This is a genomic window from Micromonospora sp. NPDC005254 (assembly GCF_042872525.1).
GTDB lineage: Bacteria > Actinomycetota > Actinomycetes > Mycobacteriales > Micromonosporaceae > Micromonospora.
Genome location: NZ_JBIAKM010000001.1, coordinates 849867 through 906349 on the forward strand (window position 1 = coordinate 849867; position 56483 = coordinate 906349).

A 56483-nucleotide genomic window follows, 5' to 3' on the forward strand; every position below is an offset into this window, starting at 1 on the left:
TGCCCCCGCGCAGCCGGGCCGGGTGGCCCTCGGTGAACATGCCGGAGGTGGTGAAGCCGCCCGCCGAGTGACCGGCGGCGGCGATCGACGTGAGGTCCAGGTGGCCGGCGAGCGGATCACCCGGGTCGCCGTCGAGGCGGCCCAGGTGCCGGATCAGCCGCCAACCGTCGGCGGGCTGGTTGCGCACGTCGGCCCGGGTGAAGTGCGCGGCACCCGCGCTGGTGTGCGGGTACGCGGGCGCCGCCACCACGAAACCGGCCGCCGCCCAGCGGGTGGTCAGCCCGGCGTGCAGCTCGGGTCGACTGTGCAGCCCGTGGCTGTAGATCACCACCGGGAAGCGGCCGGCGGCCACCCCGTCGGTCCCGGCCGGATACCAGATGGTCACCGGCAGGGGGCGCGCCGAGCGCGGATCGAGGGTGAGCGTACGCACGCCGACGACGTACGACCCCTCGGGCGCTCGGCGCGCGGACGGCGGCCCGGTGGAGCCGCCCGCCACGGCGGTGGCCGGCGCGCAACCGGCCAGCAGCGCTGTCACCAGTACGGCGACCAGCCGTCCCGCCCCCACCGTTTCACCGTAGGTGCCCGGGCACGTCCGGCGGCCCCGCCGTCCGGCCCGGCTCTGCCCGCCACCCGGTCGGGTCGCCTCCGCCGGCCGGCTCGACCCGGTGGGACGGCGGAGGCGGGGGCGGCGCTCGGCGACCGGCTTCGCTAGGGTCACCGACATGGCTGAGAACTACACCGACCCCAGCGGCAACACCGAGGCGTTCCGCGCCTTCACCCAGACGCCGGAGGCCGCCGGACCGGCCGACGCGCCGTCCCGCCTGCCGCTCATCGTCGGTGCGGCGGTGGTCGTCGTACTGCTGGTGGCCCTCGTCGCCTGGCTGGCGATGCGCTGACCAGCCGGCGCGGCAGTGCGCTGACCGGGCGGGTCGGGGGCTTCAGTGCGCCCCGACCACGTCCCGGGTCTGCCGGGCGATCTCCCGTTCCTCATCGGTGCGGATGACACAGACGCTCACCTCGGCGTCGTCCGGCGAGATCAGCCGGTCGCCGTCACCGTTGTTGCGCGCCTCGTCGACGGTGATGCCGAGCCGGGCCAGCCCGGCCAGCGCGGCGGCCCGGACGGGCGCGGCGTGCTCGCCCACGCCGGCGGTGAACGCGATCGCGTCCACGTGGCCGAGCAGCGCGTAGTACGCGCCGACGTACCCGGTGATCCGCTGGCAGTACACGTCGAAGGCCAGCGCGGCTGCCCGGTCCCCGGCCGCCCTGCGCTGCAGCACCTCGCGCATGTCGTTGACGCCGGTCAACCCCAGCAGCCCGCTGCGGTGGTTGAGCAGGTCGTCGATGTCGTCGACCGACAGCCCGCCCTCCCGCCGCAGGTGGAAGATCACGGTCGGGTCGAGGTCGCCGCTGCGCGTGCCCATCACCAGCCCCTGAAGGGGCGACATCCCCATCGAGGTGGCGACGCTGCGGCCGTTCGCGACCGCGCAGGCGCTGGCCCCGTTGCCCAGGTGCAGGGTGATGGTGTTGAGCTGCTCGTACGGGCGGCCCAGCAGCTCGGCGGTACGCCGGGAGACGTACGCGTGCGAGGTGCCGTGGAAGCCGTACCGGCGGATGCCGTACCGCTGCGCGGTGTCCAGGTCGATCGCGTAGGTCGCGGCGGCCTCCGGCAGGGTGTGGTGGAACGCCGTGTCGAAGACGGCGACCTGCGGGACGTCCGGCAGCGCCGCCCGGGTCACCTCGATGCCGGCCAGGTTGGCCGGGTTGTGCAGCGGGGCGAGCGGCACCAGATCCTTGATCGCGGCCAGCACCGCGTCGTCGATGAGGACCGGGGTGGTGAACTTCCGTCCGCCGTGCACCACCCGGTGCCCGACCGCGGTGAGCCCGTTCAGGTCCAGACCGGCCAGGATCTGCCGGACGGCGCTGGCGTGGTCCGCCGGGCCGCCGCCGGGCTCACCGACCCGCTCGACAGTGCCCTGGTCGAGGGGCCGGTCCCCGTCGTAGTGGCGCCACTTCACCGACGACGACCCGCAGTTGAGCACCAGCACCCGACTCATGACGCCTCCTCGGCGGCCGCCTGGATGGCGGTGATCGCCACCGTGTTGACGATGTCCGGCACGGTCGCGCCGCGGGACAGGTCGTTCACCGGCCGGCGCAGGCCCTGCATGACCGGGCCGACGGCGACCGCCCCGGCCGAGCGCTGCACCGCTTTGTACGTGTTGTTGCCCGTGTTGAGGTCCGGGAAGATGAAGACCGTGGCCTGGCCGGCGACCGGGCTGTCGGGCAGCTTCGTCGCCGCCACGGCGGGGTCGATCGCCGCGTCGTACTGGATCGGCCCCTCGACCAGCAGGTCGGGCCGACGCTCCCGGACCAGCGCGGTGGCCGCGGCGACCTTCTCCACGTCTTCGCCCGCGCCGGAGCTGCCGGTGGAGTACGACAGCATGGCCACCCGGGGTTCGATGCCGAAGCGGGCGGCGGTGTCGGCCGACGAGATCGCGATGTCGGCGAGCTGGGCGGCGTCCGGGTCGCGGTTGACCGCACAGTCGCCGTAGACCAGCACCCGGTCGGCGAGCAGCATGAAGAAGACGCTGGAGGCCACCGAGACCTCCGGCACGGTACGGATGATCTCGAACGCGGGCAGGATGGTGGCGGCGGTGGTGTGCGTGGCCCCCGAGACCATGCCGTCGGCGTACCCGGCGTTCACCATGAGCGTCCCGAAGTAGTTGGGCTGGGCCACGATGTCGTGCGCCAGCTCGGCGGTGACGCCCCGGTGGGCGCGCAGCCGCGCGTACTCGGCCGTGAACTCGTCGCGCCACCCGCTGGTGGCCGGGTCGACGAGCCGCGCGTCGCCGAGGTCGATGCCCAGCTCGCGGGTGCGCCGGGCGATGTCGTCGGGGCGGCCGAGCAGCGTCAGGTCGGCCACGCCCCGGCGCAGCAGGATCTCCGCCGCCCGCAGGATGCGCTCCTCGGCGCCCTCGGGCAGCACCAGGTGCCGGGGCTTCGAGCGGGCCCGGTCGATCAGCTCGTTCTCGAACATCAGCGGGGTGACCCGCGTCGAGCGGCTGACCCGCAGCCGGCGGGCCAGGTCGTCGGTGTCCACGCAGCGTTCGAACGCGCCGAGCGCGGCCTCCACCTTGCGGGGGTTGGCCACGCTGGGCCGCCCCTCGATCCGGCTGGACGCGGCCACCGTGTCGTAGCTGTCGCTGCCGACGGAGAGCACGGCCAGGCCGGTGTTCAAACCCTCCACCAGCCGCATCACCCGCGGGTCGGGTTGCTCGCCGAGGGTGAGCACGAGCCCGGCCACCGACACCTGCCCGGCCACGTGCGCGGCGCTGGCGGCGACGAGCAGGTCGGCCCGGTCCCCGGGGGTGATCACCAGAGCGCCCTCGGTGAGGTGGCCCAGCAGGGTCGGCACGTGTGCCGCGCCGACCACGAAGTCCAGCACGTCCCGGCCGAGCGCCGCGTCGTCCCCGGCCAGCAGGGTGGCGCCGAGCGCCGCCGCCACCTCGGCCACCGTCGGCGCCGACACGCTCGGCACCTCCGGGATGGCGTACGCCGGCACGGGCAGCTCCGGCAGCGTCATCGGCTCGGACACCCGGTTGGCGATCACCGCCAGCACCGTCGCGCCCAGGTCGGCCACATCGTGGTACGCCCCGCGCATGGCCGCCGCGACGGCCGTCGGCTCCTGCTCGTAGCCGTCCACCACCGGCACCACCACGCTGCCGAACTCGGTGGCCAGCCGGGCGTTGAAGGCCAGCTCGCGGGGGTGCGCCGGGTCGCCCGGCTCGTCGAAGTCACTGCCCACCACGACCACCGCCGGGCACTGCCGCTCCACCGCCCGGTACCGCTGGACGACAGCGGAGATCAGCTCTTCCCGTCGGCCGTCGGCGACCAGCCTGGCCGCCTCGGCGTAGGTGGATCCGGCCAGCTCGGCGAGCGGCACCTCGACGCGGTACCGCTCGCTCAGCAGCGCGAGGATCGGGTCCGGGCCGGTGTCGGCCACCAGCGGCCGGAACACACCGATCCGCCCGACCTGGCGGGACAGCAACTCGGCCAGCCCGAGGGCGATGGTCGACTTGCCCCCGCCCGAACCGACGCTGGTCAGATACACGCTGCGCGCCACGGCCCCACGCTACAAGATCGTGGTGGTCGTCGTCGGTCACCTCTCGTCAGCACATCGACCTGGCGGGCCAGCCGGAGTGTCCGCTGGAGGTTGCGCTCCCGGACCTGTTCCTGTCGGGGGTCAGGGCGAGTCCCGTCCGCTCAGGACGCGGCTGTCGCGGACGTCGGCCCGATCGTCTCGGCGGACGGTGGTGCGTCGGGCAGCCCGGCCATCCGGAAGATCGCGTCGCTCTTGACGACCCAGGCGGTGCCGAAGGCGGCCACGGCGAGGGTCTCGCACCACAGCAGCGGCTGGAGGGCGTGGCGGACGTCGGTGGGCAGCGCCCCGCTCGCCAGCGCGCCTGCGATCGCCGCCAGGATGAGCAGGCCGCACGCGCGGTAGCAGCGGTTGGCGGCGCGTCGGGGCGGCACCCCAGCACGGTCGGGTCGGGTGAACAGGAACAGGCAGAAGGCGGCGAGCAGGACGAACAGCGACCCGGCGGCGGCCTGGTGCACCAGACCGACCAGCCGGCTGTCGCCTCCGGTCGGCCCGTGTACCGGAAACAGGGCCACCAGGATCGCGAGCGTCCCGGCGATCGTGCCTAACAGGTCGTCCGGCCAGCGGTAGCGGTAGGCGATCAGGAACACCCCGATCGCGCACAGTGCGCCGACGAAGATGTTGCGCATCTCGGTGTGGTAGTAGGCGCTGAGCGAGTCGAGGACGACGACGCGACGGCTGGCGACCATGTGGCCGACCACCAGTGCGACGGGCAGGGCCAAGCCGACCGAGCCGATGCCGAGGCGCAGGTGGCGTACGGTCGCGGTGTCCTGCGGCGGGTTGCCGGGCTGGTGTTTCATGGTCGTCTCCTGGCGCCGGGGTGGCGTCCGGTGAGGGTCGAGGAGACCCGCGCACGCCGCCCCACCAGTGCACATCACACAGAGAGACGGGTCAACCGCCGAGGGTCACTCGTCGTCGGGATCGTCCAGGCGGGCCAGGTAGGTGGCCAGGCGCTCGATCGGGGTCTCGAACTCGGGGTTGAGGTCGACGAAGTCGCGCAGGCGCTCGCCCAGCCACTCCAGGGTCACCTGCTCGTCGCCCCGGCGCTCGACCAGCTCCTCGATGCCACGGTCGGTGAAGTACACGGCGTACGTCCTCGTGCTCGGCCCGGCGCGGGCCGGGCGGGTCGGTGGTTCGGATGGACCGACGCGAGCCGGGGCAGGACCGTGGGAAAACGGCCCTGCCCCGGCTCGCGTGGCGCGGTCAGGTCACGGGCGGGGGAGTGCCGCCTCGATGAGCGCGGTCTGCTCGACCTCGTGGGTCTTGGCCGAGCCGACCGCCGGGGCCGCCGCGGCCGGGCGGGAGATCCGCCGCAGCCGGACGTCGGTGAGGTGCTCCAGCAGGTTGAGCGCCACGAACGACCAGGCGCCCTGGTTGGCCGGCTCCTCCTGCACCCAGGCGAAGTCCTCCGCGTTCGGGAACTGCGCCAGGGCGGCCCGGATCTCCTCCACCGGCAGCGGGTACAGCTGCTCGATCCGGATGATCGCCGTGTCGGTGATGCCGCGCTCCTGCCGGGCCTGGAACAGGTCGTAGTAGACCTTGCCCGAGCAGAGCAGCACCCGCTTCACCGACTCCGGTGCCGGGGCGGCGGTGTCGCGCAGCACCGGCTGGAAGGTGCCGGTGGTGAAGTCCTCCACCGACGAGACGCAGAGCTTGTGCCGCAGCAGCGACTTCGGCGTGAACACCACGAGCGGCTTGCGCTTCGGCGACAGGGCTTGGCGGCGCAGCAGGTGGAAGTAGTTCGCCGGGGTCGTCGGAATGGACACCCGCATGTTGTCCTCGGCGCACATCTGCAGGAACCGCTCCGGGCGACCGGAGGTGTGGTCCGGGCCCTGGCCCTCGTGGCCGTGCGGCAGCAGCAGGGTCACCGCGGAGCGCTGACCCCACTTCACCTCACCGGAGGAGATGAACTCGTCGATCACCGACTGGGCGCCGTTGACGAAGTCACCGAACTGGGCCTCCCAGGCGACCAGCGCGTTGACGTTCTCCACCGAGTACCCGTACTCGAAGCCCATCGCCGCGTACTCGCTCAGCAGCGAGTCGTGCACGAAGAACCGGGAGCGCTCGCCGTCGCCGGTGAGCGACTTCAACGGCAGGTAGTCGTCGCCGGTGCGGTGGTCGACCACCGACGCGTGCCGCTGGACGAAGGTGCCGCGCCGCGAGTCCTGCCCGGCGAGCCGGACGGTGACCCCGTCGTGCAGCAGCGCCCCGAACGCGATGATCTCGCCGAAGCCCCAGTCGATGTTGCCCTCGACGGACATCTTGGCCCGCCGGTCGAGCAGCTGCTGGATCCGCTTGTGCGGAGTGAAGCCCTCGGGCAGGTTGACGTGGGCCTCGCCGATCGCCTTCACCACGGCGGCGTCGGTGGCGGTGTCGACCGCCGGCTCCGGCTCCTCCTCGTGGCGGGGGCGGTTGAGCTGGCGCGGCGTGGCGGCGGCGTCCCGGGTGGCCTTGAAGACCTTCTCCAGTTGCGCCTGGTAGTCGCGCAGCAGCTCCTCCGCGTCCTCCACGGTGATGTCGCCGCGACCGATCAGCTCCTCGGTGTAGAGCTTGCGCACCGAACGCTTCGAGTCAATGATCTTGTACATCTGAGGGTTGGACATCGACGGGTCGTCGCCCTCGTTGTGGCCGCGCCGGCGGTAGCAGACCATGTCGATCACGACGTCCTTGTTGAACGCCTGCCGGTACTCGAAGGCCAGCCGGGCCACTCGGACCACGGCCTCCGGGTCGTCGCCGTTCACGTGGAAGATCGGCGCCTGGATCATCCGGGCCACGTCGGTGCTGTAGAGGCTGGACCGGCTGTACTCCGGGGCGGTGGTGAAGCCGACCTGGTTGTTGACCACCACGTGCACGGTGCCGCCGGTGCGGTAGCCGCGCAGCTGCGACAGGTTGAGCGTCTCGGCGACCACACCCTGCCCGGCGAACGCGGCGTCGCCGTGCACCGCCAGCGGCAGCACGGTGTAGCCCTCCAGCTTGAGGTCGATCCGGTCCTGCTTGGCCCGGACGATGCCCTCCAGCACGGGGTCGACGGCCTCCAGGTGCGACGGGTTCGCCACCAGGGACACCTTGACGACGTGCTCGCCGTCCGGGGTGGTGAACTTGCCGTTCTGACCCAGGTGGTACTTCACGTCGCCGGAGCCCTGCGTCGAGCGCGGGTCGAGGTGACCCTCGAACTCCGAGAAGATCTTCTCGTACGGCTTGCCGACGATGTTGGCCAGCACGTTGAGCCGGCCCCGGTGGGCCATGCCGATGACGACCTCGTCCAGCCCGCTCTCGGCGGAGGACTCGAGCACCTCGCCCAGCAGCGGAATCAGCGACTCGCCACCCTCCAGCGAGAAGCGCTTCTGGCCGACGTACTTGGTCTGCAGGAAGGTCTCGAACGCCTCGGCGGCGTTGAGCCGGTTGAGTACGTGCTTCTGCTCGTCGGGGGACGGCTTCTCGTACTTGCGCTCGATCCGCTCCTGGATCCAGCGCCGCTCCTCCGGGTCCTGGATGTGCATGTACTCGATGCCGACGCGCCGGCAGTACGAGTCGCGCAGCACGCCGAGGATCTCGCGCAGCTTCATCCGCTGGCGGCCGGCGAAGCCGTTGACCGGGAACTCGCGGTCCAGGTCCCACAGGGTCAGCCCGTGCTGGAGGACGTCCAGGTCGGGGTGCTTGCGGATGGTGAATTCCAGCGGGTCGGTGTCGGCCATCAGGTGACCGCGCACGCGGTACGCGTGGATCAGCTCGTGCACCCGGGCGGTCTTGTTGATCTGACCCTCGGAGTTGACGGCCACGTCGCGCACCCAGCGCACCGGCTCGTACGGGATGCGCAGCGAGGTGAAGATCTCGTCGTAGAAGCTGTGCTCGCCCAGGATCAGCTCGTGCATGACCTTGAGGAACTCGCCGGACTGCGCGCCCTGGATGATCCGGTGGTCGTACGTGCTGGTCAGCGTGATGACCTTGCTGACCGCCAGCTCGGCGAGAGTCGCCTCGGACATGCCCTGGTAGGGGGCCGGGTACTCCATCGCGCCGACGCCGATGATCGCGCTCTGCCCCTGCATGAGCCGCGGCATGGAGTGCACTGTGCCGATGCCGCCCGGGTTGGTCAGCGAGATCGTGGTGCCGGAGTAGTCCTCCATGGTCAGCTCGTTGCGCCGCGCCCGCCGGACCACGTCCTCGTACGCCTGCCAGAACTGCCGGAAGTCCATCTGCTCGCAGCCCTTGATGGAGGGGACCACCAGGTTGCGGCTGCCGTCCGGCTTGGCCAGGTCGATCGCGATGCCGAGGTTGACGTGCGCCGGGCGGACCACGGCCGGCTTGCCGTTGGCCTCGGCGAAGGAGTTGTTCATCTCCGGGTGCTGGACCAGCGCCCGGACCATCGCGTAGCCGACCAGGTGGGTGAAGCTGACCTTGCCACCGCGCCCCCGGGCGAGGTGGTTGTTGATCACGATGCGGTTGTCGACCAGCAGCTTCGCCGGGACCGCGCGGACGCTGGTCGCGGTGGGCACGCTCAGCGAGGCGTCCATGTTCTGCACGATCTTCGCGGCGACACCCCGCAGCGGGGTGGTCTGCGGGCCGTCGGCGCTCGGCGCGGCGGCCTTCGCGGCCGGCTTGGCCGGTGCGGCCTTCTCCGGGGTGGCCTTCGCGGGCGCGGCCTTGGCCGGTGCCGACGGCGCCGCGGCCGTCTTGCTGGCGGCGGCGGTCGGCTTCGCCGGGGCGCTGGGCTGGCTGACCGTGGCCGCCGGCTCCGGCTGGCCGTCCGGCTCGGGCGCGGCGGCGGGCTTGCCCGACGTCTCAGCCCTGCGCGGTGTGCCGGCGCCGGGCGCCGGCCGGTAGTCGGCGAAGAAGTCGTGCCAGGCCGAATCGACGCTCGTTGGGTCGGCGAGGTACCGCTGGTACATCTCCTCGACGATCCACTCGTTCGGGCCGAAACCCGCCAGTGGGTTCTCCTGCGAAGTCTGCTGGGTCGACACGGCCGGTAATCGCCTCTTTCACGCGGGTTTATGTGTCACGCGGTGTCCGTCGCGTCCAGTTGATGGACCACGGACAGGACGACTCCCAGGCTACGCCGTAAGGATCCCGGCGGCATTTCCGCCTCGGTCGGGTGGCCGGTTTCACAGAAGATGCCAGAAGTTCACCAACCCCTGCGCGACCCGTCGCCGGCTGGTACGGCTGGTACCGCCAGATTGAGTACCGGTACGGATGTCCCGGGCCAACGCCGTCCGCGACGATCGGGCGCATGGATCATGACGGGGTACGGGGGCGCTACGGCCGGAGCATGGCGGTGGCGTCCGGTTGGTACGTCACCGCGATCGCGGCCATGGCGGTGGGCACGACGAGCGTGCCGCACGACGACTGCGCGGCCTGGTTCAGCTGCCTGTCGCCGGGCGAGTCGCTGGTGTTCGTCGCTCTGGTGTGGGGCACGCCGGTGCTCCTCGGGCTGCTGGTCGTGACGGCGCTGGTGACCGCGCTGGTCGTCCGACTCGTCCCCTCGGCGGTGCTCGCCGGCACCACGGCCGCGGTGCTCAGCGTCGGGGTCTGCGCCGCCGTGTACCTGGGTCGCTCGTGAAGCGGCTCGGCCTCGGCGGGCTCTTCTTCGCCTGGCTCTACGGGGTGCCGTTCCTGCTGCTGGTGGGCCTGATCCGGCGCTTGGCCAGGCCGTACACGCCGACCGCGGACGAGGCGCAGGCGTTCGGCGCGACCACGGACGCCCTGCTGACGACCGGGCTCGTGCTCAACGCGGTGCTTCCGGTGCTCGGCCTGCTGCTGGCCGGGTTGGCGGGGGAGGCCCTCTGGCGTCGGCACTTCGCCGGGGCGCTCGGCGGGACGGTGCTGCTGTACGTGGCGGTCGCCCTGGTCGCCAGCCTGACCACCGGTGGGCTGACCGGGCACATTCCCGCCGACCAGGAGCCCGACCCGGTGGTCACCCAGTGCATTCCGATCAGCGGCGGCCGGGGCTGCCCGGGCGGGTGAGGTGCCGGCAGCCCGGCGGGGCCGGAGCCGGCCCGGGGTGGCGGCCGTGCCGCCGCCACCCCGGAACTCGCGTCGGTCAGGAGATGTCGCGCCGACGCATCAGCAGGGTGCCGACCACGCCGGTGACCACCGCGTACCCGATGAGCACGGCGGCGCCCGCCCAGCGCGGCGGGTTACCCGGGATGTCCGCCCCGGTGACCATCAGCGACGAGGCCAGCGACGGCACCAGCAGTTGCAGGTTGTTGATCCAGTCACCCCACCGGTTGGCCAGGATGGTGATCACCAGGATGGCGCCGATCGAGCCGCCCAGGTAGAGCAGGATGCCGGTCACGGTGGCGCCGATCTGGCTGCGGATCAGCACGCCGATGCCGACGCCGAACACCGCCCAGAGCAGGTACGCGAGCAGGTTCAACCCGATCGCCCGCCAGGCCGCGTCGTTGCCCAACTGTGAGTCCACCCCGACGGCGTTCAGCACCGCCGAGCCGGCGATCAGGTTGAACACGGTGGTGACCAGCCAGAACAGCAGCGCCAGCACACCCGCCGCGACCAGCTTGGCGATCATCACCGCGGTGCGGTGCGGGTTGGTCAGGAACGTGGTGGTGACCGTCTGGTGGAAGAACTCGCTCGTCACCACGATGATGCCGAGCAGCATCACGATCAGCAGGCCGAAGAACTGCCCGGTGGTGAACAGGTTCGACGAGAGCGCGTCCGGGGTGGCCGCCGCAGCGATCTGGTCCGCCTGCTCGCCCGACACCTCGCCGAGGTTGTTGCTGGTCAACGCGTCGGCCTGCAACCAGTTGATGAGCAGCGTGAGCGCCCACAGCGGCAGGCTGATCAGCGCGAAGACCCACCAGGTGTTGGTGGTACGGATCTTGAGCAACTCGGATCGGACGAGGTTCATCGGATGCCCGCCTTTCCGGCCGTCAGCTCCAGGAAGACCCGTTCCAGGTCGGGCCGTTCGGTGGTCAGTTCGTGCAGTTCCACACCGGCGGCCAGGGCGGCCCGGCCGATCGTCGGGGCGTCCACCCCGGAGACCAGCAGGATGCCCTGCTCGTCGGTGTCGACCGTGGCCGACTGCGCCTTCAACGCGGTGGTCAGCGCCTCGGCCTGCGGGGTGCGGACCCGGACCCGGGCGCCCTGCGCCATCGACCCGAGCACCTGCTCGACCGGACCCTGCCGGACCAGCTGGCCCGCCGCGATGATCACCACGTCGTCGGCGAGCAGCTGCATCTCCGACAGCAGGTGGCTGGAGACCAGCACCGTGCGGCCCTCGTGGGCGAGGTTCTTGAGGAACCCGCGCATCCACCGGATGCCCTCCGGGTCCAGCCCGTTGGCCGGCTCGTCGAGGATCAGCACCCGCGGGTCACCGAGCATCGCGGCGGCGATACCGAGCCGCTGCTTCATGCCCAGCGAGTAGCCCTTGAACTTGCGCTTCGCCGCCGGGGTCAACCCGACCAGCTCCAGCGCCTCGTCGGCCCGGGACTTGGGCAGGCCGGCCGCCGCGCAGATCACCCGCAGGTGGTTGATGCCGGTGCGGCCCTTGTGCGCGCTGGACGCCTCCAGGATCGCGCCGACGTGCCGCAGCGGGTCGGCGAGATCGGCGTAGCGCTGCCCGCTGATGGTGGCGGTGCCCCCGGTCGGCGTGACCAGGTTGAGCAGCATGCGCAGCGTGGTGGTCTTACCGGCGCCGTTCGGGCCGAGGAAGCCGGTCACCCGCCCCGGTGCCACGGTGAAGGACAGGTTGTTCACCGCCCGCACGTTCTTGTACTGCTTCGTCAGACCGGACACCACGATCTGACCGTCGCTGGTGGGGCTTCGCTGCCCGTCAGTCATCGTTCTCCTCCCGTGTGGCGTCGAGGTACGCCGTGGCACAGCGTGACGGTACCGAGCAACAAGGTCAATCAGGCTCGGTCCCTACGGCGTGGTCCCCCTTGGGGTGGAGTCGTCTCCTCCCTGCGGACGACGGCGGGGCCTCAGCGGGCGATCCAGGTGGCCCGGGCCGAGCCGAGCAGCGCGCCGCCGGGGCCGTACAGGCTGGTGTGCACAAGCGCCTTGCGGCCGTCGACCCCGATCAGCGCGCCGGTCACCACGCACTCGTCGCCCGGCGCCGGCCGGGCGGTGACCACCGCGGCGATCCGGCCGAGCAGGTACGGGCGGCCCGGCGCGAGCACCGTCCAGCCGCCGGGGCAGTCCAGCGCGGCCCAGACCGTGGCATCGCTGACCTGCTCGGGTGCGCGGAACGGCGCGGCGGTCCGGCCGTCCGGCAACCGGCCGGGGAAGATCCGCAACCCGTCGTTCCGGCTCGGACCGCAGACGAAACACTCTGGGTACGGATGCTCGACGAACCCGGGGTAGCGGGTCGACGCCTGCACCGCCGTCTCCCGGTCGACCGGCGGCACGACGGCGTCCACGACACCGGCGGGGCGGACCTCGGCCACCAGTTCGCCGGCCGGGTCCCGGACCTCGCCGTCGACCAGGCTCAGCGCCGTCTCCAGCGGCGGTGGCCGACGCAGCGTCACCTCCACCGGTCCGGATCCACCGGCGGCGGCGGCGAAGAGGCCGGCGCTCCAGCCGCCGTTGCCCGAGCCGGTGGGCCCGTTGTAGCGGGACTCGATGCGCATGGGCGACCTCCGTGTGGCGTGGGGCGGCGCCGTCGCCGGCCCGCTGGGCAGCCTCGCACGGACCGGGTCGGAGGCATCCGCCGGCCGGCGTTCATCCGATCGACACCAGTGGTGCGATCCGATGGCAACCCGGGGCACCTACACAGATCCCATGGCCGTTCTGCATGTCGCTGGCGCACCCCTGACGACCAGCGGATACACCCTGCTGATCGCCGACGACCCCACCCAGGTCGCGGCCGCGCAACGCCTGCGCCACGAGGTGTTCGCCACCGAGTTGGGTGCCACCCTCGCACCCGGCGGCGCCGGGTTGGACGTGGACCCCTTCGACGTCCACTGCGACCACCTCATCGTCCGCGAGGACAGCACCGGGCAGGTGGTCGGCACGTACCGGTTGTTGCCGCCGGGGCGTACCGACCGGCGGTACGCCGAGGACGAGTTCGACCTCGGCGCGCTGGACCCACTGCGCGACGACCTCGTCGAGACGGGTCGCTCCTGCGTGCACCCGGACCACCGCTCCGGTGCGGTGATCAACCTGATGTGGGCGGGGCTCACCCGGTACCTGCACCTGCGCGGCTCCCGCTGGCTCGGCGGCTGCGCCTCGGTGCCGGTCGACGACGGTGGTCGGACGGTCGCCGGGGTGTGGGCCCAGGCCCAGGCCCGGCACCTGTCGCCCCCGCCGTTGCGGGTGCGCCCACTGCGCCCGTGGTTCGCCGAGCCGGCCGCCGCCCCGGCTGCCCCGGCCTGCGCCACCGACCCGGCCGCTCGGGTGGCGGTGCCGCCGCTGCTGCGTGGTTACCTGCGGCTCGGCGCGTGGATCTGTGGTGAGCCCGCGTACGACCCCGACTTCGGGTGCGCGGACTTCTACGTGCTCTTCTCCCTGGACCGGATGAACCCGCGCTACCTGCGGCACTTCCTGGGCGGGGACCAGCGGTGACCCTCGGAGCGCGGGACCTGTGGCGGCCCTTCTCGGGCTGCGACGACGACTGCCTGCCGGCGGCCGGCGAGGTGCCCACGGTGCCGGTGGTTCGCCGGGTGCTCCGGTTGGTCGCGGCGAGCGGGATGCTGCTGGCCGGGGTGGGAGTGGCGGTGCTGCTGCCCGTGCTGCCGGCGCGTGAGCGGCAGGCGGTGCTGCGCGGCTGGGCCCGCGGCACCGTTCGCGCGTTCGGCGTCCGGCTGGTGATCCGGGGTCGGCTGCCCCGGCGGCGCGCGCTGCTGGTCGCCAACCACGTCTCGTGGCTGGACATCCTCGCCGTCCTGGCGGTCGCGCCCACCCGCATGGTGGCGAAGCGGGAGATCCGGTCCTGGCCGGTGGTCGGGCTGCTCGCCGCGGCGGCGGGCACGGTCTTCGTGGACCGGTCCCGGCCGCGGGCGCTGCCGGCAACCGTGCGCCGGCTCGCCGACACGCTGCGCGCCGGCCGGTCGGTAGCGGTGTTTCCCGAGGGTACGACCTGGTGTGCCGGGGACGGCGCGGACGGGTGCCGCCCCGGGGGCGGCTTCCGGCCCGCGATGTTCCAGGCCGCCGTCGACGCGGGCAGCCCGGTGGTGCCGCTGCGGCTCGGGTACCGGTGCGACGCCACCGGCGCGGTCACGACGGTCGCCGCCTTCCTCGGCGCGGACACCCTGCTGCGCTCGGTCGCTCGGGTGGTCGCGGCGCGGCAACTGGTGGTCTCGGTGACGATCGCCGCCGCGCTGCACCCGGCTGGCGACGCCGACCGGCGGTTGCTGGCCCGGGCCGCCGAGTCTGCCGTACACCTGATGCCGGTTGTCCCGACGCGGACCAGGCTGCGGCCGGTCCCCACCATGACCCCGGCGGGTTCCGTGCCGCAGGTGCCGGCCGGGACCTGGACCTGGCGGCCTGAGAGGAGGATTCATCGCTTGAACACGCGCCGATTCCGGCGCCGGAGTAGGTCGGATCGCCCTTTGCTCTGCTTCAACCCACGCAACACTTGCGGCCCGCTTGTGTTGCCTGGGTTGAAGCAGAGCAAAGGAGGCGACCGGAGCATCCCTTCCCCTCGTCGTTGGAAGGCCGGGGCTGGTGGCTGGCGCCGTGGTCAGGGTCGCGGTGACGACTCGCGACAGTCTTGTGTGTCGCGATGTATCGCGTTAGGGTTTCCTCGTCGGCGCGCGTGGGCGCGTCGCCGAGGGGAGGACGTCATGGCCGGATGGACGGTCGACAGCCCGCAGCGGCTCACCGTGGACGGCCCGGTCACCCGGCTGGACGTCCGCCTGATCAGTGGACGACTCAACGTCGTCGCCACCGACGGCCCGACCCGGATCGACGTCACCCACGTCGGCCGTCGGCCCGTCCTGATCGACCACTCCGACGGCCGGCTCACCATCCGTCAGGAACGCGGCCACGGCTGGTCGGAGGTCCTGCGGTGGTTCCAGATGATCCACCGCTATCCGCGGGTGGACGTCTCCGTCGCCGTGCCCGCCGATGTCCTCGCCGACCTGGACCTGGTCTCCGGGTCGCTGGTCGCCTCCGGTCTGCGGCGGCAGACCACGGCCCACGTCGTCTCCGGCCAGATCACCCTGATGGGCCTGCGCGGCAGCACATCCGCGAAGATCACCTCCGGGCCGGTGGAGGCGCTCGGCGTGCGCGGTGACCTCACCCTGGAGACCGTCTCCGGGGAGGTGACCCTCGCCGACAGCGCCGCCGACCGGGTACGGGCGCAGACCGTCTCCGGCGCCATCACCTGCGACCTGGACAACCCCCGACGCAGCGAGATCCGGCTCACCACCATCTCGGGCAGCATCACCGTCCGGGTCCGCGAGGACAGCGACCTCGCCGTCCGGCTGAACACCGCCTCCGGTCGGATCACCAGCGGCTTCCCGCAGGTGCGCAACTCGCGATTCCCGCTTCCGAGCAGCGAGGGGGTGCTCGGCGCCGGCGAAGGTAAGCTCTGGGCCTCCGCGACGTCGGGGAGCATTTCGCTCCTCGCCCGACCGGTGACCGCCGACGAGGAGGAGTTGCCGTGACCGCCGTGTTCAGCCACGGGCGGCTCCGGCTCTACCTGCTCAAGCTCCTCGACGACGGCCCCAAGCACGGCTACGAGCTGATCCGCCTCCTGGAGGACCGGTTCCTCGGGCTCTACGCGCCCAGCGCCGGCACCATCTACCCCCGACTGCAACGGCTGGAGGCCGAGGGTCTGGTGAGCCACACCGCCGCCGGGGGCCGCAAGACGTACGCCATCACCGACGCCGGCCTCGCCGAGCTGCGCCAGCGCGCCGGTGAGCTGACCGCGTTGGAAGCGGACATCGCGGCCTCGGTGGCGGATCTCTCCACCCTGGCCGGCGAGATCCGCAGCGAGGTGCGCGGCTCGACGCGCGACCTCAAGCGGGAGCTGAGCGAGGCCACCCGGCAGACCCGGCGTACGCGGTGGGAGCCGCCCGCGTCGCCGTACCGGCCCCCGTCGGCCGACGTGCCGCGCGCCGCCCTGCTCGACGAGTTCGATCAGCGGCTGGCCTCGTTCACCGCCGAGGTGAGCCGTCTGGCGCGGGCGCGGCAGTTCAGCGACACTCAACTGCGCACGGCGATCCGGCTGCTCGACGGCGCCCTGGACGGGCTGCGCCGGCTGCTGCGCTGACGTCCGCCCGCCCGCCCCGGCGACTCACAGGTTTTTTCCAGCGAGCGTCCAGCGCCGGTGCAGTGAGGTCACCGATGATTGGGCCCATGCCCGCTACCCAGACCGAGGCGCGACTTCTCGTCGTCGAGGACGACCCCAACATCCTCGAACTCCTCTCCGCGAGCCTGCGCTTCGCGGGCTTCGACGTGGCCACCGCGACCAGCGGCAGCGCGGCCCTCAACGCCGCCAAGGACCACCGGCCCGACCTGGTCGTGCTCGACGTCATGCTGCCGGACCTGGACGGCTTCGAGGTCATCCGGATGCTGCGCGAGGGCGGCACGCGTACCCCGGTGGTGTTCCTGACCGCCCGGGACGCCACCGACGACAAGATCCGCGGGCTCACCCTGGGCGGCGACGACTACGTCACCAAGCCGTTCAGCCTGGAGGAGCTGACCGCCCGGATTCGCGCCGTGCTGCGCCGCACCACCACCGGCGAGCAGGCCCCGTCCCGGCTCACCTTCGCCGACCTGGAGCTGGACGAGGAGACCCACGAGGTGCACCGGGCCGGGCAGCGGGTGCAGCTCTCGCCGACCGAGTTCAAGCTGCTGCGCTATTTGATGCTCAATGCCAACCGGGTGCTGTCCAAGGCGCAGATCCTCGACCACGTCTGGAACTACGACTTCCGTGGTGACGACAACATCGTCGAGTCCTACATCTCCTACCTGCGGCGCAAGGTCGACACCACCCAGCCTCGGCTGATCCACACCCTCCGCGGCGTGGGGTACGTGCTGCGCAAGCCGGCGGCGTGAACGCGGTCCAGCAGGCCAAGGGACGGCTGCGGGGCGTACCGCTGCGGGTGAAGCTGGTCGCCTCGGTGCTCGCGCTGGTCTCCGGTGCCCTGGTGGTGATCAGTGTCTCGACCGCGTACTTCCTGCACAGCTATCTGGTCGGCCAGATCGACCTCGAACTGCGGGACTCGGCCAACCGGATCCAGTCCATCACGCCGAAGTCGACAGGTGTCTCGCTGCCGAGCGACTACCTGGTGGTGTTGACCAGCCCGACCACCGGCAAGGTGCAGATCTCCGTCTACGACGATTCTCGCTTCTCGGTGAGCGATCTGCCGCCGTGGCCGAGCGACGCCGCCGGGTTCCAGACGCAGGAGCAGAGCCACGGTGATCCGTTCACCGTTCGCGCCCGGGACAGCTCGGTGCGCTGGCGGATGCTCTACACGGAGCTACCCAGCGGTCAGATGGCGGCGATCGGCGAGCACCTGACCGACGTCGACCTAGCCGTCAAGCGGCTGGCCTGGATCGACCTGCTGGTCGGCGGGGCGGTGCTGATCCTGCTCGCGTCGGTCGGCGCGGCGATCGTGCGGACCAGCCTCAAGCCCCTCGTGGAGATCGAACGGACCGCCGCCGCCATCGCCGGCGGCGACCTGACCCGCCGGGTGCCCGACCCGGAGCAGGGGCACGAGCACCCCACCTCCGAGCTGGGCCGGCTCTCCCGCGCGCTGAACGCGATGCTCACCCAGATCGAGGCGGCGTTCACCGCCCGGGCGGCCTCGGAGACGGCGGCCCGCTCGGCGGAGAGCACCGCCCGGGACGCGGCCGCCGCCGCCCAGGCGTCCGAGGCGCGGGCCCGACGCTCCGAGGAGCGGATGCGGCAGTTCGTGGCGGACGCCTCGCACGAGCTGCGCACCCCGCTGACCACCATCCGTGGCTTCGCCGAGCTGTACCGCCAGGGCGCGGCCCGCGCGCCGGAGCAGACCGCCGGGCTGCTGCGCCGCATCGAGGACGAGGCCGCCCGGATGGGTCTGCTGGTGGAGGACCTGCTGCTGCTCGCCCGGCTGGACCGGGAACGCCCGCTCTCGCTGGCCCCGGTGGAGCTGCCGGTGCTGGCCTCCGACGCCGTGCAGGCGGCGCGCGCGATCGCCCCGGACCGGCGGATCGAGCTGGAGATCGAGCCCGGTTCCGGCCCGCTCGTCGTCTACGCCGACGACGCGCGGCTGCGGCAGATCATCGGCAACCTGGTGACCAACGCGCTGACCCACACCCCGCCGGAAGCCGACGTCAGCGTGCGCCTGCGCGCCGAGCCGGGCAACCTCGCCGTCGTGGAGGTGGTAGACACCGGCCCCGGTCTCTCCCGGGAACAGTCCGAGCGGGTCTTCGAGCGGTTCTACCGGGCCGACGCGGCCCGGACCCGACGGGCCGACGGCAACACCGGCACCGGCCTCGGCCTGGCCATCGTGGCGGCGCTGGTGGCCGCCCACCACGGCTCGGTCGAGGTGCTCGAGACACCCGGTGGCGGAGCCACCTTCCGGGTCCGGCTGCCGCAGGTGCCCAAGGGCGACGACCCGGGCGAGTGACTTTCAGCCAACTTCCAGGACGGTTCCAGGTTGGTTGCAGTGCCGGGGGAGAAGGTAGTCCCATGACCGAGTTCGAGTCCGACCCGCAGCGCCGGCCGGCCCCCACCGACGCCGAGCCGTCGCACCCCACCGCCGAGCTGCCGCGCGACGAGCGCGCGCAGTCCGACTCTCCGACCACCCCCGTCCCGGTCGTCTCGACCGACGGGGACACCGCGCCCACCGTCGCCACTCCGGCCGCGTCCGCCGCTCCCGACGGACCGACCGGGTCCGCTCCCCACACCGGGCAGCCGACCGGGTACGAGCCGCCGACCGTGGGCCAGCCCACGGGGTACGAGACGCCGGCCGCCGCTGGTGGATCCGCGCCGCCGTACCCGGTCTCCGCCCACCCGGCGCCCGGCCACTCCGGCCAGCCTGGCTACCCGGGCCAGCCCGGCTACTCCGGTTACCCGCAGCCGGCCGCCGGCCAGTACCCGGGCGCCGGCTGGCACGCGGGCCAGCAGTCCGGCTGGGCCGGCGGGGGCCAGCCGGGCGCGGCCTACCCCCAGCACGCCCAGCACCAGCAGCACCAGCCGGGGCAGCCCGTGCCGCCCTGGGGTCCGCAGGCCACGCCGCCCGGCGCCGGGCCCCGGCCGGGCCGGATCGCCAAGTTCGCCGGCGCCGGCGTCGCGGTGTTCGCCCTGATGCTCGGCTCCGGCGTCGCCGGTGGGGCGCTCGCGCTCGCCCTCGACGGCGACAACGGCGGCGTCACCCGCACCTACTCCGCGGCTCCCGTGCTCAACAGCGCCGACCTGCCGAAGATCGCCGCGTCCGTACAGGACAGCGTCGTCTCCATCGCCACCGACAGCGGCGAGGGCTCCGGCGTGGTGCTCAGCGCCGACGGTTACGTGCTCACCAACAACCACGTGGTCGCCTCTGCCAGCGGGGACACCGTGCAGGTCGTCTTCGCCGACGGCAAGAACGCCCAGGCGAAGATCGTCGGCACCGACCCGAAGACCGACCTGGCCGTGGTCAAGGCCAACGGGGTGAGCGACCTCAAGCCGGCCACGTTCGGCGACAGCGACGCCATGCAGGTCGGCGACCAGGTGCTCGCCCTGGGCAGCCCGCTCGGCCTCCAGGGCTCGGTGACCGCGGGCATCCTCAGCGCCCGGGACCGCACCATCCGGGCCGGCGAGGGCCAGCAGCAGGACCCGAACCAGCAGAGCCAGGCGGTCAGCTCGATCTCCGGGCTGCTGCAGACCGACGCGCCGATCAACCCCGGCAACTCCGGTGGCGCGCTGGTCAACACCCGGGGTGAGGTGATCGGCGTCAACACCGCCATCGCCACCTCCGGGCAGAGCACCGGCAACATCGGCGTCGGCTTCGCCATCCCCAGCAACAAGGCCAAGGACGTCGCCGGCAAGCTCCAGCGCGGCGAGAAGGTCAGCCACCCGTCGCTCGGGGTCGGCGTCAACCAGGCCGAGGGCGGCGGCGCGCTGATCGCCTCGGTCACGGCGGGCAGCGCCGCCGAGAAGGCCGGCCTGCAGCGCGGCGACGTGGTCACCCGCTTCGGCGACAAGGTGATCAACGACTCCGACGACCTGGTCGGCGCGGTGCAGGCCGGCAAGGTCGGCGACCGGGTCGAGGTGCACTTCAAGCGCAACGGCGCCGAGAAGACGGCGACCGTGACGCTCGCCGAGACGTCCTGACCGACAACTGAACCTGCCTCCTCCCTCCGGCGGCGGGTGGCGGGGCCGAGGGGGTCGGCTCCGTCACCCGCCGCTTTTTCCGCCCGGACGGCGGTTCACCCTCTTGGGGTGAACCGCCGTCACCCGTGCGAGCGGCACGGTCGGCAGGCGAGCCGGCGAGCGTACGGGGGGTGGGCCGTGAGCAGGGTGGATGTCGACGACGACGAGTGGATCCAGCGCGAGGTCCTGGCCGAGCTGGCCTGGGATCCGCGGCTGCGACCGAACGAGATCGGGGTGGCCGTCGACCAGGGAGTGGTCACCCTGACCGGTTTCGTGGACGGCGCGGCCCGTGCGTGGGCGGCGACCCGCTGCGCCCAACGGGTGCGGGGGGTACGCGTGGTGGCCGACGAGATCGAGGTACGCCTGCCGGGGACACCGGGGCGTACCGACGGCGATATCGCCCTCGCCGCGGCCCGGGCCCTGGAGTGGGACAGTTTCGTGCCCGCCGAACGGCTGGACGTCACCGTCGCCAACGGCTGGTTGATGCTGCGCGGCGAGGTCGAGTTCGGGTGGCAGCGCCGGGCCGCCGAGGGGGAGCTGCGCCGGCTGGACGGGGTACGGGGAATCACCAACCTGGTCGAGGTGCGGCCGTCCGCGCCACCGGCCGGCGAGCGGCTGCGGCAGGACGTCCGACGTGCCCTGGCGCGCACGCTCGGCGCCGAGCGGGTGACGGTGGAGGTGGACGGCGACACGCTGGTCCTCGCCGGGGTGGTCCGCTCGTGGTGGGAACGGGACCAGGTGGATCGGGTGGCGTGGTCGGCGCCGGGCGTACGAGCCGTGCACGACCAACTCCTGGTCGGCGGGTAGGCGTCCGTCTTGTCCGGTTTACCGGAGGCCGGGTGGGGAAACCGCCGCGGACCATGCCGACCGACGGCGATACCTGATCGGGGATCAACGGGGAGGACTCGTGGCCGTGAACCACCCGCCCGCCGACCGCTCGCCGCAGCGGTCGTTGCGCATAGCGATGGTGGTCCCGCCATGGCTGTCCGTGCCGCCGCCCGGTTACGGCGGCCTGGAGCAGGTGGTGGCCTGCCTGGTGGACGAGTTGTCCGCGCACGGCCACGCGGTGACGCTGTTCGGTGCCGGCGAGCAGCACGGCACCGACGCCAGCGGCTTCGTCTCCACCGTCGCCGAGGTCCAGTACGAGCGGCTCGGCGAGTCGCTGCCGGAGCTTGCGCACCTGGCCCGGGTGAACCGCATGATCACGCCGGCCGACTTCGACGTGATCCACGACCACACCACGATCGGCCCGCTCGTGGCCGGCCGCCGGTCCGTGCCGACGGTGGCGACGGTGCACGGCAACCCGGTGGGGGAGTACGGCGACGTGCTCGGCGAGGCCGGCGAGGACGTCGCCCTGGTGGCCATCTCGCACGCGCAGCGCCGACTCAACCCGAGCCTGCCCTGGGCCGGCACCGTGCACAACGCACTGGACCTGCGTGGCTTCCCGCGCAAGACCGCGCCCGGCCCCGGGCCGGTGCTGTGGTTGGCCCGGTTCAGCCCGGACAAGGGCCCGGACATCGCCATCCGCGCCTGCCGGGAGGCCGGCCTGCCGCTGCTGCTGGCCGGCAAGTGCAACGAGCCGGCTGAGCGGCGCTACTTCGAGCAGGTCGTCGCGCCGCTGGTCGACGAGGACGTGTCCGTCGTGCTCAACGCCGACCGCGCCGAGACCCTGCGGATGCTCGTCGACGCCCGTTGCCTGATCATGCCGATCCAGTGGGAGGAGCCGTTCGGCATGGTGATGGTGGAGGCGATGGCGACGGGTACGCCTGTGGTCGCGCTCGACCGGGGCGCGGTGCCCGAACTGGTTCGACCCGGGATCACCGGGCTGGTCTGTCGGCAGCCCGCCGAGCTGCCCGCCGCACTGCTGGCCGTTCGGGAGCTGGACCCGCTGGACTGTGTGGCGCACGTCGCCGAGAACTTCTCGGTCGAGCGGATGGCGTACGGCTATGAGGACGTCTACCGGCGCTTCGCCCTCGGGCGGCCCGCTGCCCGCGAGACGGCCCCCGTCGCGGTCCGTTGACGGTGTCGCCCCGGTTCAGACCCGGGCCGCGCCCAGCTCGGCGATGGCGGCGTCCAGCCGCTGCGCGTACGCCGGGCTGATCGCCCCCTCGCCCAGCCGGACCGTGACCTTCTCGCGCAGCCGGGCCACCGGTCGGGCCAGCTCGTCCCGGCCGGAGCCGGCGGCGGCCAGCAGGTTGCGCAGCTCGTTGCGCAGGTCGAGGCCGACATCGTCGCGGATCTCCCCGTCGCGTAGGCCGGCGTCGATCAGCCCGTCGACACGGTTGGCGGCCTCCACGAGGGTGCCCGGCTCGCCGGTGGGCGCGCGGGTGGCCGGTGGCGACGACGGTGCCGGGGTCGGCCGGGACGGCTCGGTGGCCGGCGGGTCGGTCGGCGGGTCGGGCGGCACGGGCGTCGCCGGGCCGGCCGACGGCTGGGCCCGGCGATCCGGCTGCCGGTCGGGCAGCAGTGCCGCACCGGCCAGCGCCACACCGACGGCCAGCACCACCGGGATCAGGAGCAGCAGCGCCACCCGCCGGCGGGACCGGCCGGGCCCCGCACCGGACAGCGCCGTCACCTCGTCCGCCAGCGGTGCCGTCGCGTCGCCCGCGTGCGCCGTCCCCGCGGCGCTCAGCGGCGGGGTCGTCGTCGACGGCGGCAGGGCCAGGGTGGGCACCCGGATCGTGGCGGTCGGTGGGTCGGGCGGCGGGTGGTGGCCGCGCAGCTCGGTGGCGAGCTGCCGGGCCGTCGGCCGGTCCGCCGGGTCCCGGGAGAGGCTCCGCAGGCAGATCCGGGCCACCGCCGCGGGCAGCTCCGGCACGTCGGCCAGGGTCGGCGCCGGGCCGCCGGCCAGCGCGGCGCTGAGCTGCTCCCAGGTGTCCGCCGGGTAGGGCACCCGGCCGGTCAACGCCTCGTGCAGCAGCACGCCGAGCGAGTAGACGTCGGTGGCCGGCTGGGCGGGTGCGCCGTGGAGCCGTTCCGGGGCCACGTACGCCGGGGTGCCGAAGGTGCCGCCGTCCTCGTCCTCGTCCGGGGCGCCGATCCGGGTGGCGATGCCGAAGTCGAGGACTTTCACCCCCATCGCCGTCATCATGACGTTGGCCGGGGTGATGTCGCGGTGCACGATGCCCAGCCGGTGCGCGGCGGCCAGCGCGTCCGCGACCTGGGCGCCCAGCTCGACCGCCTCCGGCCACGGCAGCGGGCCCTCGGTGAGCCGCAGCTCCAGCTCCTCGCCGCTGAGCAGCTCCATCACCACGAACGAGGTGATGGTCCCGTCCGGGTCGACCGTCTCGCCGTAGTCGTGCACCGCCGTCACGTGCGGGTGCACCAACTGGGCGGCGGCGCGCGCCTCCTCCCGCACCATGTCGCGGAACCGCGCGTCGGCGGCGAGTGACGGCGCGAGCACCTTGAGCGCCACGACGCGGTCGAGCACCTCGTCCCGCGCCCGCCAGATCACCGACATGCCGCCGGAGCCGATCTGGTCGATGAGTCGGTACCTGCGGGCCAGCAATCGGCCCGGATGCAGCGCTGCCTTCACGGATCGCACCTGCCCTCGGGGGTGGGAGCCGTATCAGGTTGCGCGAATGTGTCCTGCCTGTCAACGGCCGATGTGCCCGATGGTGGCGGACGGCGGGCGGGGTGCGCCCACCGCCCGGTGGGCGGCGGCCGACTGGTGGCGGCGGGCGCGTGCCAGGATGAGGACATGGCGGGGGGACCGGTGGCGTTCGTTCTCGGTGGCGGAGGGGTGCTCGGCGCCGTCGAGGTGGGCATGTTGCGGGCCCTGTTCCGCGCTGGCATCCAACCCGACATGGTGCTCGGCACCTCGATCGGCGCGGTCAACGGCGCGCTGGTCGCCGCCGACCCGTCCGAGGCGGTGACCGACCGGCTGGTGCGGCTCTGGGCCTCACCCGAGGCCAGCGAGGTGTACGGCGACTCGGTCGCCCGGCAACTGCGCCGCTTCGCCGCCCGCACCCACCTGCACTCGCCCCGGCCGCTGCGCCGGCTGCTGGAATCCGAACTGGGCGCCGACACCACCTTCGCCGACCTGCGGGTGCCGTTCCGCTGCTGCGCCGCGCACATCGAGCGGGCCGCCGAGCACTGGTTCTCCAGCGGCCCGGTGGTGCCGGCCGTGCTGGCGTCGGCCTCGGTGCCGGGCCTGCTCCCGCCCACCGAGATCGACGGCGCGCACTACGTCGACGGCGGCATCGTCAACTCCATCCCGATCGGCGAGGCGGTGGCCGCGGGCGCCGGCCAGATCTTCGTCCTCCAGGTGGGCCGGATCGAACGGGAGCTGACGCCACCCCGGCGACCGTGGGAGATCGCCCAGGTCGCGTTCGAGATATCCCGCCGGCACCGCTTCTTCCGCGAGATGGCCGCGCTGCCCGAGGGGGTGGAGGTGCACGTCCTGCCGACCGGTGGGTTGAACCCACGCGACGACACGCCGTGGGCGTACCGGGACATCGCGGCGGTGGGACGGCGGATCAGCCGGGCGTACACCGCTTCGCGCCGCTACCTCGCCACCCACGTGGAGCGCTGATGCCGCTGCCCCCCAGGTGGCTGCGGCGGCTGCTGATCGCCCCCGGCGTGGTGCTGCTCGCGATCGCCGTGGTGACCACGCTGCCGGTCTGGGCGCTGCTCGCGGCGGCCGTCTCACCGCTGGTCCCGGGCCGGCTACGCCCCCTGCGTCTGCTCTGGATCGGCTGCGTCTACCTGGTCTGGGACGCTGCCGCGCTGCTCGCGTTGTTCGTCCTGTGGCTGGCGTCCGGGTTCGGCTGGCGCAGCCGGTCCCCGGCCTTCCAGCGCGCGCACTACGTGCTGGCCGGCTGGTTCCTGCGGGTGCTGTTCTGGCAGGCCCGCTGGTCGCTGCGGCTGCACATCGACGTGGTCGGCACGGACCCGGACACCGCGCTGCCCGGTCGGCCCGAGCTGGTGCTCTGCCGGCACGCCGGGCCGGGTGACTCGTTCATCCTGATCCACGGTCTGGTCAACTGGTTCAACCGGGAGCCGCGGATCGTGCTCAAGGACAGTCTCCAGTGGGATCCGGCGATCGACGTGCTGCTCAACCGCCTGCCCAACCGGTTCATCGCGCCCACACCGGAGCGCGGCGAGGAGACGGTACGCCAGGTCGGGCACCTCGCCACCGGCCTTGACGACAACGACGCCTTCGTGATCTTTCCGGAGGGCGGCAACTTCACCCCCAAGCGCCGACTGCGGGCCATCGCCCGGCTGCGGTCCCTCGGCCTGGAACGGATGGCGCAGCGCGCCGAACGGATGCGCCACGTGCTCGCCCCGCAGCCCGGTGGGGTGCTCGCCGCGTTGGACGCCGCCCCGGACGCCGGGGTCATCTTCGTCGCCCACACCGGACTCGACCGGATGCGCACCGTCGCCGACGTGTGGCGGGAGCTGCCCATGGACAAGCGGATCGTGATGCGGTTCTGGTCGGTGCCCCCGGAGGAGGTGCCGACCGACCGGCAGCAACGCATCGACTGGCTCTTCGACTGGTGGGCGCAGATTGACACGTGGATCGCGGCCAATCGGGACAGCGCCGCGTAGGGTGCGCTCGTGGACCAGATCTGCGTGGTGACGACGGTGGTGGATGCGCGTTCGGTTGCGGACGTGCTGGCGGCCGCGGCCGTCGCCGGGCGGCTCGCCGCCTGTGCCCAGGTCGGCGGTCAGGTGGACAGCACCTACTGGTGGCGCTCCGGGGTGGAGACGAGCACCGAGTGGTCCGTGCAGTTCAAGACCGCGCCGGATCGGTTGGCCGCGCTGGTGGACCAGATCCGGGCCAGCCATCCGTACGAGGTCCCGGAGATCCTGGTGTCGCGGGTGGACAGTGGTGATCCCGGGTACGCGGCCTGGGTGCACGACCACACCCGACCCTAGGTACGCGCACTCTGGGCCGTCCGCCGTCGGTTTTCGATGATGACCGGGTGGACGACACCCGCTATCCCTGCCCCGCCTGCGGCGCCCCGGCCGACCTGACCGCCGGTTGCGCCGGCTGCCGCCGCCCGCCGGACCCGGTCGCGGCCGAGGTGGTCCGACTGGGGCGGGAGGTGGATCGGCTCGGTCCGGAGGTGGAGCGGGCCCGCCGGACGTACACCGAGTTGGCTGGTCTGTTGGCGGCCACCTCGCGGCGGCGGGCCGAGCTGGCGGCGGTCGTCCGCGCGGGGCTGGCGGCGGGGGCGCCGGTCGTCGGGCCGGCGCAGCTCGTCGCGTCGGCGTCGCCCGGTGGCGCGGGGGAGCACGCGCGGCCCGGCGCGGCGGAGACCTCGACCCGGACGGTCCAGGGGTTGCTGTTCGTCCTCGGTGGACTTCTGCTCGGCACCGCGGCCGTGGTCTTCACGGCGGTGGCCTGGGCGTCCGTGGGGGTCGGTGGCCGGGCGCTGATCCTGGCGGCGGTCACGGCGCTCGTCCTGGCCGGCCCGCTGCTGGCGGTCCGCCGGGGGTTGCGGGGTACGGCGGAGACGTTCGCCGCGGTGGGGCTGCTGCTGGTGTTGCTGGACGGGTACGCCGCCTGGTCGGTGGACCTGGGTCACGTGGCCGGGTGGCCGGGCACCCGGTACGCCGCGCTGGTCGGGGGGGCCAGCGCGGCGGTCTTCGTGGCGTACGGCCGGTTGAGCGGGTTGACCGGGCCCTGGTTCGCCGGCCTCGTGGTCGCGCAACCGGTGCTGCCGTTGCTCGCGGCGCCGGCCGAGCCCGGCGCGGACGGCTGGGTGCTGGTGCTGCTCGGGGTGGCCGTGCTGAATCTGGCGGTGCTGGTCGCGCTGCGCGATGGGGACGACGCACGCCGGCTCGCCGGTCGGGTGCTCGCCGGGCTGGGTCACGTCGGCGCGCTGGTCGGCGCGGGCGCGTGTGCGTTGGTGCCGTTGGTGCTGGGGCGGTCGGCGGGGTCGCCGTTGCTGGCCGGCGTGCCGATGCTGCTGGTCGCGGTGACCGGGCTCGTCGCGGCGTTGCTGGTCGGCGGCACGGCGTCGCGGGCGGTGGCCGCCGGCCTGCTGATGCCGGTGCTCGCCGCCGCGCTGCTGCGCCCGGTGGGTGAGCTGCGGCCGTCGTTGCTGCTGCTCGCGGCGGCGACGGTCGCGCTCGTCCTGGCCGGGGCGGTGCGGCTGTTGCCGACCGGCTGGCGTCCCGGGCCGCGCGCCGGCGCGCTGCTGGTCGCGGCCGGTGCGGCGCAGGTCGCCGTGGCGATCGCCGGTGTGTTGGCGGTGGCCGCCGCCGCCCGGTCGCTGCCGCCCTGGCACGGGGCCGGGTGGGGGCCGGATCTGAGCTGGGGTTGGCAGGTGGCGCCCGCCGTGGCGCTGGCGCTGGGCGCGGCCGCGTCGTTGCTGCCCCGCCGCGCGTGGGCGGGGCTGGCCACGGCCGGCGCGGTGGTGGTGCTGCTCGCCGTGCCCATCGGCTGGACGGCGTCGTGGGCGACTGTGGTGGCCGTGGACCTGGCCGGCGGGGTAGCTCTGGTGCTCGCCGTACTGGCCCGTCCGGCGACCCGACCGGCCACCCTGCTCGGCTGGGCGTCTGGCGGCGCCGTTCTGATCGGGCACGCGCTGCTGGTGGCCCTGGCCGATCCGCTCGGCGTCGTGGTGGTGCTGGGCATCAGCACCGTGCTCGGGGTGGCGCTGGCGGTGCGGACGGCCGACGGGCCGTACCGATGGGTGGCGGGTGTCGGTCTGCTGGCCGCGCACCTGGCGCTGCCCGCCATCGCCGCGGTGGCGCTCTTCGCGGCCGGCGCGCAGCCCTGGTGGCAGGCCCGGGCCGCGCTGATCGCCGCCGGGCTGTCGCTGGTCGCGACGCTCGCGGTGCGTCGCCACCGGGTCGACCTGATCGAGTACGCGGTGCCGGGCGCCGTGGTCGCGGTGCTCGCGGCCGGGGTCGCGCCACTGGTGGCGGCAGGGAACGAACCCGTGACGCTGTACGCCGCGCTGGCGGCGCTGGGCGTCGCGCTCGTCGCCCGCTGGGGCCTGCCGGCGCTCGGCGACGAGCGGGACGGTCCCGCGGAGCAGACGACTGTCGGGGGATCGTCGACGGTCGGGGGGCCGTCGGCGATCGGGGGTCTGCTGAGGGCGTCGGGTGCCGTGCTGGCGGGGGTCGCGGTGCTGGCCGCGCTGCCGACGATCCTCATCGCGCTGGTCTTTCCGTACGGCATCTGGGAACCGGTCTGGTCCGGGGCGCCGACCGCGACCGCCGATCGGGGGCTGTTCCCCACCGGGCTGGCGCTTGTCGGGTTGGCGGTGGCCGCGGCGCTGGCCGGTCGGCGGGTGCGCCCAGCGCTGCTGGCCGGCCTGCCGTTCGCCGCCGCCGCGCTGCCGGTGCTGCTCGTCGCGATCGGTGTGCCCTGGCCGGTGCTGCCGGCCGCCACCCTGCTCGTCGGGGTGTCCACGCTGCTGCTCGCCGCCCTGGTGGCGCCCCGTCCGGGGCTCGCGTCGATCGCCGTGCCCGTGGGAGCGGTGTTGGCCGCGGCGGGCGTGGCGGTGCTCCTGGCCACCAGGTCCGGCACGCTCGCGGCCGAGGGCACGCTTCTGGTGACGGCGGTGGTCGTCGCCGTCGGAGCGCGGATGGTCGAGGTGCGCGTCGTCGGAAGCGTCGCCGCCGTGGGAGCGGCGTGCGCGCTGGCGGTGACAGCTCCGCTCGCCAACGGGCTGGGGTTGCGGGCGGCGGCGTACCCGCTGCTGGGGGTGGCCGTGCTGGTCCTCGCCGCCGCGGCCACGTCCAGCCGGCGGCGGGCACCGGTCGGGCGCGTGCTGGATGCCGCCGCGCAGGCGGTGGCGGGGGTGGCTGCGGCGCTCACCGTCGAGGTGGCGCAGCAGCTCGCGACCGTCTGCGTGCTGTGGGGTGCGGCCGTCGCGCTGCGGCTGCTGCGCCGGGGGGAGCCGGCCGGTCGACGGTGGCGGTTCGCCGCCATCGCCGCGGGCAGCGAGTTGCTCGGTGCGTGGGTGCTGCTCGCCGCCGGCGGGGTGACCGTGCTGGAGGCGTACACCCTGCCGGCCGCGGGGCTCGCCCTCGGCGCGGGCCTGCTGGCGTTGCGTACCCGGCCGGGGCTGACGAGTTGGCCGGCGCTCGGCCCGGGGCTGGTCGCGGCGCTGCTGCCGAGCCTGGTGTCGGTAATGGCCGGGCCGGATCCGCAGCCGTGGCGACGGTTGCTGCTCGGCGCGGCGGCGCTGGGCGCGGTGCTGGCCGGCGCCAGCCGCCGCTGGCAGGCCCCGGTGTTGCTCGGCGGTGCGGTGCTGGCCGTCCTGGCGCTGCACGAGATCGCCCGTGGCTGGGACCTGCTGCCCCGGTGGATCTACCTGGGCGCCGGCGGGCTGGCGCTGATCGGGCTGGCCGCCAGCTACGAGCGGCGGCGTCGTGACCTGGCCCGACTGCGCGCCGCAGTGGCCCGGCTGGGCTGAACGCAAGGCCGGGGGTAGGGCCCGCCCTACCCCCCATCCGGGGGTTGTCAGGGTTACTCACCGCAACCGATGCGGGGAGACTGACATTGACCCCGAACCATCCTGGTTCGGGCGCAAGCGGAACAGGAGCACCAATGGCGCTCGGAGCGGTGGCGGAACCGCCGGTACGACGGCGGGGTAGTGATTACGCACAGTTGTCCCGACGGATCAGTCAGGCCGGCCTGCTGGAGCGGCGACCTGCCTCTTACGTTGCCCGCCTCGTGCTCACCCTCGGCGCCTTCGTGGCCGGTTGGGTCGCCGTGTTCCTGGTCGGCGACTCCTGGTGGCAGGTGGCGCTCGCGGCCGTGATGGCGGTGGCCACCACCCAGGTCGCGTTCCTCGGTCACGACGCCGGGCACCGCCAGATGTTCCGTCGACGCGGTCCCAGCCAGGTCGTCGGGCTGGTCGCCGGCAACGCGGCGGTGGGGATCAGCTACGGCTGGTGGGTCGACAAGCACAACCGGCACCACGCCAACCCGAACCACGAGGACGAGGACCCGGACGTCGGCGCGGGCGCCCTGGCGTGGACTCCCGAACAGGCGCTGGAGACCCGGGGCGCACACCGCTGGATGGCCAGCCGGCAGGCGTACCTCTTCTTCCCGCTGCTCTTCCTTGAGGGTCTGAGCCTGCACGTGGCGAGCATCCGGGCGATCATCGGCCGCGAGCAGAGTGGCCGGTACGCGACCCCGATGCGGCACCGCGCGGTCGAGGCGGGGCTCCTCCTCGCGCACACCGCCGGCTACGTGGCGCTGCTGCTGGCGGTCATGTCGCCGGGCAAGGCGCTGCTCTTCGCCGCCGTGCACCAGGGGCTGTGGGGCCTCTACATGGGCTGCGCGTTCGCGCCGAACCACAAGGGCATGCCGATGCCGACCGCCGAGGACGAGCTGGACTTCCTGCGCAAGCAGGTGCTGACCTCACGCAACGTGCGGGGCAGCCGGCTGGTCGACACCGCGCTGGGCGGGCTCAACTACCAGATCGAGCACCACCTGTTCCCGAACATGCCCCGGGCGAACCTGCGCCGGGCGCAGCCGATCGTCCGCGCCTACTGCGTCGAGCAGGGCATCCCGTACGCGGAGACCGGGCTGATCGAGTCGTACCGGCAGGCGCTCGGCCACCTGCACGAGGTGGGCCGGCCGCTGCGCGGCTGAACAGAGCGGCTGACGTGAGATCGACAGGCGGGGCGGCATCGGGTGATGCCGCCCCGCCGGCGTCTGCGTGCGTCAACTGGCGGTGGCGCGTACGGCTCGCTGGACGCGCCACCGGTAGGGTCTGGTCATGGCAGACCTGCTCACCGCGGACGCGGTGCGGAAAGAGCTGGGCGGGTTGGCCGACTGGTCGGGTGACCCGACCGGCATCGGCCGCACCGTTCAGCTCGGCAGTTTCCCGGACGCCATCGCGGTCGTGGACCGGGTGGCGGCGGTGGCCGAGGAGCTCGACCACCATCCCGACATCGACATCCGATGGCGGACCCTGACCTTCCGCTGTGTCACGCACTCGGCCGGCGGGGTCACCCACCGGGACATCGAGCTGGCCCGGCGGATTGACGACATCGTCCGGAGTGCGGCATGAGATTCGAGATCAGCAAGGTTCTGGACGCCATCGAGGGGCGGGTCTGCACCGACCCGTCGCTGGCCCGCGCGGTGCTCGACCTGGCCGAGATCATCCGCTACCAGGACATCGACGGTGGCCGGCCGGCGAGCCTGCTGCGCCTCGGCATGGTCATCGACGCGCTCTCCCGCGAGCTGGAGGAGGACAGCGTCCAGGTGTACGCCGTGGTGCACCGGGCGCTGCTCTCCGACGCCGACCTGACCTCGAACGAGCGGATGGTGGTTCGCCGCTGGGCCGACGACGGGCTCGTCGAGGTGCTCGACAACCCGGGGGACCGGATGCTGGAGGTCGCCGACCTGCTCGGCCTTCCGGTGCTCACCCGGGTGCGCTTCGACGGGCTGCGCGGGCGGTTCCCGTGGCTGGTCGAGCAGCCCGGCCGGGTGGTCGCCCCGGTGCCGGGCGCCGGTGGGCCGGTGTTCATCGCGCACGTCGGCGGCGGGCACGCCCCGGTGGCCGGCAAGCGTTCGCCGACCGGGGCGAAGCTGCTGGCCCGGCAGTGGCGCTGCCCCGAGTCGGGCTGCGCGTTGTTCGGCGGTGGTGGTGGGGGTGGCGCGTTCGCCGACCTGGCCGGCGGAGCGGACCGCAGCCCGGCCGCGCAGCCGCCGCCCTCGCTGCGCAACGGCGTGCCGACCTGCCCGCGACACGGCGCGCGGCTCGGCGACGGCGGCCCGCGTCCGCGTACGGAGGTGTTGGCCGTGCGCGTGGGTGGCCTGGTGCGACGGCGGTTCGTGCTGAGCGAGGAGCAGCCGGTGGTGGCCGGCCGGGCGCCCGAGCAGGAGGGCGGGATCATGCTCGGGCAGTGGCTCAACGACGAGGCCCGGCGGTGGATCAGCCGGGGTCATGTCCGTTTCGAGCTGCGGGTCGGTGAGGTCATCGTGACCGACGTCAGCACCAACGGCTCCGGCATCCGGCCGGCCGGGTCGATGAACGAGGCGGACCGGATCCCCCTGGCCCCGCAGCAGTCCCGGGTGCTGGGCGAGAACGACATGATCGAGCTGTACCCCGGCGTGCAGATCGGCCGTGCCGAGGAGTTGCCAACGGGCGCCCCGTTCACCCCCACCTCGGTGATGGCCGAGGCCCCCACGATGGCGATGCGCCTACCCCGCCCCTAACGCAAAGGCGGGCGCCGGGGGTTTCCCGGCGCCCGCCCTCCGCCCAGTGCCGCCCAGCGCGCCGACCCCGGTTGATCATGAAGTTATTGCCACGACACGCCGCGGCAGCGGGCAACAACTTCATGATCAACGCGAGGGTCAGGCGGTCAGTACCTCCGCGAGCTGCGCCACCGCGAGGTCGATCTCTTCCTCGGTGATGACCAGGGGTGGGGCGAGCCGAATGGTGGAGCCGTGGGTGTCCTTGGCGAGGATGCCGCGCTGGGCGAGGCGCTCGCAGGCCTCCCGGCCGCTCATCAGGGCCGGGTCGATGTCCAGACCGGCCCACAGGCCGCGTACGCGTACCTCGACGAGGCCCTTGCCGACCAGCCCTTCCAGGCCGGCCCGGAGCCGCTCGCCCAGCTCGGCCGAGCGGCGCTGGAACTCGCCGGTGGCCAGCAGCCGGACGACCTCGATCGCCACCGCGCACGCGAGGGGGTTGCCGCCGAAGGTGGAGCCGTGCTGGCCGGGCTTGAGCACGCCGAGCACGTCGGCGTTCGCGGCCACCGCGGAGACGGGCACGATGCCGCCGCCGAGCGCCTTGCCGAGCAGGTACATGTCCGGCACGACGCCCTCGTGGTCACAGGCGAACGTCCGGCCGGTACGCCCCAGACCCGACTGGATCTCGTCGGCGATGAAGAGCACGTTCCGCTCGGTGCAGACCTGGCGTACGCCCGGCAGGTAGCCCTCCGGCGGCACCACCACGCCCTGCTCGCCCTGGATCGGCTCCAGCAGCACGGCCACGGTGTTCTCGTCGATCGCGGCGGTCAGCGCCTCCAGGTCGCCGTACGGCACGACAGTGAAGCCCGGGGTGTACGGCCCGAAGTCGGCGCGGGCGTCCTCGTCGGTGGAGAAGCTCACGATGGTGGTCGTCCGGCCGTGGAAGTTGCCCTCGGCGACCACGATGTTGGCCTGGCCCGGGGTGACGCCCTTGACCTGGTAGCCCCACTTGCGGGCCACCTTGATCCCGGTCTCCACCGCCTCCGCGCCGGTGTTCATCGGCAGCACGAGGTCCTTGCCGCACAGCTCGGCCAGTTCCCGGCAGAAGTCGGCGAACTGGTCGTGGATGAACGCGCGGCTGGTCAGCGTCAGCCGATCCAGTTGCGCGTGCGCGGCGGCGATGAGCTGCGGGTGCCGGTGGCCGAAGTTCAGCGCCGAGTAGCCGGCCAGGCAGTCCAGGTAGCGGCGGCCGTCCACGTCGGTGAGCCAGGCGCCCTCGGCGGACGAGATGACCACCGGCAGCGGGTGGTAGTTGTGCGCCGTCCAGCGCTCGGCGTCCCGGACCGCTCCCGGCGTACGCAGGATGTCATCCACGATCACTTGCTTGCCTTTCCCTGACGGAGTCGCAGCGTGCAGCACTTCGGTCCGCCGCCGGCCTTGAGCAGCTCGGACAGGTCGACACCGATGGTCTCGTAGCCCCGGTCGCGCAGCTTGGCGGCCAGGTCGGTGGCCTGCGCGGGCAGCACGACGTGCCGTCCGTCGCTGACCGCGTTCAGGCCCAGCACCTCGGCGTCGGCCATGGTGGCGTGCACCGCGTCGGGGAAGAGCCGGCGCAGCACGGCCTGGCTGCCGGGGGAGAACGCCTCCGGCAGGTACGCCACGGTCCGCTCGTCGAGCACGGTCAGCGCGGTGTCCAGGTGGTAGAAGCGCGGGTCGACGAGCTGCATGGTGATCACCGGGTAGCCGAAGACCTCCTGCAACTGGGCGTGCGAGGCGTGCGCCGTGCGGAAGCCGGTGCCGGCGAGCAGGTGGTCACCGGCCAGCAGGACGTCGCCCTCGCCCTCGTTGACGTGCTTCGGGTCGTACATCTCGAAGCCGGCGGCCTCGAACCAGGCCCGGTAGGCCGGCGCCTCGTCGGCGCGCTGCGGGTCGCGGAACTGCACGGCCATCGCCTTGCCGTCGATCACGGTGCCGCCGTTGGCGGCGAAGACCATGTCGGGCAGGCCGGGCACCGGAGTGATCTCCTCGACGGTGTGGCCCAGGTCAAGGTACGTCTGGCGCAGCTGCTCCCACTGTCGGACGGCCAGCGCGGCGTCGACCGGAGCGCTCGGGTCCATCCACGGGTTGATCGCGTAGTCGACGGCGAAGTACGTCGGCCGGCACATCAACAGGCGCTGGCTGGTGGCGTCCATCGTCATTGTCCTGCTCCCAGGGGTCGGGCGCGCCCGGCCACCGTGGCCCACGGGCTGGCGCCGTTGCTCAACGGTATGCGGCGCGACCGGCAGGATCCACCACCAGAACTTGCGCAGACCGCAGATCCGTTGCGTGTGAGGCCTGCGCGGCCGCGATTCGTTGCGTAGATAGGCCGGTCAGGGCTGGCTGGTGCTCCGCGTCACCCGACGTGGCCTGTGCGACGACACCGTCCGTGTGCGTGACACCGTCCGTCTGCGGGTCAACGTGCGGGCCGGCTGCGGGGGCAGTGGGCGCATCCTTTGCTCTGCTTCAGCGGAGGCAACACCTGCCGTCCGGTAATCGGACGCAACGTGTTGCCTGGGGTGAAGCAGAGCAAAGGACGAAAGGAGGAGGAAGGTGAGCCGGAAGGCAGGAGCGAGAAGGAAGAGGAGGAAGAGGAAGAGGGAGGCGGAGAGGGGCTCAAGAGAGGGAGCGGAGGGAGGCGCGGGTGCGCGCGCTGGCCCCTCTTGGAGACGGCCTGTGCGGACCCCGGACACACTTCAGGGGCGGCGAATCGCCGCCCCTGAAAGGGTGTTGCCCGATCGGTGAACCACCTGCGGGCTGCCGGCGAACCGCCGGCCGCGCCGGTGCATCACCGGCGAGCCGAAAAGTGCCCGCTAGAAACGGTCGACAAACTGTGAGTCAAGCCACTCGCGGAAGCGCTGCACCCAGTCGCCGTCGGTGGTCGGCCAGTCGAACTGACCGGTCATCGCCAGCACGCCGATCACCACCGCCGCGAGGCCGATGAGCACACCGAACAGGGCGTCGGTCTTGCCGGCGACGTGCCTGCGGCGGGTGGCCATCAGGCCGAGCACCGAGAGCACCGCGCCGAACGCGCCGAGCCCGATGCCGTACCCGGCCAGGGTGCCGGTCAGCACGAACAGCGCACCGGCGACGGAGACGATCAGGCCGAGGGTGGCGAGCAGGCTGGCCCGTGGCTTCGGGCCGCGCGTCACCGGCGGCTCCGGCTCGGTGTGGCCGGGGGTGGGGTCGACCGGGCGGTCGGTCGCGACGCGGTCCGTCGGGTCGGGTCGCGGGGTCGTCCGGTCGAGGTCCGTGTCGCTCTCGGGGCGTCGGGTCGTGCGGTCGCGGTCGAGGTCGGTGTCGCGCTCGATGGTCGGGGCGGTCGCCGCGGCGCTGCTCGCCCGGGTCGGACCGTCCGACCGGACCGCGCCGGGCCGGGAGTCGCCCTCCACCGGGCGGGCGGTGGCGGCCCGGGCCACGGCCGCGCGCTCCGCGGCACGCCGCTCGGCCTCGCCGACCTGGTCGCCGGTCGCCGTCGTGCTGCGGTACGTCGTCTGGTCGGCGTCCCGGTCGGTTGCCACCGGTCGGCCGGTGACGTCGTCGGACCGGCCGGTGTCGGTGACCGCAGTGCTGCTGTCCCGGTCGGCGACCGGGGTGTCGTTGCCGTCGACGCGCCCGTCGAGGTTCTCGTCCCGCGTCGGCGCCGGCTCGGACCGGCGGGACAGCGAAGGAATCCTGACCACTACACACCTCCTGATGAATGCGTGGTGGCCGACGAAACGGGTGGCACCCACGCGGTACCGCCCTCAACTACCCCGTTGGGCGTTTCCTGACACCAATTCCGGGTACGCCCATCACGCGCGGACCGCCCTGCCCGGCACCGGGGCGGCGCTCAGCACCCGCAGCCCGGCCCGCTGCACGTACAGCTCCCGCTTGTCGACGGCCAGGCCCTTGGCGTCCAGGACGTAGCCGGTCAGCCAGACCCACCCGTGGTACGTGGGGCGCGCGTCCACGCTCACCAGTCGCAGCCGCAGCTCGCGGTCGCCGGAGAACTGCACCGAGCAGGCCGCCCCGATCAGCAGGAGGTCGCCGGGCCTGAGCTCGGTCACGTCGGCCAGTGCCCACGGTTGATCGGGATGCGGTGGCGGGCCCGGCAGGGCAGCTCCGCGCCGCAGCGGCACACCCTGCGCCAGCGCCTCCAGCTCCAGACCGGGCGATGCCGACGGGCGAGGGTCAGCGCGGTGACCAAGAGGTATTCGTTGTACGACACGCGCACCGCGGCATCCTTCCGCCGAATTGTTGCCGACGCCATTCCCGGCGTTTTTTTCGAGGCCCCGATACGTGACAGCCTGTTCCACGCTGGCCCCCTTGTGCAACAACTCCACCCCGTCCTACTCTCAAGCCGTATTGACGCACGAGGAATGGAAAAGAAATGTGTGCGGGGCGAAACAATCGGTGTTGCAGGAAGGGTGCGGTGATGTTGCATGACGGATGAAACAGGCGGGTCCACGGTCCCTCGGCGACAGCTCGGCCGGCTGCTCACCCAGCTCCGCGAGGACGCCTCGGTGACGCTGGACGCCGCGGCCGCGGTGCTGGACTGCTCGCGGCAGAAGGTGTGGCGCATCGAGAAGGGGCTGGTCCCGGTGCGCGTGGTGGACGCCCGAGCGATGTGCGCTCTCTACCGGGTGCCGGAAGATATGCGGGAGATCGTCGCCGCGCTCGCCAAAGAGACTCGTGCCAAAGGGTGGTGGCATTCGTACGGCGATGTCGTCCCGTCGTGGTTCTCGCTGTACGTCGGCCTGGAATCGTCGGCTTCGACCCTGCGCCAATATGACGCGGAGTTGATCCCCGGCCTCCTGCAAACCCGCGAATACGCCAGCGAGCTTTTCCGCCGCAAGAACCCGACCATGAGCGCCCAGGATCGGGAGAAGCTGGTCGAGGTCCGGTTGCAACGGCAGGGCATCCTCGTCCGTCGGCTGCCCACCGCGCCTGTCCTGCGGGTCGTCCTGAGCGAAGCGGTGCTGCGGCGCACGATCCCCGACCGGCGGGCGATGGTGGGGCAGTTGCGCCACCTGCTCGACGCGGCACTGCTGCCGAACGTCAGCCTGCGGGTGCTGCCGCTCGCCGCCGGTCCGCCGCTGGCCAGCGAGACGGGCACGTTCGTCCTGCTGGGCTTCCCGAAGGCGTTCGGGAGGGCGTCGACCGAGCCGACCACCGTCTACCTGGAGAACATCACCGGAGCGCTCTATCTCGACAAGCCAGCCGAGGTGGCCGCCTTCGAACATGTCTGGTCTGATCTGGAGACGCTGGCGTCGACTGAGGCAGAATCAGAGAAAATGATCACTTCGATCATCGAGGAGCATCATGACTGACCTGGCCGGTGCCACCTGGCGCAAGAGCACCCGCAGCGGCGGGAGCGGCGGCAACTGCGTCGAGGTGGCCGACAACCTCCCCGGCGTCGTTGCCGTACGCGACAGCAAGGCCCCGTCCGGGGCCGCCCTGGTCTTCCCTCCGCGCGCCTGGGCGTCGTTCGTGGCCGACGTCAAGGAGCAGCGCCTGGGCTGACGTGACCGCACTGCTCATTCGGCCCGGCCGGCTGCCGCTGACTATCCTTGGGTCCCGTGCCAGAGGGACACACGATTCATCGCCTGGCGGCCCGGAACGCCGAGCTGTTCGCCGGGGACAAGCTGCACGCCGCCAGCCCGCAGGGCCGCTTCGCCGAGGGCGCGGCCCGGCTGTCCGGCACGGTGCTGGAGAGCACCGAGGCGTACGGCAAGCATCTGCTGCACCACTACGCCGGCGAGCTGACCCTGCACGTGCACCTCGGCCTGTACGGGAAGTTCACCGACGGGCCGGGGGAGCCGCCCGAGCCTGTCGGCCAGGTGCGGCTGCGGCTGGCCAGCGACCGGCACTGGCTCGACCTGCGCGGCCCGACCGCCTGCGAGCTGTTCACCCCGCCCGAGGTCACCGCCCTGCGCGAGCGCCTGGGTCCGGATCCGCTGCGCGCCGACGCCGACCCCGAGCGGGCGTACGCCCGGATCTCCCGCAGCCCCACGCCCCTCGCGGCGCTGCTGCTGGACCAGTCGGTGGTGGCCGGCACCGGGCTGATCTTCGTGACCGAGGCGCTGTTCCGGGCCGGGTTGTCGCCGACGATGCCGGGCCGCAACCTGACCCGCGCCGGCTGGGACGCGCTCTGGGTCGACCTGGTCGAGCTGATGCGGCTCGCCCTCCGGCACGGGCGGATCGACACCGTGCGCGACGTCCACCTGCCGGAGGCGATGGGCCGACCGCCGCGGGTCGACCGCCACGGCGGCGAGGTGTACGTCTACCGCCGCCCCGGCGCGCCCTGCCACATCTGCGGCACCGAGGTCAGTCGCGGGGAACTGGCCGGCCGCAACCTCTACTGGTGCCGCACCTGCCAGGCCGGCTGACCGGCCGCCGCCCGCGCTTGATCGCGGGATGCGGGGCCAGCGTGGCCGCCGGCCGGGCGTCACTCGCCGTCGAGCAGCCAGCGGACCACCTCGATCTGGTGCGGAAAGACGACCTCGCCGTCGATGCTCCAGGCCATCGTGTGGCCGATCGTCCAACCCCGGACCCGCTCGGCGTCCAGCCCGAGGTCGGTGCTGAGCCGGTGCAGCCGGTGCCGGACGGCGGCCGGCGAGTGGCCCAGCTCCGGACCGCGCACGAGCGGCACGACCGAGAACTCCCGCTCGCCGCTCAGCGGCTTCGGGTCGATGACCAGCCAGGGCTCCCGCTCGGCGGCGAGCACGTTGCCGGCGTGCAGGTCCTGGTTGACGAGCACCTGCTCGCCCTGGCTCGACGCCAGGTCGACGAGCAGGGCGCACGCCGCATCGAGCAGCCGCCGCTCGTACGGCCGGCCGGTCCGTTCCCAACTCCGGGGAATCCGGTCGAGCCAGCCGGCGGCCTCCTCGGCGAGCGGGGTGAACGGCGTGCCGGCCGGCCGCCAGAGCCGGGGCAGCACGTGGATCGCCGCGTCCAGTGCCCGGTCCAGCGGCAGCTCGTACAGCGGCGTGCCGGGTTGGCAGCGTTCCACCAGAAGGGCGTGCCGTTGCGGGTCGTGCGCGAGCAGCCGGACCGCGCCGTCGCCGTCCCAGTGGGCCAGCGCGTGGGCCTCGTGCTGGCTGTCCCCGGTCGGGAACTGGAGCTTGAGCACCGCCGCCGTGCCGTCGGGCAGGTCGGCGGGGAGCGCCAGGGAGGCGTACGCGTACCGGAAGGGCGGGCCGAGTCGCAGCGACCACCGCTCGGCGCACTCCGCCAGCAACGTCGGAAGTGTGGCCAGCCAGGCCCGGCCGACCGCTGACCCCCGTATCCAGCCCAGTCCCTTCGGCAGATCCATCCAGCCTCCCGTGGCATCCACCGTGCCACCACGGTGTTCGCGTGCCGGGTCCACTGTGGCTAGCGTGGGACCCGTGCGGATTGGCGTGACCGTACCGAACTTCGCCCCGGGCACCGATCCCGAGCCCGAACGTGCCTGGCGGACCCTTGCGGCCGTGGCCGCGTACCACTCATCTCAGGAGGACCGATGACACCCGAGGACGAGACCTTTCTCCGCCGCGCCGTCGAACTCGCCAGCCAGGCGGGGGCCTCCGGCGAACGGCCGTTCGGCTCGTTGCTTGTCGACGCCGACGGCACCGTTCTGATCGAGGATCACAACACCGTGGTCTCGGACGCGGACATCACGGCTCATCCGGAACTGAAGCTGGCCCGTTGGGCCGCTCGGGAACTCTCGCGCGACGTGGCCGCCCGCACCACCATGTTCACCAGCTGCCAGCCCTGCCCGATGTGCGCGACAGCGATCGACCGGTCCGGCCTCGGTCGGGTGGTGTACGCCCTGTCCGGCGAGCAGTTCGAGGAGGTCAAGCCGGCCACCCCGGCGCTGCCTCAGGTCCGCTACGAGGGGCCGGCGCTGTTCGACGAGGCGCGTCAGCCGATCGACAACTACTACTAGTCGCAGCGCACCGGAAGTTGACAGTGGCCCGGCTGCCGGAGCAGGGTTGATGAGTGACAACGATGTCAACGGACAAAAGGGAATAATGGCCCTCTTGATTCCCTCCGTGTCGCACCACGGTCGGACGGCCGGCTCCCGGCGTACCGTAAGCGGGTTTTCCGGCGCGGACCCGGTTCGTCCGCCGATCCTTGCCGTATGCCCCTTCGCTCCTCGACGGTGACCAGCTGAGATGACCGACGTGCCCCGCTCCGACGCCGCAACGACCCCTGCCCCGGCCGGGTCGCCCGACCTGCCCGACCTGGACGGGTTCCTCGCCGACCAGACCCACACGCTGCTCGACACGGCCCGCCGCGCGGTCCGCCCCGAGGGCGGGTTCTGGTGGCTCACCGACGACCGCACCCCGGACCGTGGCGAACCCCTCTACACGTGGATCACCTGCCGGATGACCCACGTGGCCGCGCTCGCCCACCGCAACGGCGACCCGGATGCCGCCGCCCTCGTCGACCACGGCGTCGCCGCGCTCAGCACGCTGCTGCGCGACGACCGGTACGGCGGCTGGTTCGGGGCCGTGGACCAGCAGGGCACGCCGACCGACGAGCGCAAGGCCGGCTACGACCACGCGTTCGTGCTGCTCGCCGCGTCCAGCGCCGCCCGGGCCGGACGACCCGGCGCGGACCGCCTGCTCGCCGACGTGCTCGCCGTGGTGCGGGACCGGTTCTGGGACGACGACGCGGGCGCGGTCCGCGAATCGTGGAACCGGGACTGGACGGTCACCGAGGACTACCGCGGCGCCAACAGCAGCATGCACATGGTCGAGGCGTTCCTCGCCGCTGCCGCCGCCACCGGCGACGCGAGCTGGACCGACCGGGCCCTGCGGATCGCCACCCACCTGGTGCACACCGAGGCCGCCCGGCACGACTGGCGGCTGCCCGAGCACTTCACGGCCGACTGGACGCCCCTGCTCGACTACAACCGGGACCAGCCCGCCGACCCGTTCCGGCCGTACGGCTCGACGATGGGTCACTGGCTGGAGTGGGCCCGGCTGCTGCTGGAGCTGGAGGCGGTCCTGCCGCAGCCGCCGGGCTGGCTGCTCGCCGACGCCCGTACCCTCTTCGCGGCCGCCGTGCGGCGCGGCTGGGCGGTCGACGGCGCCGACGGCTTCGTCTACACGATCGACTGGGACGACCGGCCGGTGGTGCGCTCCCGGATGCACTGGGTGCTGGCCGAGGCCATCGGCGCGGCGATCACCCTGCACCGCCGCACCGGGGACGCGGTCTACGCCGACTGGTACCGGGTCTTCTGGGCGTACGCGCGCCGCTACCTGATCGACGGCACCGGCTGGCGGCACGAGCTGGACGAGCGGAACCTGCCCGCCGACACGGTCTGGCACGGCCGGCCGGACGTCTACCACGCGTACCAGGCGGTGCTGCTGTCCCGCTCGGCCGGCGCGCTCGGTGGTCCCGGCCCGCTCGCCCCCGGCCCGGTGACCGCATGATCGTGGTGGCGGGCGAGGCCCTCATCGACCTGGTGGTCACCGCCGAGGGGCAGCGGGCGGTGCCGGGTGGGTCCCCGGCGAACGTGGCGGTCACCCTGGCGCGGCTCGACGAGCCGGTGCGGCTGCTGGCCCGGATCGGCCCCGACGAGTACGGCCGGCAGATCGCCGAGTACCTGGCGGCCAACCGGGTGGACCTGCGGTGGGCGGTCCGCGCCGAGGAGCCCACCTCGGTGGCGGTCGCCACCCTGAACACCACCGGGCAGGCCAGCTACGAGTTCCGACTCGACGGCGCGGCGGACTGGCAGTGGACCCCGCAGGAGCTGCCCGACCTGGCCGGCTCGTCGGCGACGGCCCTGCACACCGGGTCGCTGGCGCTGGCGCTCGCGCCCGGCGCGCAGGTGCTGGAGGGCCTGCTCTCCCGCGAACGCGACCGTGACGGGCTGACCATCTCGATCGACCTCAACCTCCGCCCGAGCATCGTCACGGACCGGGCCGCGGAGCAGGAGAGGACACGCCGCCAGATCCGCCTCGCGCACCTGGTCAAGGCCAGCGACGAGGATCTGACCTGGCTCTACCCGGACCGCTCGGTAAGCGACGTGCTTGCCGAATGGCGCGAGGCCGGGGTGTCCTGTGCGGTGGTCACCCGGGGCGGCGAGGGCGCGTGGTTGCTCGCCCCGAACGGTTCACTGCACGAACAACCGGCGGTACGCACCACAGTGGTCGACACCGTCGGCGCCGGCGACTCGTTCACCGGTGGCCTGCTGGCCGCGCTGGCCGACATCGACGCGCTCGGTGACCGGCCGGCCGACCGGCTCGCCGCCGTGACCGAGTCGCAGTGGACGACGGTGCTAAGCCAGGCGGCCACGGTGGCCGCGCTGACCTGCGCCCGCCGAGGCGCCAGCCCTCCGACCCGAGCAGAAGTCGAAGCCCTCCTGACCACGGCAACCTGACCCGCTGCCCTGCCCGGGGCGATCATGGACTTGTGGTGGGCGTTTACCACCACTTCGCGGCATACGCGAGGCACCACAAGTCCATGATCGCCCCGGGGGTGGGTTGGTTAGGAGAGGCCTCGGTGTAGGAGGCGGGTGGGGAGGACCGTCGTCGACGGCGGGGAGTCGTCGCCGGCTATGCGTTCGAACAGGCGCTCCGTCGCCACGCGGGCCAGCTCCCGCGTGTCGTACCCGACGACCGTCAACGGCCGGGGCATCAGGTGGGCCAGCTCGAAGTCGTCGAAGCCGACCAACGCCGCGTCGCTGCCCCGGCGGTGCAGCTCGGCGAGGGCGCCGACGGTGAGCCGGTTGTTGCCGCAGAAGAACGCGGTGGGCGGGTCGGGAAGGTCGAGCAGCGCGGCGACCGCCCGGCCGGCGTCCTCGGGAGCGATCAGGCGGTCGCGGACCAGCGAGTCGTCCGGCTCGACTCCGGCAGCCGCCAGCGCGGCCCGCGCGCCGACCAGCCGCTCACGCATGGTGGGGACGCTCGGCGCGCCGAGCAGGAGACCCACCCGCCGGTGCCCCTCGTCGAGCAGTGCGCCGACCCCGGCCCGGCCGCCACCTCGGTTGTCCAGCAGCACGGCGTCCGCGACCAGTCCCTGCGGCGGCCGGTCCAGGAAGACCACCGGCATGCCCAGCTCGACCTCGCGGCGCAGGAACGAGTGGTCGGGACCGGCCGGCACCACCAGCAGCCCGTCGACCCGACGCTGGGTGAAGTCCTGGAGGACGGCGCGTTCCCGCTCCGGGTCCTCCTCCGAGGAAGCGGTGATCAACATGGTGCCGTGCGCGGCGGCGATCTCGGCGGCGACGCTCGCGATGGTGGCGTAGAACGGGTTGGCGATCTCCTCGATCAGCAGCCCGACGGTGGCGTTGAGCTGCCGCGAGCGCAGGTTGCGCGCGATGTCGTTGCGCCGGAAACCCAGCTCGGCGATGGCGGCCAGCACACGGCCGAGCAGCTCCTGCCCCACCGGCTCGTCGTTGACCACCCGGGAGACCGTCTTCAGGCTGACCCCGGCGTGCCGGGCGACATCGACCATGGTCGGGCGTCGGCGGGCGGCCGACCTGGTCGGAGTCTGGGTCACGGGGTGGTCCTCCACGGCGGGCGCGGGTCAGCGGTCGAGAGCGGCGAGCGCGTCGACCGCCTTTCGGGCGGCGATCAGCACCGGATCCCAGACCGGCGCGTACGGCGGAGCGTAGCCGAGGTCGAGCGCGGTCATGTCATCCACCGTCATGCCGTTCCACAGTGCCACGGCCAACGTGTCGATCCGTTTGGCCGCCTCGGACCAGCCGACGATCTGCGCGCCGAGCAGCCGGCCGCTGGGTCGCTCGGCGATCAGCTTGACGGTCATCATCCGCGCGCCGGGGTAGTAGCCGGCCCGGTTGGTCGACTCGGCGACCACCGAGACGAACTCGAAGCCGGCCGCCTCGGCCTCGGACTCGCGCAGGCCCGTCCGACCCACCTCCAGGTCGCAGACCTTGGTCACCGCCGTGCCGATCACGCCCGGGAAGGTCGCGTACCCGCCGCCGATGTTGATGCCGGCCGCCCGGCCCTGCTTGTTGGCGTGCGTGCCCAGCGGCACGTGCACCGGCATTCCGCTGACCCGGTGCAGCGTCTCGACGGCGTCGCCCGCGGCCCAGACCCCGGGCAGCCCCGGCACCCGCATCCGGCGGTCCACCCGGATGCCACCCGTCGGCCCGATCGGAAAGCCGGCAGCCGTGGCGAGCGCGGTGTTCGCGCGTACGCCCAGACCCAGGACGACCACGTCGGTCGGCATCGGCCCCTCGGCCGTGACCACCGCGGACACCCGGCCGTCCCGCTGCTCCAGGCCGGTCACCCGCAGGCTGGTGCGGATCGTGACGCCGAGGCCGCGCATGGCCTCGGCGACGAGTTCGGCCATGTCGCCGTCGACCGTCGCCATGGGCTGTTTGCTCGCCTCGATCAGGGTCACCGCGAGGCCGCGCTCGATCAGCGCCTCGGCCATCTCGACGCCGATGTACCCGCCACCGATCACCACGGCCCGGCGCGGCCGCGGCTCGGCGTCCAGCCAGGCGCGCAGGGCCGCACCGTCGTCGAGGGTCTGCATCCCGAACACGCCGCCCGCGTCGGTGTCCGCCCACGGTGGCTGCACCGGCACCGCGCCCGCGGCGTACACCAGGTCGTCGAAGCGCTCGCGGACCTCGCCGCCGCCCTCCAGGTCCCGGGCGACCACCTCGCGCCGTTCGAGGTCGATGGCCGTCACCTCGTGCCGCATCCGCACGTCCATGGCGAACTGCGTGCGGAACGTCTCGGGCGTCCGCGTGATCAGCTCCTCCGGGCCGGACACCACCCCGCTGATCCAGTACGGGATGCCGCACGACGAGTAGGAGGTGAAGTGACCGCGCTCGAAGACCACGATCTCCAGGTCGTCACGACCGCGGCGGCGTCGCGCCTGGGATGCCGCCGACATGCCGGCGGCATCCCCGCCGATGACGATCAGTCGTTGCGCCACGGGATCATCCTGTCACGGGCGTGTTCAGCCGCGGGTCTGTCGCGCCACGTCCTGCACCACGTCGACGAGCCGTCCGGTACGGGCGTACACGGCACGCTGCCGGGCCGCGCCGGTGCCGTGGCGGCGCAGCCCGCCCAACAGGTCGGACACCTCCGCCCAGTCGCCGTGCTGCTCCAACGCCGGCCGCACCCGCTCCACGAACCGGTCCAGCAGCTCCCAGGCCGGGCGCAGCTCGCCGGTGGTGACGTCGACGCCGTCGCCCTCCAGGCCGTCGTGGGCGGCCCTCCAGTGCGCGCCGACCAGCAGGTGGTGGTCCGTGCGCAGGGCCGGCCGGCCGGCCTCGACGTCGGTCATGGCGGTGGCCACGAGTGCCCGGACCAGCGCGGCGACCAGCACCGCATCGTCCACCGTCGGGCAGACGTCGCCGATCCGCAGCTCCACGGTCGGGTACTTCGCCGACAGCCGGGCGTACCAGTAGAGCATCCCCTCGTCGAGCATCACCCCGCTGGAGATCAACTGACGGATCAGCCGCTGGTAGTGCTCGTGCGACTCCAACCAGGGCGTCGGCGCCACCGACGGCCAGCGCTCCCACTCCACCGAGCGCCAGCTCGCGTAGCCGGTGTCCTCACCGCCGGCGAACGGCGAGTTGGTGGTGATGGCGTGCAGCATCGGCAGCCACGGCCGGACGTGGTTGAGCACCTGCACGCCGGTCTCCGGATCGGGGACGCCCACGTGCACGTGCATGCCGTTGTTGCCGGGGCCGGGAACGAGCAGCCGGAAACGTTCGATCATCCGGTCGAAGCGGGGCTTGTCGACCACCGGCGGCACCGGGCCGTCCACCGGGCCGGTGCCGATGGCCAGCAGTCGTACGCCGGCCCGCTCGGCCGCGTCGGCGAGGGCCTTACGCAGTACGCCGAGGGAGTGCCGGATCGAGGACAGCTCAAGGCCGGGTGGACTGCCGATCTCGATCTGGCTGGTCTGGAACTCGCGCTCCACCTGACCGCGCAGTTCCGCCGGCACCTGCTCCAGCACCAGGTCCACTGCGGGCACCGCGGCTCCGGTGTGCGGGTCGACGAGCAGAAACTCCTCCTCGACACCCACGGTGAGCACATCGGTCCCCGCGGTCGTCCCGCCGGGTGCCTCCGCCAGCTGGCCCGTCATCGCGACACCACCGTCCGTTTCTGCCTCTCGCGGGTCCGTCCGCGTCGGTCGGCCGCTTGGTTACCCACAGTGGCAACGCCCGGAAACGTGGGACGGCGCGCTGCCCGCGCGTGTCGGCCACAACTGGCGCGTGGTGCCGCGCGGATCAGCCGGTCGGGGCGATCTCGATTCGGCCGGGCGGCGTGACAGCCGGTCCTATGCTGAGCCCGTGCCGGTGCCGCTGGGTTTCCTCTGGGTCGCGTGGATGTCCGCGTTCGCCCAGCTCACCATGCTGGCGGACCGCCCGGCCGACCTGCTGGCGGGGGCCGCCCTGACCGCGCTGGTCCTGTTCGCCGCGCTGCTCGCCGCGCACGTGCCCGCCCACGCGGGGGCAACGGGCGTCGCACGACGCTGGGCCGGGCTACGCGCCCGCGCCCGAGGTCGCCGGGTTCCCCGCCAGATCGACCCGGACGCCGCCGGACGACCTCGCCCCCGCGCACCCGGACGCCCCTTCGCCGCGTAGCGCCACACCGCCGCGCGGCCGATCCCACCGTCACCGGTCCTTCGCGCCGGCGGCCACCGCCGGGGGAGGACCCACCGGAATCGGACCGAGGGGTTTCCCATGCTCGCTTTCGCACCACTGCACGACGTCGTCGGCGCCGCCGGCACCGCGTTGTCCTGGCTCACCGATCTGCTCGAACCGTTGGCCGATGGCACGGCGACAGTCGTCGCCATCGTGCTGCTCACCATCGCCGTCCGGTTGCTCATCGCACCGCTGACCGTCGCGCAGGTCCGCGGGGAACGGCGCCGCGCGGCGCTCGCCCCCCGGGTGCGCGATCTCCAGCAGCGGTACGCCGACGACCCGGCGACCCTCCAGCGCGAGGTGTTCGCGCTGTACCGCTCGGCCGGCGCGAACCCGGTCGCCGGCTGCCTGCCGTTGCTGCTCCAGGCGCCGTTCCTGCTGGTGCTGTACCGGCTGTTCGCCACCGACGAGGGCGGCACGGGGCTGCTGGACGAGCGGCTGGCCGGGGTGCCGTTGGGTCATCACGTGAGCGACGGGTTGACCGGGGCGGCCGGGCCGCTCTTCGTCGTCCTGCTTGTCGCGCTGCTGATGCTGGCCTGGTGGTCGTCGCGGCGGGCACGTCGGGCGTCGGCGGCGGTCGGCACGGTGGCCGGTACGCCCACCGAGGGGCCGGGCGCCGCCACGCTCGGCCGGCTGCTGCCCCTGCTGCCGTTCACGACCGTGCTGGTGGCGCTGGTGCTGCCGCTCGCGGCAGTGATCTATCTGGTGACGACGACCGCCTGGTCGGCGCTGGAGCAGGCGGTGCTGCGCCGTCCCCAGGCCGCCCCGTCGCCCGCCGACAACTCCCACCGCTGACGGCCGGGGAGGGCCCTGGTGACCGCCGGGGCCCTCCCGTTGCCCGGCACCCCCTGGACAGGAACAGTTAACTGTCTTAATAATTAGCGGCAACGTTGACGTCCATGGATGCCCAGTCGGGCGCGGAGGGCCGCATGAAGCCTGCCAGATCCCTTGTCCTGTCCCTGGTCACCGCGCTCGCCGCGACGCTCGGCGCGGTCTGGGTCGCGCTGCCCGCGCTCGCGGCCGGCGCCACCGCCAGCTTCGTCAAGACCGCCGAGTGGGGCTCCGGCTGGGAGGGGAAGTACACCATCACCAACGGCGGAGGCTCGACCATCAATGGGTGGAGCCTCGCCTTCGACCTGCCGGCCGGCACCACCCTGGGCAGCTACTGGGACGCTCTGCTCACCTCCGCCGGGCAGCGGCACACCTTCACCAACCGGTCCTGGAACGGCACCATCGCCCCGGGCGCCTCGGTCTCCTTCGGCTTCCTGGCCAGCGGCTCCGGCTCGCCGAGCGGCTGCCAGCTGAACGGGGCGCCCTGCGGCGGTGGCACCCCACCGACCACGCCTCCGCCGACCACGGCGCCGCCGACCACCGCACCCCCGACGACCCCACCCCCGACGACCCCACCCCCGACGACCCCACCGCCCACCGGCGGGCTGCCGAAGCACCTGCTCACCGGCTACTGGCACAACTTCGACAACCCCGCCGTCGAGCTGCGGCTGCGCGACGTCCCCATCGAGTACGACCTGGTCGCCGTCGCCTTCGCCGAGGCGACCACGACGCCCGGCGCGCTCACCTTCGGCATCGACCCCGGGCTCGCCGCCGCGCTGGGCGGGTACACCGACGCGGACTTCACCGCCGATGTGCGTACCCTGCACAGCCGCGGCCAACGGGTCATCCTCTCCGTCGGCGGCGAGGCCGGGCGGGTCACGGTCAACGACGCCGCCTCGGCCACCGTCTTCGCCGACACGGCCGCCGCGCTGATCGCCCGCTACGGCTTCGACGGGATCGACATCGACCTGGAGAACGGGCTCAACCCGACGTACATGGCGCAGGCGCTGCGCGCGCTGCGGGCCAAGGTCGGGTCGGGTCTGATCATCGCGATGGCGCCGCAGACCATCGACATGCAGAACCCGGCCGGCGGCTACTTCAAGCTGGCGCTCGACATCAAGGACATCCTCACAGTCGTCAACACCCAGTTCTACAACTCCGGGGCGATGCTCGGCTGCGACCAGAACGCCGCGTACGCCCAGGGCACTGTGAACTTCATCGTCGCGCTGGCCTGCATCCAACTGGAGGCCGGGTTGCGCCCCGACCAGGTCGGCCTCGGCCTGCCCGCCGGACCGGGCGCGGCCGGTGGCGGCATCGTCGCGCCCAGCGTGGTCAACGCCGCGCTGGACTGTCTGGCCCGGGGCACCAACTGCGGCAGCTTCCGGCCGCCGCGCACCTACCCCGGCATCCGGGGAGCGATGACCTGGTCGGTGAACTGGGACGTCAGCAACGGCAACGGTTTCGCCCGCACGGTGGCCCCGCACCTGGACACCCTGCCCTGAGCGGTGCCGACGCCCGTACCGGCGTCGGCGCACCACCTGCGCGGCCCGCACACCACCCGGCCGCGCAGGGCATCGGCACCACCCGCCCGCACGACCGAGCGCCGCTCGACGACGGGCGACATCCCCCACCACACCGGTCCCTGGAGGCCACCGTGAAACTCCGATCCCCCCGCGTGGCGACGTTCGCCGTCGCGCTGGCCGCCGCACTGGTGGCGGCCACCGTCGTGGCACCGCCGGCCGCGTCGGCCGCCACCGCCGCCTTCGCCCGCACCAGCAGTTGGAGCAGCGGGTACGAGGCGAAGTTCACCGTCACCAACAACACGTCCACGGCGATCACCTCCTGGGACGTGCAGTTCGACCTGCCGGCCGGCAGCACGGTCGGGTCGGCCTGGGACGCCCTGGTGACCAGCTCGGGTCAGCACGTGACCGCCCGCAACCAGTCCTGGAACGGCGCGTTGGCCGCCGGCGCGAGCACGTCGTTCGGCTTCATCGTCGCCGGCACCGGTGACCCCACCAACTGCACGGTCAACGGCACGTCCTGCTCGGGCGGCCCCACCACCCCCCCGGGAGCCCCCGGCACGCCCGGCGGCCTGCGGGTCACCGGCACCACCGCCTCGGCGGTCTCGCTGGCCTGGAACGCGGTCGGTGGCACGGTGACCGGCTACCGGGTGTACGAGGGCTCGACGGTGCGCGCCACCGTCACCGGCACCTCGACGACCGTCTCCGGCCTGGCCGCCTGCTCGGCGCACAGCTACACGGTCGCCGCGTACAACTCGGCGGGGGAGTCGGCGCGGTCGGCGGCGGTCGCCGCGAGCACCACCGGCTGCACCGGCGGCGGCGGTTCGATGGCCGTCGCGCCCTACCTCTACCCGGGCTGGGGTGACCCGCCCGCCCCGGCGACCGTCATGTCGGCGACCGGCGTGAAGTGGTTCACCATCGCGTTCGTGCTCTCCGGTGGCGGCTGCACCCCGGCCTGGGACGGCGGCGGCCCGCTCACCGGCGGCGCGCACGCCAGCACCATCGCGGCCATCCGGGCGGCCGGCGGCGACGTGATCCCGTCCATCGGCGGCTGGAGCGGCAACAAGCTCGGCCCGAACTGCTCCTCGGCCAGCGCCCTGGCCGGCGCGTACCAGCAGGTGATCAACGCGTTCGGGCTCAAGGCGATCGACATCGACATCGAGAACAGCGACGAGTTCGAGAACGAGGTCGTACAGGACCGGATCCTCGGCGCGCTGAAGATCGTCAAGCAGAACAACCCGGGCCTGAAGACGATCATCACGTTCGGCACGTCGACCACCGGCCCGTCGTACTACGGCACCCGCCTGATCAACCAGGCCGCCGCGCTGGGCGCCAACATCGACACCTTCACCATCATGCCGTTTGACTTCGGCGGCGGAGCCAACATGTACCAGAGCACTGTCAACGCGGCCGAGGGGCTGAAGAACACGCTGAAGACGGCCTTCGGCTGGTCCGACGCGACGGCGTACGCCCACATGGGCATCTCCGGGATGAACGGGCTCTCCGACCAGCAGGAGCTGACCTCGCCGGCCACCTGGACCCAGATCCGGGACTGGGCGAAGGCGCGCGGGCTGAGCCGGTTCACATTCTGGTCGGTCAACCGGGACCGGCCGTGCCCGGGCGGGGGAGTCGTCTCCAACTGCTCCGGCATCGCGCAGAACACGTGGGAGTTCACGTCGATCAGCGCGCAGTTCAACTGAGCGCGACGCGGATCAGCGACCGGCGGTCACCGACCGCCGGTCGTCGCGCTCCCGGCGCCGGCGGACCTTACGGATCACCCAGCTGACCAGCATGACGGCGAAGACCGCGATGATCGCGTAATTGAACCAGTCGCTGTACCGCCCGACGTCCTGCCAGCGGCTGCCGAGCGCGTAGCCGGCGCCGACGATGAGCGCGTTCCACACCCCGCTGCCGATCGTGGTCAGCAGGACGAACTCGCCAAGTGGCATCCGGTTGGCCCCGGCCGGGACGGAGACCAGGCTGCGGACCACAGGCACCACCCGGCCGATCAGCACCGCCCACCGACCGTGCCGCTCGAACCAGCGGTCGGCCTTCTCCAAGTCGTCGCGGTCCACCAGCGGGATGCGGTCCAGCCAGCGCTTGAGCCGCTCCTCGCCCAGTGCCGCGCCGAGCCAGTAGAGCACCAGCGCGCCGACGAGCGAGCCGACCGTCGCGGCCAGCACCACGAGCACGACGTTGAACCGACCCTCGTGGGCCAGGAAACCGGCCATGGCCAGCACGATCTCGCTCGGGATCGGCGGGACGATGCTCTCCAACGCGACCAGCAGCGCCACGCCGACCGGGCCCGTCGCCTCGATCACCGAGGCCACCCACCCGGTCAGGCCGGTGAACTCGGACGGGTCACCAGTCTGGGCGTACGCCATTGGTCGTCCTTCCGATCCGGCTACCGGGGATCGGAAGGTCATACCCAGCGACCGGCGGCACACACCTGCGCGTGAGCCCTGCCACGCCGGCCGGGTCAGCCCTCCGGGTGCAGCGCGGTGTCGGCCGGGCCCTGCCGCCAGCCGGTGAACACCACGGTGAGGCCGGCGCGCGTCGGCGCGCAGCAGAACGGGCCGGCCATCGCTTCGGCCGCCGGGTCCAACGGAGCGAGGCGGACCAGTCGCCAGGCCGCATCCGCGACCCGGGCCCGTACGGTCAGCGCGTCGCCGGCCCGGCTGACCCGTACGGTCACCTCCTGGCCGGTCCACCCCGGGACCGGGGACACCGACCAGTCGGAGAACTCCCGGGTCGCCACCGCGCCGAGCTGGGACTCGCCGTCGCTGACCTCGACGCCCGCCTTGACCCACGTCCCCTCGTCGACCCGGACCAGCACACCGGCCTGGTCGAACTGCGCCGAGAAGTCGAGGATGAAGCTCACCTCCATGGCGGCGCCGACCGGCAGCGGCGCCAGCAGGGCGGGGCCGTTGTCGTGGACAAAGCCGTAGCTGGTCCGCCGCCAGAAGTCCGTCTCCGCCCCGGCCTCGACGACCAGCTCGCCGGCCGGGCCCTCCTCGGCGCGGACCGGCGGGTGCAGCCAGGCGCCCCGGGCCCAGTCCAGCGGTTCGCTCGGCGGTACGAGGTCGATCTCCATGACCGGCACGGTAACCAACCGCGCCCGGCCCCGCCGACCGGGTTGGCCGACCGGGTTTGCCGTGGTGATCGACCGGAGATGTTCCTCCGGCATGGGTGACCGTTGGTATTCCGAAGCCGTCGTCTACTGCCTCGACATCGACACGTACGCCGACTCGGACGGCGACGGGGTCGGTGACATCCGTGGGCTGATCGGAAGGCTGGACTATCTGGCCCGGCTCGGCGTGACCTGCCTGTGGCTGCATCCGATCCACCCGTCGCCCAACCGCGACGACGGCTACGACGTCACCGACTTCTACAACGTGGACCCGCGCTTCGGCACCCTCGGTGACTTCGCCGAGCTGCTGCACCAGGCGCAGAACCGGGGCATCCGCGTGATCATCGACCTGGTGGTCAACCACACCTCCGACGAGCACCCGTGGTTCCAGTCCGCCCGCTCGTCGCCGGATTCGCCGTACCGCGACTGGTTCGTCTGGTCCGACACCGAGCCGGACGACCGGCACCAGGGCATGGTCTTCCCCGGCGAACAGAAGGAGACCTGGAGCTACGACCGGACCGCCAAGGCGTGGTTCTACCACCGGTTCTACAAGTTCCAGCCGGACCTCAACTTCGCCAACCCGCAGGTCCGGGCCGAGGTCAAGAAGATCATGTCGTTCTGGCTCCAGCTCGGCGTCTCCGGTTTCCGGATGGACGCCGTGCCGTTCATCATCGAGCTGACCGAGCCGGGCAACCCGAACTCGCCGAAGGACTTCGAGTTCCTCACCGAGATGCGCCAGCACGTGCAGTGGCGGCGCGGCGACGCCGTCCTGCTGGCCGAGGCGAACGTCGAACCCGACCAACTGCCGACGTTCTTCGGCGACACCAGCGGCTCCGGCAACCGCATCCACATGCTCTTCGACTTCATGCTCAACGGCCGACTCATGCTCGCCCTGGCCCGGCAGGACCCGGAGTCGCTGATCGAGGCGTTGCGCGACACCCCGAAGCTGCCCGTCGGTGGGCAGTGGGCCACCTTCCTGCGCAACCACGACGAGATCGACCTGTCCCGGTTGACGACCGAACAGCGCAACCAGGTGTACGAGCAGTTCGGCCCGGACGAGAACATGCGCATCTACGACCGGGGCATCCGTCGCCGGCTCGCCCCGATGCTCGGCAACGACCGGCGGCGCATCGAGCTGGCGTACGCCCTGCAGTTCTCGATGCGCGGCACGCCGGTGCTGCGCTACGGCGAGGAGATCGGGATGGGCGAGGACCTGTCGCTGCCCGGCCGGGAGGCGATCCGTACCCCGATGCAGTGGTCGTACCAGCCGAACGCCGGCTTCTCCACCGCGGACCCGGAGAAGCTGGTCCGCCCGGTCATCGACAAGGGTGAGTTCGGCTACCAGAACGTCAACGTCACCGCCCAGCGCAGCGACTCGAAGTCGCTGCTCGCCTGGTTCGAGCGCATGATCCGTACGCTGCGGGAGGCCCCGGAGATCGGTTCCGGCTCGACCACCCACATCGACGTGGCGATGCCGGCCGGGGTGCTGGCGCACCGGGCGGACGGGCCGACCGGGACGATGGTCTTCGTGCACAACCTGGGCACCGAAGACGTCGAGGTGGACCTGAGCAGCCTCGAACCGGAGGCCGACCTGCCGATCGACGTGCTCGCCGACCGTGGCTACGGCGAGTTGGGCAAGCTCGGCGCGGTGAAGGTCTCCGGGCACGGATACCGGTGGATTCGCCTATGCCGGGGTCGGGGGTTCTGACGTTAAGCTCCTCCGATCGACCCCACGTTACCGGGAGGTAATCATGTCGGAGGAGCCCCGCGTCGCCATCGTCACCGGAGCCGCGCGCGGTATCGGCGCGGCCACCGCCCGGCGGTTGGCCGCCGACGGGATGGCCGTCGCCGTGGTCGACATCGACGAGGCCGCCACCAAGGAGACGGTGGACGCCATCGTCGGCGCGGGCGGCCGTGCGCTCGGCGTGGGCGCCGACGTGTCCGACCGGGACCAGGTCGAGGCCGCCGTCGAACGGGTCGCCGCCGAGTTGGGCGCGCCCACCGTGCTGGTCAACAACGCCGGTGTGCTCCGCGACAACCTGCTGTTCAAGATGACCAACGCCGACTGGGACACGGTCATGGGTGTGCACCTGCGCGGTGCGTTCCTGTTCAGCCAGGCCACCCAGAAGCACATGGTGGACCGCAAGTGGGGGCGGATCGTCAACCTCTCCAGCACGTCCGCCCTGGGCAACCGGGGCCAGGCGAACTACGCCGCCGCCAAGGCGGGCCTACAGGGCTTCACCAAGACGCTCGCCATCGAGCTGGGGCCGTTCGGGGTGACCGTCAACGCGGTCGCGCCGGGCTTCATCGTCACCGACATGACCGCGGCCACCGCCGCCCGGATGAAGGTCGACTTCGAGGACCTTCAGAAGCACGCCGCCGCCGAGATCCCGGTCCGCCGCCCGGGGCGCCCGGAGGACGTCGCGCACACCATCTCGTTCCTGACCAGTGAGGGGGCCGGCTTCGTCTCCGGCCAGGTCATCTACGTCGCCGGCGGCCCCCGGGCCTGACCCGCGCGCCCTCGTCACGCGGCCCGGCCGGTCAGGCCGGGTCGCGGCGGGTGCGCCAGAGCCAGAACAGGCCGAGCACCGGCAGCACCAGCGGGATGTAGCCGTACCCGCTGCCGAACTGCGACCACACCGTCTCGTCGGGGAACAGGTCCTTGTCGACCACGCTGAGGATGCCGACGGCGACGACCCCGACCAACTCCGCCGAGCAGCAGGCCAGCGCCACCCGTCGGCCGGTGTGCCCGGCCCGGGCCAGACCCACCGCGGCCACGATGTAGATGAGCGCGGCCAGGGCGGAGAGCAGGTACGCCACCGGCGCCTCGTCGAACTTGGTGGCGATCTGCAGACCCGCCCGGCTGGTCGCCGCGATGGCGAAGAGCAGGTAGACCGCGATCAGCAACCGGCCTGGACCGGCGTTCGTGGCGCGTCGGGCCGGTCGTGTCTCAACCACCGAGGACCTCCCAGGTCTGCTGCAACCGGACCACCACGACCGGCGCGACCAGGCAGACCGCGCAGACGATCGCCGACCCCCAGCGGGTCGGCTCCATCCGGGCCAGCACCCAGGCCAGCGGCGGCAGGCAGACCAGCGTGGCCAGGTAGCCGTAGAACGCGCCGGGCTCGCCCGGCCGGTCGCCGCCACCGACCGCGACCAGGGCCAGCACTCCCAACGCGAGCAGCGTCACCTCCAGTACGGCCAGACCGGTGAACTGCACCCGGTCCGGTGGCCGGTGGCGTACCGCCGCGACCAGCGCCCATACGGCGACGAGCAGCGACAGCACGATCGACGCCGTCGCGAGGAGCCCGTCCACCGGCGAGTCGGCGGCCGCGCTCGTCATCGGCCAAACCTGGTCGTTGCCTCGGTCACCGGCACAGCCTACTAACCGTCGTAGTACCCGGGTCACGCTGCCTGGCCGCCGCGCCCGCGGCGAGTCGCCGACCGAGGTGCACGCGGCCCCTGTAGAGCTGCCCCACGAATGGGGCGCCGTCCGCGGTCGGCGGCCCGTGACCGACCGCCTTGGGGCGCGTCGTTCGTTGGTCACAGGGGCGTTGGGCTGCTGTGGTTGGCGACCCGCCGCCGGTGAGCCGGGTGGGGCGACTAGCGTGGATCACGTCCGTGGCGTCGTCACGGTGCGGGGGAAACAGCGGAGGTACACGTGCTGCGGTTCGGCTTGTTCGGCACCGGTCACTGGGCGATCGAGACGCACGGTAAGGCGCTGCACGCACACCCGGACGCGGAACTGGTCGGCGTGTGGGGGCGTAACCCCGAGCGGGCGTCCGCGCTGGCCGAGCGGTACGGGGTGCCCGCCTACGCCGAGGTCGACGCGCTGATCGAACAGTGCGAAGCGATC

General features: G+C 72.8%; 52 protein-coding genes and 2 pseudogenes (2 of these 54 cut by a window edge). 32 read left to right on the forward strand and 22 right to left on the reverse strand.

Going from position 1 to position 56483, the window contains the following annotated elements:
• Positions 1–565 carry the 5' portion of an alpha/beta hydrolase gene (locus ACFYPR_RS04135; RefSeq protein ID WP_355138043.1) on the reverse strand. 326 nt of this gene lie to the left of the window's left edge, so the window shows 565 of its 891 coding nt (coding positions 1–565); its start codon is at positions 563–565; the stop codon falls past the left edge of the window.
• A gap of 157 nt (positions 566–722) precedes the next feature.
• On the opposite strand from ACFYPR_RS04135, the gene ACFYPR_RS04140 reads away from it, so the two are divergent.
• Positions 723–896 carry a hypothetical protein gene (locus tag ACFYPR_RS04140; protein ID WP_234588635.1) on the forward strand — a complete coding sequence of 58 codons (174 nt, stop codon included), beginning with the start codon at positions 723–725 and terminating at the stop codon, positions 894–896.
• Between the two features lie 42 nt (positions 897–938).
• Here the strand turns inward: ACFYPR_RS04140 and ACFYPR_RS04145 are convergent, their stop codons facing one another.
• From ACFYPR_RS04145 to ACFYPR_RS04165, 5 genes are all read right to left on the reverse strand, one after another.
• Complete coding sequence (locus tag ACFYPR_RS04145; protein WP_354858495.1) at positions 939–2054, reverse strand: acetate kinase; 1116 nt, start codon at positions 2052–2054, stop codon at positions 939–941.
• Positions 2051–4120 carry a phosphate acetyltransferase gene (gene pta, locus ACFYPR_RS04150; protein ID WP_363937250.1) on the reverse strand — a complete coding sequence of 690 codons (2070 nt, stop codon included), beginning with the start codon at positions 4118–4120 and terminating at the stop codon, positions 2051–2053. Before pta ends, ACFYPR_RS04145 begins: the two co-directional genes overlap by 4 nt.
• Positions 4121–4260: 140 nt before the next feature.
• Positions 4261–4956: a DUF998 domain-containing protein gene (locus tag ACFYPR_RS04155; protein WP_355063639.1), complete on the reverse strand. Its 696-nt coding sequence runs from the start codon at positions 4954–4956 to the stop codon at positions 4261–4263.
• A gap of 105 nt (positions 4957–5061) precedes the next feature.
• The gene (locus tag ACFYPR_RS04160) at positions 5062–5241 is read right to left on the reverse strand and encodes a DUF6104 family protein (protein WP_355063637.1); all 180 of its coding nucleotides are present in this window, start codon (positions 5239–5241) and stop codon (positions 5062–5064) included.
• Between the two features lie 123 nt (positions 5242–5364).
• Complete coding sequence (locus ACFYPR_RS04165; RefSeq protein WP_387258536.1) at positions 5365–9114, reverse strand: multifunctional oxoglutarate decarboxylase/oxoglutarate dehydrogenase thiamine pyrophosphate-binding subunit/dihydrolipoyllysine-residue succinyltransferase subunit; 3750 nt, start codon at positions 9112–9114, stop codon at positions 5365–5367.
• Between the two features lie 266 nt (positions 9115–9380).
• Here ACFYPR_RS04165 and ACFYPR_RS04170 point away from each other — a divergent pair, with 266 nt between their 5' ends.
• The gene (locus tag ACFYPR_RS04170; protein WP_387258537.1) at positions 9381–9710 is read left to right on the forward strand and encodes a hypothetical protein; all 330 of its coding nucleotides are present in this window, start codon (positions 9381–9383) and stop codon (positions 9708–9710) included.
• Positions 9707–10114 (forward strand): hypothetical protein, encoded by a 408-nt coding sequence (locus tag ACFYPR_RS04175; protein WP_387258539.1) that lies wholly within the window; start codon positions 9707–9709, stop codon positions 10112–10114. The genes ACFYPR_RS04170 and ACFYPR_RS04175 overlap by 4 nt, the downstream gene beginning before the upstream one ends.
• A 76-nt stretch (positions 10115–10190) precedes the next feature.
• Here the strand turns inward: ACFYPR_RS04175 and ACFYPR_RS04180 are convergent, their stop codons facing one another.
• The 3 genes from ACFYPR_RS04180 to ACFYPR_RS04190 form a co-directional block, all read right to left on the reverse strand.
• Positions 10191–11015: an ABC transporter permease gene (locus ACFYPR_RS04180; RefSeq protein WP_355063631.1), complete on the reverse strand. Its 825-nt coding sequence runs from the start codon at positions 11013–11015 to the stop codon at positions 10191–10193.
• Positions 11012–11947 (reverse strand): ABC transporter ATP-binding protein, encoded by a 936-nt coding sequence (locus ACFYPR_RS04185; RefSeq protein ID WP_355063629.1) that lies wholly within the window; start codon positions 11945–11947, stop codon positions 11012–11014. The genes ACFYPR_RS04180 and ACFYPR_RS04185 overlap by 4 nt, the downstream gene beginning before the upstream one ends.
• A gap of 140 nt (positions 11948–12087) precedes the next feature.
• Positions 12088–12735: a hypothetical protein gene (locus ACFYPR_RS04190; RefSeq protein ID WP_354858512.1), complete on the reverse strand. Its 648-nt coding sequence runs from the start codon at positions 12733–12735 to the stop codon at positions 12088–12090.
• A gap of 151 nt (positions 12736–12886) precedes the next feature.
• Between ACFYPR_RS04190 and ACFYPR_RS04195 the strand changes: the two genes are divergently transcribed.
• The 9 genes and pseudogenes from ACFYPR_RS04195 (at position 12887) to ACFYPR_RS04235 (ending at position 22410) form a co-directional block, all read left to right on the forward strand.
• Entirely contained in the window at positions 12887–13669 is a 783-nt protein-coding gene (locus ACFYPR_RS04195) for a GNAT family N-acyltransferase (RefSeq protein ID WP_355138032.1), read from the forward strand.
• Positions 13666–14577, forward strand: a pseudogene (locus ACFYPR_RS04200) (lysophospholipid acyltransferase family protein); the annotation flags it as partial. The gene ACFYPR_RS04195 and the pseudogene ACFYPR_RS04200, both read left to right, overlap by 4 nt.
• 486 nt (positions 14578–15063) lie before the next feature.
• A pseudogene (locus ACFYPR_RS04205) lies at positions 15064–15714 on the forward strand (DUF4097 domain-containing protein); the annotation flags it as partial.
• Positions 15711–16322: a PadR family transcriptional regulator gene (locus ACFYPR_RS04210; RefSeq protein ID WP_355063622.1), complete on the forward strand. Its 612-nt coding sequence runs from the start codon at positions 15711–15713 to the stop codon at positions 16320–16322. The pseudogene ACFYPR_RS04205 and the gene ACFYPR_RS04210, both read left to right, overlap by 4 nt.
• A gap of 86 nt (positions 16323–16408) precedes the next feature.
• On the forward strand, positions 16409–17110 hold the full coding sequence (locus ACFYPR_RS04215) for a response regulator transcription factor (RefSeq protein ID WP_030336721.1): 702 nt from the start codon (positions 16409–16411) through the stop codon (positions 17108–17110).
• Positions 17107–18666 (forward strand): HAMP domain-containing sensor histidine kinase, encoded by a 1560-nt coding sequence (locus tag ACFYPR_RS04220; protein WP_363940653.1) that lies wholly within the window; start codon positions 17107–17109, stop codon positions 18664–18666. Before ACFYPR_RS04215 ends, ACFYPR_RS04220 begins: the two co-directional genes overlap by 4 nt.
• Before the next feature lie 62 nt (positions 18667–18728).
• A complete protein-coding gene (locus tag ACFYPR_RS04225; protein ID WP_363940652.1) occupies positions 18729–20351 on the forward strand; it encodes a trypsin-like peptidase domain-containing protein in 1623 nt (540 codons plus the stop codon).
• Between the two features lie 186 nt (positions 20352–20537).
• Entirely contained in the window at positions 20538–21197 is a 660-nt protein-coding gene (locus tag ACFYPR_RS04230) for a BON domain-containing protein (RefSeq protein WP_354862682.1), read from the forward strand.
• Positions 21198–21297: 100 nt separating this feature from the next.
• Positions 21298–22410 carry a glycosyltransferase family 4 protein gene (locus tag ACFYPR_RS04235; protein ID WP_387185077.1) on the forward strand — a complete coding sequence of 371 codons (1113 nt, stop codon included), beginning with the start codon at positions 21298–21300 and terminating at the stop codon, positions 22408–22410.
• A 15-nt stretch (positions 22411–22425) separates the two neighbouring features.
• Here ACFYPR_RS04235 and ACFYPR_RS04240 read toward each other — a convergent pair whose 3' ends face one another.
• Positions 22426–23925 (reverse strand): protein kinase, encoded by a 1500-nt coding sequence (locus ACFYPR_RS04240; RefSeq protein ID WP_387258541.1) that lies wholly within the window; start codon positions 23923–23925, stop codon positions 22426–22428.
• A gap of 165 nt (positions 23926–24090) precedes the next feature.
• Between ACFYPR_RS04240 and ACFYPR_RS04245 the strand changes: the two genes are divergently transcribed.
• The 7 genes from ACFYPR_RS04245 to ACFYPR_RS04275 all read left to right on the forward strand — a co-directional run bounded on the left by ACFYPR_RS04245 (position 24091) and on the right by ACFYPR_RS04275 (position 32529).
• Positions 24091–24924 (forward strand): patatin-like phospholipase family protein, encoded by an 834-nt coding sequence (locus ACFYPR_RS04245; RefSeq protein WP_354862678.1) that lies wholly within the window; start codon positions 24091–24093, stop codon positions 24922–24924.
• Positions 24924–25940 (forward strand): 1-acyl-sn-glycerol-3-phosphate acyltransferase, encoded by a 1017-nt coding sequence (locus tag ACFYPR_RS04250; protein ID WP_387258542.1) that lies wholly within the window; start codon positions 24924–24926, stop codon positions 25938–25940. Before ACFYPR_RS04245 ends, ACFYPR_RS04250 begins: the two co-directional genes overlap by 1 nt.
• A 9-nt stretch (positions 25941–25949) precedes the next feature.
• Positions 25950–26270: a divalent-cation tolerance protein CutA gene (gene cutA, locus ACFYPR_RS04255; RefSeq protein WP_234590601.1), complete on the forward strand. Its 321-nt coding sequence runs from the start codon at positions 25950–25952 to the stop codon at positions 26268–26270.
• Positions 26271–26317: 47 nt separating this feature from the next.
• Positions 26318–29770 (forward strand): SCO7613 C-terminal domain-containing membrane protein, encoded by a 3453-nt coding sequence (locus tag ACFYPR_RS04260; RefSeq protein ID WP_387258544.1) that lies wholly within the window; start codon positions 26318–26320, stop codon positions 29768–29770.
• Positions 29771–29904: 134 nt separating this feature from the next.
• Entirely contained in the window at positions 29905–30957 is a 1053-nt protein-coding gene (locus ACFYPR_RS04265; RefSeq protein WP_354862674.1) for an acyl-CoA desaturase, read from the forward strand.
• Between the two features lie 127 nt (positions 30958–31084).
• Positions 31085–31378, forward strand: coding sequence for a 4a-hydroxytetrahydrobiopterin dehydratase (locus ACFYPR_RS04270; RefSeq protein ID WP_354860475.1), 294 nt, complete (start codon positions 31085–31087; stop codon positions 31376–31378).
• Entirely contained in the window at positions 31375–32529 is a 1155-nt protein-coding gene (locus ACFYPR_RS04275) for an FHA domain-containing protein (RefSeq protein WP_354860473.1), read from the forward strand. Before ACFYPR_RS04270 ends, ACFYPR_RS04275 begins: the two co-directional genes overlap by 4 nt.
• 138 nt (positions 32530–32667) lie before the next feature.
• Here ACFYPR_RS04275 and rocD read toward each other — a convergent pair whose 3' ends face one another.
• The 4 genes from rocD to ACFYPR_RS04295 form a co-directional block, all read right to left on the reverse strand.
• Positions 32668–33882 (reverse strand): ornithine--oxo-acid transaminase, encoded by a 1215-nt coding sequence (gene rocD / locus ACFYPR_RS04280; RefSeq protein ID WP_355063790.1) that lies wholly within the window; start codon positions 33880–33882, stop codon positions 32668–32670.
• Positions 33882–34697, reverse strand: a complete 816-nt coding sequence (ddaH, locus tag ACFYPR_RS04285; protein WP_354860482.1) for a dimethylargininase — start codon at positions 34695–34697, stop codon at positions 33882–33884. Before ddaH ends, rocD begins: the two co-directional genes overlap by 1 nt.
• Before the next feature lie 657 nt (positions 34698–35354).
• Positions 35355–36224, reverse strand: a complete 870-nt coding sequence (locus ACFYPR_RS04290) for a thrombospondin (RefSeq protein WP_387258546.1) — start codon at positions 36222–36224, stop codon at positions 35355–35357.
• A 111-nt stretch (positions 36225–36335) separates the two neighbouring features.
• A complete protein-coding gene (locus tag ACFYPR_RS04295; RefSeq protein ID WP_387185065.1) occupies positions 36336–36590 on the reverse strand; it encodes a hypothetical protein in 255 nt (84 codons plus the stop codon).
• A 375-nt stretch (positions 36591–36965) separates the two neighbouring features.
• On the opposite strand from ACFYPR_RS04295, the gene ACFYPR_RS04300 reads away from it, so the two are divergent.
• The 3 genes from ACFYPR_RS04300 to ACFYPR_RS04310 are packed head-to-tail and all read left to right on the forward strand — an operon-like array spanning position 36966 to position 38912.
• Positions 36966–37853, forward strand: coding sequence for a helix-turn-helix domain-containing protein (locus ACFYPR_RS04300; RefSeq protein ID WP_387258548.1), 888 nt, complete (start codon positions 36966–36968; stop codon positions 37851–37853).
• Complete coding sequence (locus ACFYPR_RS04305; RefSeq protein ID WP_387258550.1) at positions 37846–38046, forward strand: DUF397 domain-containing protein; 201 nt, start codon at positions 37846–37848, stop codon at positions 38044–38046. The genes ACFYPR_RS04300 and ACFYPR_RS04305 overlap by 8 nt, the downstream gene beginning before the upstream one ends.
• Before the next feature lie 56 nt (positions 38047–38102).
• Positions 38103–38912, forward strand: a complete 810-nt coding sequence (locus ACFYPR_RS04310) for a DNA-formamidopyrimidine glycosylase family protein (protein WP_355138012.1) — start codon at positions 38103–38105, stop codon at positions 38910–38912.
• A gap of 59 nt (positions 38913–38971) precedes the next feature.
• Here the strand turns inward: ACFYPR_RS04310 and ACFYPR_RS04315 are convergent, their stop codons facing one another.
• Positions 38972–39838, reverse strand: coding sequence for an aminoglycoside phosphotransferase family protein (locus tag ACFYPR_RS04315; protein ID WP_387258551.1), 867 nt, complete (start codon positions 39836–39838; stop codon positions 38972–38974).
• Positions 39839–40024: 186 nt separating this feature from the next.
• On the opposite strand from ACFYPR_RS04315, the gene ACFYPR_RS04320 reads away from it, so the two are divergent.
• From ACFYPR_RS04320 to ACFYPR_RS04330, 3 genes are all read left to right on the forward strand, one after another.
• Positions 40025–40450: a nucleoside deaminase gene (locus tag ACFYPR_RS04320; protein ID WP_354860461.1), complete on the forward strand. Its 426-nt coding sequence runs from the start codon at positions 40025–40027 to the stop codon at positions 40448–40450.
• Positions 40451–40679: 229 nt separating this feature from the next.
• Positions 40680–41945 carry an AGE family epimerase/isomerase gene (locus ACFYPR_RS04325; protein WP_387185048.1) on the forward strand — a complete coding sequence of 422 codons (1266 nt, stop codon included), beginning with the start codon at positions 40680–40682 and terminating at the stop codon, positions 41943–41945.
• The gene (locus ACFYPR_RS04330) at positions 41942–42895 is read left to right on the forward strand and encodes a carbohydrate kinase (RefSeq protein ID WP_354860459.1); all 954 of its coding nucleotides are present in this window, start codon (positions 41942–41944) and stop codon (positions 42893–42895) included. Before ACFYPR_RS04325 ends, ACFYPR_RS04330 begins: the two co-directional genes overlap by 4 nt.
• A gap of 107 nt (positions 42896–43002) precedes the next feature.
• Here the strand turns inward: ACFYPR_RS04330 and ACFYPR_RS04335 are convergent, their stop codons facing one another.
• Genes ACFYPR_RS04335 through ACFYPR_RS04345 form a run of 3 tightly spaced genes read right to left on the reverse strand, consistent with a single transcriptional unit; the run spans position 43003 to position 46584 of the window.
• On the reverse strand, positions 43003–44016 hold the full coding sequence (locus tag ACFYPR_RS04335) for a LacI family DNA-binding transcriptional regulator (RefSeq protein WP_387185045.1): 1014 nt from the start codon (positions 44014–44016) through the stop codon (positions 43003–43005).
• A gap of 27 nt (positions 44017–44043) precedes the next feature.
• Positions 44044–45423, reverse strand: a complete 1380-nt coding sequence (locus tag ACFYPR_RS04340) for an FAD-dependent oxidoreductase (protein WP_387258552.1) — start codon at positions 45421–45423, stop codon at positions 44044–44046.
• A gap of 24 nt (positions 45424–45447) precedes the next feature.
• A complete protein-coding gene (locus ACFYPR_RS04345) occupies positions 45448–46584 on the reverse strand; it encodes a glutamate--cysteine ligase (RefSeq protein WP_387258554.1) in 1137 nt (378 codons plus the stop codon).
• 208 nt (positions 46585–46792) lie between these two features.
• Between ACFYPR_RS04345 and ACFYPR_RS04350 the strand changes: the two genes are divergently transcribed.
• From ACFYPR_RS04350 to ACFYPR_RS04365, 4 genes are all read left to right on the forward strand, one after another.
• Positions 46793–47086: a DUF6412 domain-containing protein gene (locus ACFYPR_RS04350; protein ID WP_354860455.1), complete on the forward strand. Its 294-nt coding sequence runs from the start codon at positions 46793–46795 to the stop codon at positions 47084–47086.
• A gap of 99 nt (positions 47087–47185) precedes the next feature.
• The gene (locus tag ACFYPR_RS04355; RefSeq protein ID WP_387258556.1) at positions 47186–47941 is read left to right on the forward strand and encodes a YidC/Oxa1 family membrane protein insertase; all 756 of its coding nucleotides are present in this window, start codon (positions 47186–47188) and stop codon (positions 47939–47941) included.
• 134 nt (positions 47942–48075) lie between these two features.
• A complete protein-coding gene (locus tag ACFYPR_RS04360) occupies positions 48076–49479 on the forward strand; it encodes a chitinase (RefSeq protein WP_387258557.1) in 1404 nt (467 codons plus the stop codon).
• 152 nt (positions 49480–49631) lie between these two features.
• The gene (locus ACFYPR_RS04365; protein WP_387258559.1) at positions 49632–51197 is read left to right on the forward strand and encodes a cellulose binding domain-containing protein; all 1566 of its coding nucleotides are present in this window, start codon (positions 49632–49634) and stop codon (positions 51195–51197) included.
• Between the two features lie 12 nt (positions 51198–51209).
• Here ACFYPR_RS04365 and ACFYPR_RS04370 read toward each other — a convergent pair whose 3' ends face one another.
• On the reverse strand, positions 51210–51881 hold the full coding sequence (locus ACFYPR_RS04370) for a DedA family protein (protein WP_354860450.1): 672 nt from the start codon (positions 51879–51881) through the stop codon (positions 51210–51212).
• A gap of 95 nt (positions 51882–51976) precedes the next feature.
• On the reverse strand, positions 51977–52591 hold the full coding sequence (locus ACFYPR_RS04375) for a DUF1349 domain-containing protein (RefSeq protein WP_354860448.1): 615 nt from the start codon (positions 52589–52591) through the stop codon (positions 51977–51979).
• A 91-nt stretch (positions 52592–52682) separates the two neighbouring features.
• On the opposite strand from ACFYPR_RS04375, the gene ACFYPR_RS04380 reads away from it, so the two are divergent.
• Positions 52683–54335 carry an alpha-amylase family protein gene (locus ACFYPR_RS04380; RefSeq protein WP_387185120.1) on the forward strand — a complete coding sequence of 551 codons (1653 nt, stop codon included), beginning with the start codon at positions 52683–52685 and terminating at the stop codon, positions 54333–54335.
• Between the two features lie 43 nt (positions 54336–54378).
• Positions 54379–55137 carry a 3-oxoacyl-ACP reductase FabG gene (fabG, locus tag ACFYPR_RS04385; RefSeq protein ID WP_355063586.1) on the forward strand — a complete coding sequence of 253 codons (759 nt, stop codon included), beginning with the start codon at positions 54379–54381 and terminating at the stop codon, positions 55135–55137.
• 31 nt (positions 55138–55168) lie between these two features.
• Here fabG and ACFYPR_RS04390 read toward each other — a convergent pair whose 3' ends face one another.
• Both ACFYPR_RS04390 and ACFYPR_RS04395 read right to left on the reverse strand, forming a co-directional pair.
• Positions 55169–55585 (reverse strand): hypothetical protein, encoded by a 417-nt coding sequence (locus tag ACFYPR_RS04390; protein ID WP_355137994.1) that lies wholly within the window; start codon positions 55583–55585, stop codon positions 55169–55171.
• A complete protein-coding gene (locus ACFYPR_RS04395) occupies positions 55578–55970 on the reverse strand; it encodes a hypothetical protein (RefSeq protein WP_387185036.1) in 393 nt (130 codons plus the stop codon). Before ACFYPR_RS04395 ends, ACFYPR_RS04390 begins: the two co-directional genes overlap by 8 nt.
• A gap of 318 nt (positions 55971–56288) precedes the next feature.
• Here ACFYPR_RS04395 and ACFYPR_RS04400 point away from each other — a divergent pair, with 318 nt between their 5' ends.
• Positions 56289–56483, forward strand: the start of a protein-coding gene (locus ACFYPR_RS04400; protein WP_387185033.1) for a Gfo/Idh/MocA family protein. Its footprint extends 708 nt past the window's final position; 195 of the gene's 903 nt are visible here — the first part of the coding sequence; the start codon lies at positions 56289–56291; the stop codon falls past the right edge of the window.

Bases quoted from the DNA above. Each gene is read 5' to 3' on its own strand.
- ACFYPR_RS04140 (WP_234588635.1), top strand. From the start codon at position 723: ATGGCTGAGAACTACACCGACCCCAGCGGCAACACCGAGGCGTTCCGC.
- ACFYPR_RS04145 (WP_354858495.1), bottom strand. From the start codon at position 2,054: ATGAGTCGGGTGCTGGTGCTCAACTGCGGGTCGTCGTCGGTGAAGTGG.
- ACFYPR_RS04155 (WP_355063639.1), bottom strand. From the start codon at position 4,956: ATGAAACACCAGCCCGGCAACCCGCCGCAGGACACCGCGACCGTACGC.
- ACFYPR_RS04170 (WP_387258537.1), top strand. From the start codon at position 9,381: ATGGATCATGACGGGGTACGGGGGCGCTACGGCCGGAGCATGGCGGTG.
- ACFYPR_RS04180 (WP_355063631.1), bottom strand. From the start codon at position 11,015: ATGAACCTCGTCCGATCCGAGTTGCTCAAGATCCGTACCACCAACACC.
- ACFYPR_RS04185 (WP_355063629.1), bottom strand. From the start codon at position 11,947: ATGACTGACGGGCAGCGAAGCCCCACCAGCGACGGTCAGATCGTGGTG.
- ACFYPR_RS04190 (WP_354858512.1), bottom strand. From the start codon at position 12,735: ATGCGCATCGAGTCCCGCTACAACGGGCCCACCGGCTCGGGCAACGGC.
- ACFYPR_RS04195 (WP_355138032.1), top strand. From the start codon at position 12,887: ATGGCCGTTCTGCATGTCGCTGGCGCACCCCTGACGACCAGCGGATAC.
- ACFYPR_RS04215 (WP_030336721.1), top strand. From the start codon at position 16,409: ATGCCCGCTACCCAGACCGAGGCGCGACTTCTCGTCGTCGAGGACGAC.
- ACFYPR_RS04225 (WP_363940652.1), top strand. From the start codon at position 18,729: ATGACCGAGTTCGAGTCCGACCCGCAGCGCCGGCCGGCCCCCACCGAC.
- ACFYPR_RS04245 (WP_354862678.1), top strand. From the start codon at position 24,091: ATGGCGGGGGGACCGGTGGCGTTCGTTCTCGGTGGCGGAGGGGTGCTC.
- ACFYPR_RS04250 (WP_387258542.1), top strand. From the start codon at position 24,924: ATGCCGCTGCCCCCCAGGTGGCTGCGGCGGCTGCTGATCGCCCCCGGC.
- ACFYPR_RS04265 (WP_354862674.1), top strand. From the start codon at position 29,905: ATGGCGCTCGGAGCGGTGGCGGAACCGCCGGTACGACGGCGGGGTAGT.
- ACFYPR_RS04270 (WP_354860475.1), top strand. From the start codon at position 31,085: ATGGCAGACCTGCTCACCGCGGACGCGGTGCGGAAAGAGCTGGGCGGG.
- ACFYPR_RS04275 (WP_354860473.1), top strand. From the start codon at position 31,375: ATGAGATTCGAGATCAGCAAGGTTCTGGACGCCATCGAGGGGCGGGTC.
- ddaH (WP_354860482.1), bottom strand. From the start codon at position 34,697: ATGGACGCCACCAGCCAGCGCCTGTTGATGTGCCGGCCGACGTACTTC.
- ACFYPR_RS04300 (WP_387258548.1), top strand. From the start codon at position 36,966: ATGACGGATGAAACAGGCGGGTCCACGGTCCCTCGGCGACAGCTCGGC.
- ACFYPR_RS04305 (WP_387258550.1), top strand. From the start codon at position 37,846: ATGACTGACCTGGCCGGTGCCACCTGGCGCAAGAGCACCCGCAGCGGC.
- ACFYPR_RS04315 (WP_387258551.1), bottom strand. From the start codon at position 39,838: ATGGATCTGCCGAAGGGACTGGGCTGGATACGGGGGTCAGCGGTCGGC.
- ACFYPR_RS04320 (WP_354860461.1), top strand. From the start codon at position 40,025: ATGACACCCGAGGACGAGACCTTTCTCCGCCGCGCCGTCGAACTCGCC.
- ACFYPR_RS04325 (WP_387185048.1), top strand. From the start codon at position 40,680: ATGACCGACGTGCCCCGCTCCGACGCCGCAACGACCCCTGCCCCGGCC.
- ACFYPR_RS04330 (WP_354860459.1), top strand. From the start codon at position 41,942: ATGATCGTGGTGGCGGGCGAGGCCCTCATCGACCTGGTGGTCACCGCC.
- ACFYPR_RS04345 (WP_387258554.1), bottom strand. From the start codon at position 46,584: ATGACGGGCCAGCTGGCGGAGGCACCCGGCGGGACGACCGCGGGGACC.
- ACFYPR_RS04355 (WP_387258556.1), top strand. From the start codon at position 47,186: ATGCTCGCTTTCGCACCACTGCACGACGTCGTCGGCGCCGCCGGCACC.
- ACFYPR_RS04360 (WP_387258557.1), top strand. From the start codon at position 48,076: ATGAAGCCTGCCAGATCCCTTGTCCTGTCCCTGGTCACCGCGCTCGCC.
- ACFYPR_RS04370 (WP_354860450.1), bottom strand. From the start codon at position 51,881: ATGGCGTACGCCCAGACTGGTGACCCGTCCGAGTTCACCGGCCTGACC.
- ACFYPR_RS04375 (WP_354860448.1), bottom strand. From the start codon at position 52,591: ATGGAGATCGACCTCGTACCGCCGAGCGAACCGCTGGACTGGGCCCGG.
- ACFYPR_RS04380 (WP_387185120.1), top strand. From the start codon at position 52,683: ATGGGTGACCGTTGGTATTCCGAAGCCGTCGTCTACTGCCTCGACATC.
- fabG (WP_355063586.1), top strand. From the start codon at position 54,379: ATGTCGGAGGAGCCCCGCGTCGCCATCGTCACCGGAGCCGCGCGCGGT.
- ACFYPR_RS04395 (WP_387185036.1), bottom strand. From the start codon at position 55,970: ATGACGAGCGCGGCCGCCGACTCGCCGGTGGACGGGCTCCTCGCGACG.